This is a genomic window from Parabacteroides sp. merdae-related_45_40, from assembly GCF_001915675.1.
On the sequence record NZ_MNQY01000046.1, the window covers coordinates 1 to 57,671 of the forward strand.

Sequence of the window (57,671 nt, forward strand, 5' to 3'; positions counted from 1 at the left end):
TTTCAACCCCGTGAAGTTTTTCAGGAGAAGGTTCTCTAAGATGTGAAGTACCTTAGAAAATAACAGTAAAATCTGTGAAGTAAATTTAGGCATAGTCAGTATGTCGTTTGCGGATTTCAACCCGGATTTATGAAGTTAACTTACTTGGTCATTTAAGTTAGCTTACTTTGCCAATGAAGTTAACTTACTTTGCCGTTGAAGCTAACTTACATTTGAAATGTTAGTTAACTGGTAACTTTCTACCTAAAAAAGCCATTTGGCAATGTACCTAATCTTTTTTGCGCTATAAAAGTATTTTGTTTGTGTTTTTTAGTATCTTTGCCAGATGTTTAAGGATAAAACGATGTTTCCCATATAGTTAAATACTGTGCTTTTTGATGAGATTAGAAGATCTAAATGAATATTATGATAATCTCTGCGATACTTTTGACCGTGGAGAGATGGATTTTGTTATGAACCATGACCGTGCTCATAATGCTGTTATTGAATGCTTTATGCTTAATAAATCAAATGTGATTAATATGTATTGTGGCGAAATGTCTGTTTTCCGTGAGGGATTCTACAATCATATCAATCAAGATAGTAATTATGATCTCAAGGAAGGAGAGACTGCATTAGGAGATGAGATCAAGAAAAAGGTTATTAAGTCTTTGAGAGAGTTCATAAACCGTCCCAATGTATCCTTGAATATTTATTTTGAAAGGTTTGATCGTAAGTTCTTGAGAGATTTAATCGATCTTCGTGTTTTTAGTGATGGAGTAAGTTCCGAGAAGATACGTCTTTTTAAATTGGAAGATAATTTATTCTTGAAAAGCGATATGGCGCATGTCTCATATACGGATACCAACATTGTTAGAATGGAAAGAAATCCGCAGACGCACGAAGCTACATGTGCGATAAATCCACCTGAAGAGATTTTGAGCAAGGTAAAAGCTACTTTTAAGTCGATGTCGTTGGTAGGTGAGGAGATCAAGTTGAATTAGTAGAAGGTTGGTATGCTGTTTCTTGGAGGAAGCCAGACATTTATTGGTATATTGGCATCATTGATTGTATTATGTGTCATTTTGGACAAAAGTAATTTTATACATAGTATTCTTGATGAGATAGGAAAACGTATTGATGAAGAGATCAAATCTTTGGATAAAGCAGTGGGGTTCGATGTGATCAACGATGTGCCGGCAAACTCTGATTATAAACTATTGCAGCGCTATATAAATGAATTGCGTGTAGAGGCGAAAACAAGACCAGAATGCAAGCAGTTGCTAATTAGTGCTATGGCTATGGATATGAAACTTCAAGCTACGTTCGATCAACTTAAATCCGGATATTCCTCTAAATTCTTGAAGCCAGCTCATGACTTGATAGAGAAAATTCAAAGGTCAAAAGAACAGGTTATAGCTCCGTTATATGCGCTTTTGTTCTGCTTAACAGTTTTTATTTGTGATGAGATTGTTGTGGGAGTTGCGGGAACGAGCGATTTTGTTGTTTCCTTTTTGACTATCTTTGTGGCTTTCTCGGGTATTTTCTGGTTGATGATGTGGAAGATTTTCTTTAGAGATATACGGATAGAGACTGAAGAAGGTTCTTCTCAAAAAACGAAAGTGTTTGTTTCTAGGTGGATAAGGTGGAAATGGATGTGTTTCGCATTTCCTATGTTTTATGCGACTTGTTTGTTCTTGTCAACTTTTATCCCTATTATCTGGGCTAAATGTTTAATATCATTCACTATAGGAATACCTATATGTGTAATGGCATGGTTAAAAGCTAAGAGCCATTATGAGTTTGGCTTCTATACTTATGAATATGTTTTCAAACACTTTGGGGGATTGTTTCTTATATCATTTCTTTTTGCTGTGGTAACGACCGGTGGGTGTGCGCTATCAGATGATGTATCTTCTGTTTGTTTTACCTATGAGGATTTTGTTGCGCTTAAAATCACTGTGATTTTGTTTGTCTTGATCAGCGGTCTGTTGTTCCCGTTTCTTATGCCTTATTATGGTTTTAAGCGTGTCTTGAACATTGTAAAAGATGAGGTGAAAAGCAGCAAACAATCTATGGAAAGAGAGCTTAGTAGTATAAAGGAAGAGTTAAAAGAGTTTTGTAAGGTCATTCCGTAGACTTTAGGGTAGTAGTCTTCGTACTGTTTAATGGATTGCCATCTTGATTTTTTTCTTAATAATCAATTATAATTAAAGAATATATCATATATTTGCCTAGCTAGTAATTAAGACAGAAAAGCAAAAGGTAAAAGCGTAGGTTTTTATCTACTTATTCTTTCTTTGTTGGTAGTAAAACAATGATAAAATAGAAAACGTATGGATTATTATAGACTAAAATATTTTTAAATACGTATATTTGCGACAATAAAAGGCTTTTAAGTTAGAAGCCTTGTGTTGCGTGCGATATTTGTGCGAGTTGACAGAATCCGCTAAATTTTTCAACTTTAGAGAAGCGCAAAGAAGGCCCCGCAACCCTTTACCGAATATACGTGTTATCTATGCTGTTAAAGTATGGATAAGATTATTGTATATAGATAAAGGGGGCGTGCGGCTGACTTTACTCTAATGTGGGTTTTTAGCGGAACCTTTGTCAACGTAATGTTCAGCCAATCGCCCTTTCTTTATTTTATAATGAAAGGCCAGCTCTTCAATATAACGCCAAATAACGCCCTTTTTAAAGATAAATAGTATAAGTTTTACTTTAATCAAATAGTTATGCCTGAGTTTATTACTATTGGAGAAGCCGCTCGTATCACCGGCTTTCCATCTGAAGAAATCCAGCAATGGGCGATATCTAAAAAAATAGCATCTTACGTCGTGAAGCAAGGTGTTCGCCTAGTCGATCTGACCAATTTGCGTGAATTCATTTCCCATATCGAGCGTATGGGAATACAAAAGCTATACCTGCAACTTATCATCCAAGACAAGGAAGAAGAGATAAACGAGATCATCTCCCAATTCGATGATTACCTTTTCTGCCTGCGATCCCTTAAAAACATCTCTCCCCTACTTAAACTCATTATCGCCGAACTATCAACATTCATACACGACAAGAAAGACCGACTTATCTTTACGGAAATAACTTCCGGAGCCAAGATAGAAGACGTAGCCAAACGTTGTGGTATATCCTACGACGGAATCTGTCGCCGATATAAGGTCATATCGCTCCGCTTGCAAGAAAACATGGGCTTCCTGACCGAATACAAGAAAACAATCACGAACCAAGACCTTGAGATAGAACGTCTGTGGATAGAGAACAGGAACATGGAATACGAATTGAGAAGATTATATAAAAAGGCGCTCCAAAACGGTCTATGTATCGAATCTCCCCGATCACTTACCCCCGTTCCCTTAAATGCCGCGAAACGGATATGCCAACCCATTACCCGTCTCACCTTAGCGCCCTATATCCGTAAATGCCTTACAACCTTGAAAATAGAAACCATAGAAGATATTCTACGTTACGCCCTCAAAAACGGACTCGACTCTTTATTAGACCTTCCCGGCTTTGGCGCTCTTGGTTTGGCCCAACTGAAATTCCAACTCGAAAAGCATAAGATAATCGATAAAACCGGGCATTCCGACCTTTATCAATATATCATTTGCGAAGCGGATAATTAGTGAGGACATTCTTTGTCCTCAAGTAGAATTTAACTAGATTTCAAGGATACTCATACTGTATTTACATTTTTTTGTATATTTGCGATATGTAATGATGTTTGTTTATATTTGAATCTTCACTTGTAACCTTGTTCTAGGTTCTGATGAAACTACGTTGATTTGAATAGAGGATAAAGGTGATAAGAGATAGAAAATCAGTGAGTAACTAAATGGTAGAATAACCAATAGCAGTATAGATCTAAATAAAAATAGATATAGATGATTGTTATTTAGGGACTTACATTAGATAAAAGACGTAGTTTCATCAGAACTAAAGTATATGAACTGCGAATAAGCAGAATGGAGATAAGTTGGTATGGCGGGGGTATATAATATATATGTGATATGAAAATGGATGGAAATTTGCTTATAGATCTGAAGAATGGAGATGAAAAGGCTTTTGAAACTCTATTTTGGGAATATAATCAGCATGTATATCATTTTGTTTATTCGTTGCTATATGATAAATCTATGGCGGTGGATTTGACCCAAAACGTTTTTCTTAAAATCTGGGAGAAGCATGAGACTATAGATCCGGAACAAAACTTTGATGCCTATCTATTCACCATAGCCCGTAACTTGGTTTATAAAGAGACAGAAAACCGGTTACTCTCTGAAAAACTGACGGAAAGCCTACAACGACAGCTATCAGATGTCGATTCGCTTATGGAAGAACGAATCGACGCAGAGTCTTTACGGGAATATATTAATAGCTTGATAGAAGAATTACCGCCATCACGTCGGGAGATATTCCGTTTGAGCCGTCATGAACATTTATCATATAGAGAAATAGCGGAACGCCTCTCTATCTCAGAAAAGACTGTGGAGACACAGTTGAGTAGGGCTTTGCGTTTTTTGCGAGATCGACTTTCTTCTGATGGCTTTCTTTGCCTTATAACACTCTTTTTATAGTTAATAAGCATTAAATATCTTGTGGTTTGTAGGGGCAGATAGTTTTTATCGGATATACGTATTATATTATATGATGAACAAACGTATATACATTTACATAAAATGAAACCTTTAGATCTAATCATATTACTATTAACAATTTTCCTATCAGCTTGTCAAGATAAGCAAAAGGAAATAATAACATTGTTGGTTAAAGAATGGCAGGGTAAGCAGATTCTATTTCCGGAAAATATGGTCTTTACCAGATTTGCATCTGATACAACTAATTTCGTAATCCCGACTTCGGATTACAAAGTCTTGGTTTTTGTAGACTCAATTGGTTGTACGAGTTGTAAATTGCAATTATCCCGTTGGAAAGAATTTATCCGATATACAGATTCTATCAGTCAGAAGAATATCCCTTTCTTATTTTTTTTTCAGTTTGATGATCAGTGGGAGATACATTCTTTATTAATAAGAGAGAATTTTGACAAGCCGATTTGCTTGGATCGATCAGACAGTCTAAATCAGCTCAATCATTTTCCAAAAGATATTCGGTTTCAAGTATTTTTATTAGACAAGAATAATAAAGTGGTAGTGATAGGTAATCCTGTCCATAACCCGAACGTAAAAGAATTATATTTGGAAGAAATAAGTAGGAAACAACCTGTTGCACCAATTCAGACAACCGTAAAAGTGGAAAAGGAATCACTCTTACTAGAAACTATTCCTTTAGGGAAGAGTAAAGACACTTTGTCTACGCTTGTCAATACAGGAGACCAACCTTTAGTTATTATAGATGTAACTACCACTTGTGGATGTGCTCAAACTTTGTTTGATAAACATCCAGTTCAGCCCGGTGAATCTCTTCATATTAAAGTGGGAGTGACACCTGAAAATAAGGGACTCTTTGATGAGACAATCACGGTAAAATGTAATACAAATCAATTAATTAAACTCAATATACGGGGAAATACGATTTGATAAAGTCAAATTATAAAAGGGAAACTTGCCTGATATATTAGAAGCTATCACAGCAAGTTATTCGCTCCAAAATATTATCAGAAAGGAGGTGATGTGAAAGTCTAAAATTTATTTAAATGTAAAAAAAGATACAGAGGATATCTTATTCTAACTAAAGAGGATTAGGCAAAATATAAAGATCTTATAAATAATTATATTATGAGCGTTATGAAGAAATTAAGAATTATTCTTATTGTTATTGTTTTCTGTTTGGTGATGATTAATATTCTAAAAAATAATATTGATCCTTCTTTGTCTGGATTAGCGTTAAGCAATATAGAAGCTCTTGCGGGTGAAGAATGTACTACTCATTGGAGTTGCTGGTTGAACTTAGATACAAGAGCTTGTTGTAATAGTGGGTCTATCGGTTGTACTCCATGTGATTAATTTTATGGTTCTATAACGTTTTTGTAGTGAAATATGTAATAAAATAACTTTGTTTTTATCTATATAATTCGTTGTAGAACCTAATTATTACGATTGAAACTTATCTCAAATACTTATAAAATGAAAAGATATTATTTGCTAATAATATTATCAAGCTTAATTGCTCTTTTGTCTTGTGAAAAAATAAATTATATGTATTACTTGGAAAAGGATAGTAATATGACATTTGATTTGAATTATGATGTAGAACCATATATTAAAGCTCTATTTCCTTATACAGATAAAGATGGACATCAATATATTAGTTTTCAAAATGGTTTCAAAAATCAGATTGTTTTTTATGATATACAGACAAAAGAAATGGCCTTCAAAATAGATCTTGATATAGAGGGAGATAATGGAGTTGGTTTTTTCTTAGGGTATTATATTGACAGTCTAGATAGTATTTATCTGACGAGTTTACAGCTCCCGGAAATATATAGTGTAAATAAAGAGGGGAAAATAAATAAAAAAATTTATTATGGAAAATCAAAAGATGGAAATGTTTTAAACGCATGTAACTCTTTGTCGTTTAGTTATCACCCTATACTTAAATTTAATAATAATCTTTTTGTATTGTCGGAGTGTAATCGATGGAAATATCCCAACCCTGTATCTGCAATGATTGATCTAAATACAGGGAATGTACAAGAACTTCCATTTGAATATCCCCGATTTAGTGGTGCAGATAATAAAAAAAAGAATGCTGGTGTAGAATTGTATTTTAGTAGATGTTTTAATGGTGATAAATTTATCTATTCTTTTTTCTATGAAGAAGATATATTTATAACTTCTATAGATCACAATATTGTTGAAAGAGTGAATGTAAAAAGTAATTATATTGATAGGGTTGTGATGCCGAATGATTATAATGGAACATTAAAATCTATGTGTGAAAATCCAAATTATGGTAACTTATTATATGATAAATACCGTGATGTGTATTATAGAGTTTGCTATTTGAAAACAGAGATAGATAATAGAGAAAACTATATGGAATTGTGGGATTTTGGAAGAAAGATATTTTCTATTATAATTCTAGATAAAAACTTTAATATAATAGGTGAGACTGTTTTTCCTGAATATACATATAATCCAAATCTGATGTATATTGATGAAAAAGGATTGTATATTTCTGAAAATCATTATAAAAATCCAAATTATGATGATGATAAACTGATATTTAGACTATTTAGGCTATGTAAAAGCAAAGAGAAGTATAATGATTCAGCTGTTTGAAAAGAATAATATGAAGAAATATATATTAATTATAATTTTTATTTTTATACACTTTGCCTCTTGTCAACAGAACGAAATAGATCCCAAAGAGTACTTTCTACAAGTCGTTAATATAAAAGCAAATCAACTCAATGCGGATACTTATAAGTTAAGTTCGTTTGGGAGGATGATGCTATTTGAGAGTGAGAAATGTCTAATCAAAGAGAATTATTTAGGTGATTCTCTTTTGGATAAAATATATTATACAAAAGACAGTATTCTATCTTTTTCCCAAACAGGAGAAGGCCCAGATGAAAACATCATGCCTCGTTTGATGCAAAAGAAAGATAAATCAAATGTGATTATATTGGATATACAAAAGAAACAAATTATAACCAAAAGTTTATCTAAAAGTATTTCTTCTATTGTGAATTTGGAATATATGTTTCTCTCTGCTATTCAAACAAAGCATGGGTATGTCGTTTCTGGACTCCTTGATAAAGAGGAAACAAATACTAAGAGATATGCTTTGTTTGATTGTGCAGGTAAATATGTGAAGTCTTTTGGCGATTTTCCAAATGATGGGAACGATAGTGGAGGTAAAAGTAAAACATTTGCCTATCAAGGCTATATGGTTTATAATTCAGTATTAGATAGATTGGCTACGGTTGCGGCCTCTGGCGCTATCTTTGAACTATATCAGATAGATACGATTCCAATGCTCATAAAACGTTATCACGATATTTATCCTATATACATTGATGATAGTAGATCTGGCAGGAACGGCATAAAGCATGGCAAAGAGAATGTAATCGGTTATACGGATATATATGCGACTGATCGTTATATTTATACTTTATATTCAGGGAAAAAGTTGAATCAGCATACTAATACAAGAATGTTAGATACTATGTTAAGTAATGACATTTTAGTATATGATTGGAGTGGAAAATGTATTTGTCGATTAGTTACTGATATAAAACTATTCAATATTTGTGTGACAAACGATGATAAAGAACTAATAGCCTTGGGCTGGGATGATGATTATCATCTGTATTCTTTTGATCTATCAAAGGTTACATTTACATGGTAGTAAAAAAGCATTTTAGCTATGATAGTAAGATACTTTTTTTTCTTTATTATTTTAACTTTTTATGCTTGTTCTTCGAATGAAAATGTTCTATTGGAATTAGCGTTGGATAACTCCGGAGAAAATAGATCGGAGTTAGAAGCTGTTCTAGATCATTATAAGGATAATCAGAAGAAACAGGAAGCTGCCCGCTTTCTAATAAGTAATATGATAGGGAAGCAAGTATTAGATAGTAACTCGGTGAAAGGAAACCATGTGTATTTCGATGCTTTCGCTAATTATAGAGAGACATACGGTTCCTTTTTATATGATATCCAATACGCTATATATGATAGTATAAACAAATTGTATTCTTATACAAAAGTAAATCCTCGCTTTTTATCTGATTTGAAAGAATTGTCTTCTGATTATCTTATACATCATATAGATCAGTGTTTTCAAAATAAAGAGCGATATCCTTGGTGTAAGAATATGGACTGGGATATTTTCTTTGATTATGTACTCCCTTACACTACAGATAATTGTCATTGGGAACATGCTGGGAGTTATTTTGATCGAAAATATGCTTCACTACGAGATTCTATGTATATGTGTTCGTATGAAGAAATTGGTAAAGCTATATCGGATGAGGTAGAGCAGGGCTTTCTCAATGAATGGATAATCTTTACCGGTAAATATCAAGGATTGCGCCCTATGACTTTCCAAAATATAGTAGCCACTCAAATGGGAACTTGTTTAGAAAAGTCTACATATAAAATTGCTGCATTGAGGGCGAATGGTATACCTGCTGCATTAAATATGGTTCCCTGTTGGGGAAATTCACAATATCCTCATTCATGGGTCGAGATTATAGGGAGTAAGCAATTCGGCATGATATATGATAATACACAAAGACCTTTCCTTACTAAGGATGACATTAAGATAGACGGGATGTTTTGGAGAGATGTCTATCAATCTAAAATTGATATGTTTCCGTCGACTATTACTATTCAATATTGTAGGACTGCTCCTAAAGTCTATAGGTATAACTATCGGATACAACCCCACTCGCTCGCTATCTTGTCTAAAGAAGAAATACCTCCTTTATTCAAAAATCCGGGGATTCAAGATATCACGGACCAGTATGTCGTATGCGAAGATATAGAGGTACCACTTTGGAATGAGAAACATCCCAAAGAATATGTCTATTTATGTTGCTATGATATTATTGGTTGGAATCCAGTGTGTTGGGGGCGACCGGAAGGTTCCAAGGTACGTTTTCCTAAAATGGGGGTTAACATGCTCTATCTTCCCGCTTATTATAATGATGGAGAGATACGACCTGCTGGAGATGCGTTTATTCTGACTCGTGAAGGTAAATTACGTAAGTTATTACCAGATTTTGAAAAAGCGGAAAGTTCTGCTACATTCTATTCAAAAGTTCCATATAGAATGAATACGGCGCTTCAAGCCGCAGGAACGATAGGAACCCGCTTTTATGTTTGTAACAAGAAAGATCTTTCGGATCGTTCTTTGATATATTCTATTGAAAATCCTCCCTTTTATGTGGATAGTTTCCGTATATCTGTTTCCCAAAAATATCGTTATTTGATCTGTGATTTTCAAGAAACACAGCCATTGGGCTATTTTTACGCTATAGCGGAAATAAAAGTATTTGGAGGCGATGGCCAGCAGTTTTCCGGAGAGTGGGGTGGAAATGAAGGGATTAAAGGACATGGTCTCGATTTGGTGACAGATCAGGACCGAGTGTCTTATTATCAACCAGATCAATTTCAAAAAGATCAATTTGTTGTTCTAGATCTAGGCGAACCTAAACAGATAGCGAAGGTGGAATTTTATCCGAGGAATGATGATAATAAGATCGTAACGGGAGAATTATATGAACTCTTCTATTGGGACAAAAAGTGGATATCATTAGGTAAACAGTATGCCGAAGACAATAAATTAATTTATCAAAATATTCCACGGGAATCTATTTTTCGTATTCATAACCATACACGAGGAAAAGAACATCGCCCGTTTACTTATGAAGGCGGAAAACAAGTGTGGTATTAATTTGTGTTAAATCAAGGCTTTCTTGATTTTTCCGTGTAAGGGTAAAGTTCTTTTTCGGGATATACTTATTACACGATGAGAAAAATGCATACACATATCGAATTATTGGATCGCTTCATGAGTGGTAAGACTTCACCGGAAGAAGAGCGAACTCTTTTGGCGTGGTTTAGAGATCCCGATCATAAGGAAGAGATCATGGCTTTTTATAAGTCTAGATGGGAAGAATCTTCCGGGAAAAAGCTTCCTCCTAAGCTACAAGGACAGATGTTTTGTGAGATTAAAAAGCGGATGAGACAAGAGAAAAAAACTCTGGAGATAAAGAAGAAACCGCATACCTTATGGAAGTGGCTTTCTTATGCGGCGGTGGCTTTAATATGTATAGGCCTTGGAATTGGCTCCCATTGGTATAATATGAGACAGGTCCCACCACCTGATCCATTGGATTATGTGGTGTTGGCAGATAATGGGCAACGTGCTAGCGTGGTTCTTCCTGATGGGACGAAAGTATGGTTAAATTCGCATACTAAACTTAATTATAAGAGTGATTATGGCGTGAAAGAAAGATCAGTTTCTTTATCTGGTGAGGCTTATTTTGAAGTTTCGAAAGATACATTGCGCCGTTTCTTGGTAAATGCGGGGGATATGGAAGTCGAGGCGCTAGGCACAGCTTTTAATGTGAAGGCGTATGAGGAAGATGACGAGGTGGTTACGACCTTGTTTGAAGGCAGTGTACGAACAGCGGTTGGAAAAGAGTTTGTGATTCTGTCTCCGGATGAGAGTGCGGTTTTTAATAAGTCTAGTCATATATTATCTGTTAATCACCCGACAAATGCTTCTTATGCCCGTCTTTGGCGTACGAATGAACTGGCCTTCTCTGGCGAGTCGTTGGAGGAGATCGTGGTATTGTTGAATCGAATGTATAATGTTGAAGTTCGTTTTTTGTCCAATAAGATTAAAGGCTACAGTTTCTCGGGGGTGATCCGGAATAATAGTCTGGATAATGTATTTGAAATAATAAGCCTTACGGCTCCGATTACGTATGTGTCGGTAGGTGATACTATTTATTTAAATGAGAAATAGAAAGTTGAGTGTTAACCTAATAAAGAAGAAGCCTATGAGATGAGCTAGATGATTGTAGTAAAAAAAGAAGAAAGGCAAGGCCCTTCTTCCTCTTAAGCAAAATCACTTGTATATAATATCTTCAAGGAAATAACTAGCCGGTTATAAATAAGATAGAATATGTAAATGATTTGCTTGTAAAGTTACCTGTTTAAAATCTATGTATTATTAAAAAATTTTTAAAAATGAGTAATTTCAAGCACTCTTTTTTCCGGACACTTTTGTATGCCCAATTATTGTCGGGCTTTTCCGGAGTTGCGATTGCCGCCCAGATATCGTTGTCGGTAAAGGATAGACCGATGCGGGAGGTTATTAAAGAATTAGAGGAAACGACTGAATATCGTTTTTTCTATAATGATGGGATCAAAGGTCTGAATTCTCCGATCTCTGTTGACGTGGAAGATGCGGATATTAATGCTGTAATGGATGCGATAGCAAAGCAAGCGAATGTGGCTTATGTATTGAAATCGGGTCATCAGATCGTTTTATCATCGGTAAAAACTGTTCAGCAACAAGGTAATAAGAAAGTTACCGGTACGATTACAGACCCGAAAGGGGAACCAATCATCGGGGCGAATGTGGTCGTGAAAGGATCTACCAATGGTACCATCACGGATATAGATGGTCATTTCTCTATTGAGGTAACTCCGAATGCGATACTTCAGGTTTCTTATATTGGTTATGTGGCTCAAGATGTTCCGGTAGGCAATAAAGATAATTTGGTTATATCTATTCATGAGGACACGCAGAAGCTGGATGAGGTAGTCGTGGTGGGTTATGGTTCCCAGAAAAAAGTGAATTTGACTGGTGCGGTAGAGCAAGTGACTAGTGATGTATTCGAGGGGCGTCCTACGGCTAACGCTACTCAGATGTTAGAAGGAGTTGTCCCGAACTTGAATATTTCCTTGTCTGATGGTAAACCGGGGCGTACGGCGGATTTTAACGTACGTGGTGCCGGTTCTATCAATGGGGGTAGTGCTTTGGTGTTGATTGATGGTGTGGAAGGAGACCCTTCTATGTTAAATCCGAATGATATTGAGAGTATTTCCGTATTGAAGGATGCTGCCGCTTCCGCTATTTATGGCGCACGTGCTCCATTTGGCGTGGTTTTGATCACGACGAAGAACGCTACGGAAGGTAAGCCGAAGGTGACATGGTCTTCTAGCTATTCATTACAATCACCACAGAATGTGCCGGATGTAGTTTCCGATGGTTATATTTGGGCAAAGCATTTTTATGACGCTTATTTTAATTACAATCAAGCGAATCCTTCTGGTATCAACAAGACACAGCAATTTTCCGTGGCTTGGCTGGACGAGTATAAGCGCCGTCATGAGACGGGCGATTTCGGGACGGTGATCTCTGATGGCTCTATCGGTACAAAAGGCCGTTATGTATATTATCCGGAAGGAACCGACTATTATGATCTGATGTATAAGAAGAGTGTCTTTGCGCAGAATCAAAATCTTTCCATCTCGGGTTCCGACGGGAAGTTTGATTATTATTTGTCAGGACGTTTCTATAGTTACGATGGACTTTTCGATAGCGATGAGCAAACGGATAAGTTCAAGACCTATAATATGCGCTTCAAAGGAGGTTATCAGTTAACTCCTTGGTTGAAGATCAACAATAACTTTGAGTTTTCCCATAATAAATACTACAATCCGATTACCTATTCGGAAGGTTCTGGTGTGGTATGGAGAAATATCGCGGACGAGGGACACCCGTCATCGCCACTGTTCAACCCTGATGGTACGATGACTTATTCTGCCGTCTATACCGTAGGCGATTTGCTTTATGGACGTAGCGGTATTACGACAAAGAACTCCAACTTAAAGAATACTACGACATTCAATGCGAAGTTCTTGGGTGACCGTTTGCGTGTGAATGGTGATTTTACTTATCAACAGAAGACGCAAGAGAAGACTAAGAAACAGGTGCGTTCGCCATATGCGCGGTCGGCCGATGCGAATGGCGAAAGTAAGATCGAATATATCACGGGTACTTACTCCAACTTGGCGGAGACAACTGATCATACGAACTATCTAGCAACGAACCTTTTTGCGGAGTTTGAGGAAACCTTTGCCGAGAAACATTATTTTAAGGCTATGGCTGGATGGAATTACGAGAAATCTAGCTTCAAACGTATCTATGCTTATAATGATGACCTGTTGACGGATGACGTGGACAACATGAATCTGGTGATGGGTACTGATAACCGGAGCATTACCTCACAATGGAAGGCTTATCAGTTTGGTGGCGCTTTCTTCCGTTTGAATTATGCCTTTGACGATCGCTACCTATTGGAGGTAAACGGACGTTACGATGGTTCCTCCCGCTTCCCGAGTGATGAGCGTTGGGCTTTCTTCCCCTCGGCTTCCGTGGGTTGGCGAATCTCGCAAGAACCTTGGTGGAATGTTAAGTCCGAACATATCTCTAACGCTAAGGTCCGGTTTTCTTGGGGCTCTTTGGGCAATGCGGCCGGATTGAGTAATTATCAGTATATCCAGACATTGGGTATCAGCAAGTCTGATTATATTCTTGACGGTTTGCGGCAGAATTATATGTCATCTCCGGCGGCTCTTCCCGGCAACTTGACGTGGGAAACCGCCACGACGTATGATATCGGAGTGGATTTGGGATTCTTCGACAATCGTTTGACCGTGAGCGGAGATTATTATATCCGTAAAACAACCGACATGATCGTGAATGGCCCGACCGTACCGGATGTGTTCGGTGCTTCCTCGCCGAAAGGTAATTATGCGGATATGTCTACCTATGGTTATGAGTTGTCTTTGGAATGGAAAGATGGATTTGATTTAGCTGGTAAGCGGTTTAATTATAGTATCAAGGGAACATTGGCGGATTACTATTCAGTGATCGACAAGTTTAATAACGCGAATATGTCATTGAGCGAGTACGCAAATCAGTCGCTCGACAAGAATTATTACGAGGGAATGCGTATCGGTGAGATTTGGGGGTTTGTATCCAATGGCTTGTGGCAGGATCAAGCTGGCATCGATGCGGCTGAGGCCGCTGCGAAAGCTGCGGGGCAATCCTATTATAACCCACTTATGCAAACATCGAAAACCTATAAGTTGTATCCGGGCGATATTAAGTTCGAAGACTTGAATGGCAACGGCTATATTGACCGCGGACAGAATACGGTAGATGATCCGGGCGACCGTAAGATCATTGGTAACGAGGAGCCTCGTTATATTTATAGTTTTACGCTCTCTGCCGATTGGAACAATATCTGGGTAAGTGCTTTCTTCCAAGGGGTGGGTAAGCAAGATTGGTATCCGTCTAATGAAGCCTCTACGTTCTGGGGGCAGTACAATCGTCCGTATAACCAGATGCCCTCTTGGCATGTGGACAACTATTGGACTCCAGAGAATCCGGATGCTTTCTTGCCTCGTTACACGGGTTACTATGCGCCTTTCTATGGAGGTCATAAGAACGCCAACACGCGCTATTTGATGAATGCGGCCTATCTACGCTTGAAGAACATACAGGTTGGCTATAATTTGCCATCAGAATGGATTAAGAAGTTGCATTTGACAAATGTAGGAATTTATCTTTCCGGGGAAAATCTCTTTACATGGTCTCCGCTTTACAAGTATTCCAAGGATGTCAATGTATCGAATATCGGTGAATCGGATAAGGACTTGACTTCCAGCAACAGTGGTGATGGATATAATTACCCGATGATGAAATCGTTCAGCATCGGCCTGAATGTTACATTTTAAAGAATAGGAGATTATACGAAATGAAAAAGAATATATTATTAAGCGGTCTGGTGGCACTTTTGGCTATATTTTCGGGGTGCGAGATGAATGAGGAACCAAAGTCGGAGGCTTCTGTGGATATGGTGTTTAGCTCCGAGAATGGTTTGAAGACGTATACGTACTCATTTTACAATGTCTTGCCTTCCCGAGGAAGCGCTTTCCGGCGTGATGCTACGGCAGATTATGGGGTGAAAAATTCCTTGGGTGGTATGGAGGTTGGCGCTTATACTACGAATAGCGCGACGAGTTGGTCATGGTCGGCTCTTCGTAATATAAATTTCTTTTTGGAGAATAACGTGAATGAGTCGCTGAGCGTGACTGTCCGTGATAATTATAATGGCATCGCACGCCTGTTCCGCGCCCGTTTCTATTTTGATAAGTTGGTGCAATATGGCGAGGTACCTTGGATTGATAAGGTATTTAACGAGGCTGAAGACCCGGATCTTTATAACCCGCGTGATACGCGTGATGTGATTATCGGGCATATCTTGGAGGATTTGGATTATGCGTATACGAATATATTGGAAGAGGATGTCACGCATAATTCAACGATCGTAAATAAATGGACAGCTGCCGCTTTCAAATCTCGTGTTTGCTTGTTTGAGGCTGCTTGGCGTAAATACCATGCCGCTGACCAATTGGATATCGCTCGTACGGGATGTACGGAATATTCGGCCAAAGATTTATATAAACTAGCGGCTGAGGCGGCTAAGGAAGTTATGGATAACGGACCGTACAAACTTTATACTTCGGGTGCTTATAGCGATGGCCGTGGAGCGTATCGCGAACTTTTCATTGCCGATAAGGCCGTTACCACGGAGGTAATGATGGCTATCGAGACTGACAAGGTGTTAGGACTGGGTGAGCAGAATTGGTGGTATAATTCCTCTACTTACGGACCACACTTATGCATGAGCCGTAAATTTATGCTGTCATACTTGAATGCGGATGGCACGCCTTATGTCGAGAAAAAAGCGGATGGAAGCTATAAGAATTTCGTGGAGGAGACAACCGGACGTGATACTCGCTTGAACCAAACGATTCGGGGAGCGGATTATACCCGTAAGAATGCTTCTGGTGTTTATGAGCCGACCGCGGCTAATTTTACGGGACATACATTGACGGGATATCAGTTTACGAAGTTTGCCATGGATGACGTGGCTTACGATGATGCGGCTACGAATGATAATGACATTCCTATCATGCGCTATGCTGAGGTTTTGTTGAACTATGCTGAGGCTAAGGCTGAATTAGGCGAACTGACTGATGCGGATTGGGCGGCTACGATAGGTGCGCTTCGTTCTCGTGCGGGAATTACGGGAGGTACACCACAGACAGGTACATTGACAACCCGTCCGTCATCTGCGGAACCTTATATCGCTTCTTATTACCCGACGATCTCTGATCCTTCCTTGTTGGAGATCCGTCGCGAACGTGGTATTGAACTTTGTCTGGAAGGTTTGCGCCTAAATGATTTGAAACGTTGGAATTGTTGCGATCTTTGGGTGAACGATCCTTGGGAAGGTATCTTTATCCCGTCACTTAACCAACCGCTGGATGTGAATGGCGATGGTAATTATGACGCCTATTTCTATAATACGGACAAAATCGCTGATGAAAAATATGCTGCGATTGGTGTCTATGTAGGTACAAATAAGAGTAATGTGCTAAACGTGAAGCCGGTTCAAGGTGGTTATTTGATGGAGTATAATTATGCTGGACGGAGCTGGCCGACTCGTCAGTACTTGTATCCGATACCGGAGGTTGTAATCCAGTTCAATACGAATCTAAGCCAGAATCCGGGTTGGTAATCAAGGGGGTATCATGAGAAACTTAATTATAGTGTTTATCTCTTTATTTACTTTCTGCATAGGGATATCCGGACAACAGAAGTGTAAACTGAACGTGGGTAGTTTTAATCTGCGGTATGATAATGAGGGGGATAAGGATGATTCATGGGCACACCGCAAAGACATGGCGGTATCTTTGGTTCATTTCCATGACTTTGATGTCTTTGGAATCCAGGAAGGACTGATTCACCAAGTGAAGGATTTGGTGAAAGATGGTACGTATACGTTTGTTGGTGTAGGTCGGGATGACGGAAAAGAGGCAGGGGAACATGCCGCGGTCTTATTTAAGAAAGATCGGTTTAAATTATTGGACTCGGGAAATTACTGGTTGTCGGAGACACAGGATAAGCCTTCTTTTGGCTGGGATGCGCAATGCCGGAGGGTTTGTTCTTGGGCGAAGTTGAAGGATAAGGTTTCGGGAAAGGAATTTTATTTCTTTAGTGTGCATTTCGATCATATCGGTAAAGTGGCCCGTCATGAGTCTGCTTTGATTATGTTGGCTAATATTAAAAAGATAGCGGGGGATTCCCCTGCTATCTGTGTAGGTGATTTCAATGGTACGCCGGATTCTGAGCCTATACAAATATTGAAATCCGATGGTTTACTGTTGGATTCACGGGAAATCTCAAAAACACCACCCTATGGAACGGTAGGAACGACAAATCAATTTAATTTGAATGCTCCGATGAAGAATCGAATTGACTACATTTTCGTTACCAAGAATATTCACGTGAATAAATATGGTACGTTGAATGAGTTCCAATACGGTCATTACCCTTCAGACCATTTCCCGATTATGATTGAGGCTGAATTTTGAGTTTAAGGATTAGGATGTTAAAAATAATTATAAAGGTATGAAGAAGCTAATTTATTCTTTCTTATTTCTCCTTTGCTCCGTGTTTGCGTTGCAGGCGGAGTCTATGGTAGTTGCCACTTATAATTTGCGTAACGCGAATGCGGGTGACTCGACGAATGGTAATGGCTGGGGGCAACGGTATCCGTATATCGCCCAGTTGATTCAGTTTCACGGTTTTGATATTTTCGGAACTCAAGAAGGCAAGTACCAGCAATTGCAAGACCTTAAAAATGCGATGCCCGGTTATGATTATATCGGGGTAGGGCGTGATGATGGTAAACAAGCCGGGGAACACTCTGCCATATTTTATCGTAAGGAGAAGTTTGAGGTACTGGATCATGGGGACTTTTGGTTGTCTACGATAACCGATCGCCCCAATAAGGGATGGGATGCCGTTCTTCCCCGTATTTGCACATGGGGTAAATTTCGGGATAAACAAACCGGCTTTACTTTCTTGTTCTTTAACTTACATATGGATCATATTGGCGTACAGGCCCGTGCGGAAAGCGCGAAACTTATCCTTAAGAAGTTGAAAGAATTTCCGGAGAAGCTACCGGCGATTCTGACAGGTGATTTTAATGTGGATCAACATAATGAATCCTACTTATTACTGGACAATTCCGGTATTATGCGGGATTCTTATCAGATAGCGGATTTCCGGTATGTACCCAACGGCACGTTTAATGCCTTCCATGCGGATCGCAAAACAGACAGTCGTATCGATCATTTATTCCTTACGAAAGAGTTTGATGTGAAAAAGTACGGAGTCTTGACGGATACGTATCGTTCGGAAGCAAAAGAAAGCGCTCAAAAGGAACAGGATGCGAACTTCCCTAAAGAAGTTTCCATGCAGAAGTATGTCGCTCGTACGCCATCTGATCATTTTCCTGTAATGGTTGTGGTAGAAGTAGAATAGAAAAACTTTAAGAAAAATAGAGGCGATCGCTAGAGGTCGCCTCCTATTCTGTAGAAATATTATAGAGGTTCTATTTACTCATTCTTTTTATAATAATTACCCATAAAAGAATTAATTGTATCAGAATAACAATTACCTGTTTCTTTGGATGTATGGGGTCTTGTTGGATCGATTCCTCCCTTAAACTGATCGAAATAAGTATATCTTATTTTCGTATAATCCGTAAATGCTTGTTCGGGAGAGGTATTAAAATGTCCATGCATAAAAAATTCCCAAGTATCGTCTACACCCGCATAATTCTTTTTGGCAAACCCTTCTATCGTTATATAATCCGAATTGTCTTGGGAGATAATGGTAGCGTAATGATGAGCGGTACTATCTTTCACTGTAAAATTCAACATGCTAGATTTACTTTGACTTTCGTATCGGCCAAACAGAGAGGCAACCATATCGCACCCTCTGGGCATTTTAACCTCTTCAGAGTGGGTTTGTTCGTAAAGAAATGCCTCTCTGGTACATAGACCTAAGGTATCAATTGAGATACGACTCTTTATTTGTCGTAATTTCGATATAAGGGAATCTATATTATTTACAATCGGACCATACATCTCGTGGACATCATCCCTTTCACTATTATTATCAAAGACGGTAGGTATATAGGAAGAGGGCGACAAGGCTACTTCCAGATCAGACTTCAATGTGGTTAAATTTTCGATCAAGGTATCATAACTTCCAGTTACAGGCTTTTTACCTCTTTCTGGGTAGAGCCAAGAGGAAAGTTTAATGTGAATTTCTTTATACATTTCATAGACAGAAGTAAATTGACTCTGTTCGACCGGCCATTTAAATTGCAACTGAACAAAGAACTTCCTTAAATTCTCACTGCTTTTTCTTATCTCGTTCACCTCTTGATAGAGCGAATTAAATTCTTCATTATATCCACCTGTAACATCATTAAGATTTGAAAAACTTGAAATTAACTTTTTACTCGAAAAATCATGTTCCTTTTTCCATTTCGGTTCTACCCGGATATACTCTTTTGTACGGTATGTTGAATTGAGTCTTGTAAATTGTCTTTTTTCCTTTGGCACAAACTCAATCATAGCACCTTCCTTTTGCATAATAGTATTAAAATCTAATACATACAATTCGTGATTTGGATATTCCAAGCCGCAAATAGCTTGGCCAGAATTGGAAATATTATAAATTTTCCCACCTTCCGTGAAGGTAGCATATCGTTGAATGGGTACAAAATTATTGACTGATGGTATTTTTAGCTCGTCTTTTATTTTAGTTCCTGGACTGTTATTATTTATTTGACATTGAATAGCCTTCCTCTCAAGCAACTTATCATGAGAAGACTGTAATATTTCACACAAAGATGCTTGCTTGGAATTACCAACATGACCAACAAGGGTATGCGGTGTTCTCTGTTTTCTTTCAGCATATGTTTTCATGACAACTTAGATTTTAAACTATTCGTAGATAAAATCGGAGATTACGTTCTGTTTTTTCCAAAAATAATAATTTTGCAGGAAAATAAATATTAAAATAACCAATCGAATAATAATTTTTCTACATTTGCGTTACAGGAGATTTGAGGAAAGACACGATTGATCCCTTGTAAAATATATTTCTGAGATCTATTACAACTGAGTCTCGGCAAGACTATGGCTAACAAAAAGAAGAACGAAGATATAAAGCGAACAGAATCAGTTTGTAATCGAGGTTTAAAAAGATGCTTAGTTGATAGATCTGAGATTTCATAAAAAGGAGGAATAGATTATAAATATATATGGTTGAGTGATTTACGGTTTATCAACAAAACCATAGTCTTGCCGAAACTCATTTACCTGTAAAGACGATTGCGAATATTCATGATAATAAAGATTGTATGCAGGAAATTCATGCCGATAAGGTTTTAATGATAGCGATCGGAAATAATGATTATATCAGTTATAATAAACTGTTTGATCGTTATTACGGGCGTCTTTGTCAGTATGTGTATAGTCTATTGATGGATAGAAATGATGCGGAGGATGTTGTTCAAGAGCTTTTCTTGAATTTATGGAAAAATAGGGGGAGAATAGAGATAAAGGAAAATGTATCAGGATATTTATATCGGATGGCTAAACATCTGGCCTTGAACTTTATCCGATCAAAGGTGCAGACGGGAAGTTTATCAGAGAATCAAGACTTATTACTTCTATCCTATGAGGATAATCAACTGGAAACAGAAGAGTTTAGGATCGCTCTTTATGATTGTATAGACCATTTGCCGGATCGGAGCAGAGAAGTGTTACTTCTTCACAGGGTAAAAGGATTGAAGCAGAAAGAAATATCGGAGAAACTATCTATATCCGTGAAAACAATTAAAAATCTAATATGGATGTCTTTACAGAAGTTGAAGGAATGTCTGGAGATGAAGGAGGTATAGAATAATGAGAAAATTTTCAAGGTTCGTATAGGACCTTTTTTTATTTGTGGTGTCATTTAAATAAAGACTAGACTCATGGAGAAGAAAAAGCAAATAGGAGAACACATCGTTGACCATTTATCGGAGAGGATGAATGAAGAGATCGTGGATCCGGTTCTGGATGAATGGTTGGCTGAGGATGAGTCTAATCAAGAAGATTTTAAACGGTATAAAGAGATCTGGAAAGAAACAGGCTCTTATCTGGAGCAAGAAACTTTTAATGCTCAATACGCATGGGATAAGATCGATCGTATCAATAAAGAGAGAGATAATAAGCGGAAACGCTTGGTGAATATCGGATATATCATTTCAGGAGTGGCGGCTACTTTATTGCTTGTCCTCGGGTTTTCGAAAATGGGAGTATTTGATAAACAGCCGGAAATGCTGGTTCGAATGACCGCTGATTACGGAAGCCGATCGGAGGTGGTCTTGCCGGATGGTTCCGTTGTTAAGCTGAATTCTGGATCTGATATTACGTATTCTTATAACGCAAAGGAGAATATCAGGGAAGTGAATTTCCAAGGAGAGGGCTTCTTCGATGTCTCGAAGAACAAGATACCGTTCGTGATCAAGATGAACAATGGATTACGCTTAAAGGTACATGGAACTTCTTTTAATTTGCAAGCGTACACGGATGAAAAAACAGTTGAAGCCTCGTTGGTGGAAGGCTGTATCGAGTTGGATCATGGGAATGATAAATTGCTAATGAACGCCGGTGACATGGCGATTTTCGATAAGCAAACCAACAAGATGAGACCGACATCGGGCGTGTTATCTCATTCGTACAGTTGGCTGGAAGATAAACTCTATATGGATCATATGCCGCTAGCTTCCGTCTGTAAATATCTGGAGAGGAGGTACGATGTGACTATCCATCTTCAAAAGGATTTGGGGAATAGTATACATTACGATGGAGTCATACAGGAGGAAACCATAACGGATATATTGGGCGTACTATCCCGATTGAGTGATATAAGTTATAACGTGAAAGGAAAAAATATAAGTATAACCTCTAAATAAAGTCTGCCTATGAAGTAAAGAACAGGAATCGCATGAATACACATGAAAAACGGGAAATGCTGGAACATTCCCCGTCATCTTTTTGATCATTAAAATTAGTGCTCGTAACACTAGTGTTAACAAACAATCGAATTACAAATATATGAATTTTTGGAATATAGCAAGGCCGGAAGAGTCTCCGGTCCTTAAAAAAACTTTGTCTATTATGAGATTGACGACATTATTCTCTATCGCATGTTCACTTCAGATCTCGGCCTCTGTCTATTCGCAAGAGACAAAGTTGTCTTTGGACGTTAATAACCAGACAATAAAGGAGGTTCTTTTCAAGATAGAGAAACAGTCTGGCTTCCGTTTTATCTACGAGAGCGAGAAGGTTAACCTGAATAAGAAAGTATCTGTACATGTGAAAGAGCAGACGGTGGAAACCATTTTAAAGCGTCTTTTCGCAGGGGAAGGCGTAAAGTATGAGATTACGGAGAATAATTTCATCTTGATTAATCCCTCTACAAAAAACGAGAAAGCCGCCCCTTCCTCACAAGCCGTTTTGCAAAAGAAGAATTTAGTGCAAGGTGTAGTGACCGACGAGAATGGAGAACCTATTATCGGTGCGAACGTAGTTGAGAAAGGTACTACCAACGGAACGGTTACGGACCTTGATGGAAAATTTACGATGGAGGTATCGGAAAACGGTGTCCTTCAAATCTCTTACATCGGATATGCCATGACGGAATTGCGTCCCGGCAAGGAAGCGAATTTGAACGTGAAGTTACGGGAAGATGCTTTGCAAATGGATGAGGTTGTAGTTGTCGGTTACGGTACGGTAAAAAGAGCGAACTTGGGTGGTGCCGTATCTACGGCCGATGCGAAAGCGTTTGAGTCTCGTCCGGTTCAGAATGCGGCTCAGGCTTTGCAGGGAGAGGTACCCGGTTTGACGATTACACGTGCCGGAGGCGCTCCGGGTTCGGACATGACCATGAAGGTTCGTGATGTCTCTTCTATCAACGGTGGTACTCCCCTTGTTTTGATTGATGGAGCGGAGGGAAACATTAATATGATCAATCCTTCCGATATCGAGAATATTTCCGTATTGAAAGATGGTACGGCCGCTATTTACGGTGCTCGTGCCTCGGATGGTGTTATTCTGGTGACAACGAAAAGTGGTAAGCGCAATCAGAAGACATCTGTTGCTTTTGATGCATATTACTCTATTAAGACTCCTGCGTTGTTAAGGAAACCGGCGAATCTATTACAACATGCGGAGATGGCCTTGGAGATCACCGATGGATCATTCACTCCAGAATACACGAGAGATCAATTGGACCTGATCCGGCAGAATAGTGATCTGGTGTTGACTGATGCGGAATGGGGGCGTTGGACCGGCTATCCGCAATTCTTCAAGGATCAAGACTGGAATGATATGCTTATTGGCAATGGTAATATGCAGAATTACAATGTCAATATCTCCGGCGGTGGAGAGAGATACTCGTATATGTTGTCTTTAGGCCATCAGCGGGAGGAAGGTATCCCTAAATTTGGTGAGGATGTGAACAAGCGTTACTTCGTACGTGCTAAATCGAGCGTCGAGATCTTCAAGAACTTGACTTACGATCTTAATTTAGCTTATGAGGCAAGCAACAGGGACTATTCCTCGGGTTTGACGGAAGGACAAAATATATGGGAACTGATTTATAAGACTCGCTCTTGGACTCCGATGTACAATCCGTCGGGAACTTTCTATACATTCGAGGGTTTCGATAATCCGGCTCAAGTATTGGAAGACGGGGGTATGGTGAATAAGACTACAGGTAATATAACGGTCAACAACCAATTACGCTGGAAAGTGATCGACGGATTACAATTGGTGGGGCAAGCCGTGATCCGTAAGTATGATCAGGATGAGAACGTGACGAACAAGAAAATCATCAATTACGATTGGGATAATAACGAGGTCCGGGAGAAACGTACGCCGAATAGTGCGGAGCGTCGTTACCAGAAAACTTTATCCAAGAACTTCACGCTCTATGCTGATTATAAAAAGAACTTCAATGACCGGCATGATTTAAGCGTGATGGTCGGTACTTCCCATGAATCTGAGAACTATGATAGGTTCACGGCGAAGCGTATTAACTTCGACCAACAAGAAAATATGTCTTTGCAATTGGGTAGCGCTCAAGATCAAAACGCTTGGAGCGAGGGAAATCAGTGGACGATTAATTCTTTCTTCTCCAGAGTGAATTATACGTTTGCCAATAAATATGTCATCGAAGGAACGATCCGTGCGGATGGTAGTTCCCGCTTTGATCCGGATCACCGTTGGGGATGGTTCCCGGGTGTAAACGCGGCTTGGCGTGTCGGGGAAGAAGGCTTCATGAAAAGATTGGGTTGGTTCGAGGACTTGAAGGTAAGGGCTTCTTATGGAGAGATGGGTAATCAGTCTGGTATCGGATTGTATGATTATATTCAATTGATCTCTTTATCGAACGATTATTATCCTTTCGGGGCTGGCGTAAAAGGACAAATGGCTACGTCTGGAAATATTATTTCTACCTCTCGTACATGGGAGACGATCCAGACAACCAATGTGGGATTTGATTTCTCGACGCTCAATAACCGTTTATATGGATCGTTCGACTACTTCTGGAAAGAGAATAAAAACATGCTTATCCCGAAGACATATCCTTCTATGTTAGGTGCGGACGCTCCGAGCACGAACAGCGGCCATTTAAGTATTCATGGATGGGAAATCTCTCTAGGCTGGAGGGATCAGATCAAGGATTTCAGCTACTCGGTTCGCTTTAATATCAGTGACGCGAAAAACAAAGTCGTGGATCGGGTTGGAAGTAACCTGATCAAATTAGGTAATAACGAGACTCCGACCGGATATCCGTTGAATTCCTATTTTGGATATGAATTTGATGGAATCATCCAGAATGAGCAAGAATTGGAGGCGTATAAATCTCGTTTCTCGGAAGGGGGTATCCCGGGTGACTTGAGCGTAGGTGACGCTATGTACAAGGACTTGGATGGAGACGGGAAGCTATCCGTATTAGGTGATGGTAAAGAAGGCTCCGGTGACGTGAAATACTTGGGCGACAAGAACCCGCGTTATAATTTCGGCTTTAACCTGAGTATGGCTTGGAAGGGATTCGATTTGAGCGCTTTCATACAAGGAGTCGGCCGTAGGACGATGTTCTTGGAAGGGGAGAGCCGATGCCCGATGCCAGAGGCATGGTATCAATCCGCCGAGTATTGGTATGGAAAGACTTGGACCCCGGAAAGAACGGATGCCCAATATCCGGCGATCACGTTGAAGGATAAACGAAACTACAACTATTATGTATCTACGAACACGAAGTTTAACGTTGCGTATGCCCGTTTGAAAAACTTGCAGTTCGGTTATACGATCCCGCAGACTTTGACCTCGAAGGCCGGTTTGCAGAAGGTGCGGGTGTATTTCTCCGGCGAGGATTTATTTGAGGTACATAACACGCCAAATGGTTGGGACCCGGAGGAGAACAGCGGTAGCATTACCTCCTATCCGTTTACCCGTAATTATTCATTTGGTATAAATGTCGTATTTTAAAAATTAAAGCGAAAAGTCATGAAAAACTATCGGATAATATTGGGAAGCTTTATTGTTTCCGCTTTGTTCTTGTCAAGTTGCCAAGATATAGACCTGTTGCCAAAAGATAATATGCCGGACGAGCTATTCTGGAAAACCCCGGATGACTTCGAGAAGGAGGTCAATTGGCTCTACACACGTACCGAGACGTTCGGCACCAAGGATACGGATAGCGATATCGCCTATGAGCTGAACGAGAACACGACGAGCAACGGTACGTTGATCGCCCCGAATACGGATGCCCTATGGGACTCTACTTTCATAGACCTGCGTCAGAGCAATATGATTATCGAGAAGAGCCAGACGTACGAGGGCGATCCCACGGAGATCGAGCGGTATGTGGCTGAGGCCCGTTTCTTCCGTGCTTACTCGCATTTCCGGTTGATGGCGAAATACAACGATATCCCTATCTTGACGAAGGTGCTTACCGTAGATTCCCCGGAGTTGTATGGTTCTAGGAATAAGCAACAAGAGGTGGAAGACTTCATCTTGTCGGAACTCAACGAGGTGTATGCTAAACTACCCTTGCAAAGTGAGTTAAGCTCGGATGAGGCGGGACGTGTAACCCAAGGCGCTGCCTTGGCGTTGAAAGCGAGGGTTGCCTTGTTTGCCGGGACGTGGGCGAAGTATCACCAGCACCGCTCGGACTATCAGCAGTTGTTGCGACAAGCGATCGATGCCGCTACAAAAGTGATCGATAGTGGTGAGTATGCTTTATATGAAGGCTCCGGTGAGGAGAGCTACCGCTACTTGTTTATCAATGCGGGCGATCATTCAAAAGAGGGTATCTTCGACAGTCGGTACGAGACGGATATCCGCCACCATAGCGACGCGTGCCCTGTATATTGGGGATGGCGAGGGACGCCTACCCGTAAGCTGGCCGATATGTATTTGTGTAAGAGCACGGGATTGCCGATTGAGAACGCTAATTCCGGATTTGAGGGATATGCCACGATCAAGAGCGAATACGAGAATCGTGACCCTCGTATGAAACAGACCTTCTTGATGCCCGGAACCGACTATATCAGTCCGCAAGACGGCGCCTTGACCTGCCCGCCGCAATTTACCATACGTCCCGAGACACGTACGGGTTATAAGTTGTGGAAATATATGGCGGAGACTTCCGTTCCTTCTGACAAGGATGTATATGATTATCACATTATCCGTTATCCGGAGGTATTGCTGATATTGGCCGAGGCCACCTATGAGAAAGACGGGGCGATCAGCGATGACATCTTGAACAAGACGATCAATGTGATCCGTTCCCGGAAAAGCGTGGAGATGCCTCCTTTGACCAACGCTTTCGTGAAGGGCAATGGGTTGGATATGCGGACGGAGATCCGTCGGGAACGTACGATCGAGCTAGCGTTCGAAGGCTTCCGCAGGGATGATTTGAGACGTTGGAAGACGGCTGAGACGGAATTGATAGGTGCCATAAAAGGTATTAAGCTGAAAGGTTCGGAATACGAGAACTTGGATGTCTTGAACGAGGGAAATCCCGGTTTGACAGACGAAAATGGTTTCTTGGTTGTGGAACCGGCGGAGAATCGTAACTTTGTGACCCCGAAGCATTACTATTATTCCCTTCCGTTGGATGAGTTGTATCTGAACCCGAACTTGGCTCCGAACAACCCGGGGTGGTAGGGTAATGCCTTATATTTCGGTAAAAATGGCCTTGCACTGGTGTAAAATGTCTTTTTAGATCTTAGAAATGGCTTTTCACCCTCGCGAAGTACCTTTTAGATTTCTAAAAACGACTTTGCGCTTGTGAAATGCCATTTTTAGATTTAAGAAATGGCTTTGCACCCTTGCGAAATGCCTTTTAGATTTCTAAAAATGATTTTACACCTGTGAAATGCCATTTCTAGAATATTTTATGAGAGTAAATGAATTTAAAATTGAATCGAATGTCATTCATAAAGAAGATAGGTCTTGTATGCTTTATCGTCTTCTGCTGTGCGGGATGCCGTAGCGCGGGAGAGAAACTGGTTGAGAGTGCGGCTGCTCCCCGTATTATCAACATCATCAATTTCATCCGCCAGACAGACTACCGGGTGGAGAACGCCGATAGCTTATTGTACGAGACGGTTTGTGAGCAAGTGAAATTGGTGAATAAATATGATTTACCGGCAACCTTCTTATTGCAGTACGATGCGTTGATCAACCCATTGTACCAAGATCTGTTGAAAAGTAAACTCAATGCCCATTCCGAGATCGGTGCTTGGTGGGAACTTACGCAACCGCAGATCGAGGCCGCCGGGATCAAGTGGCGTGGCGAGCATTCTTGGGTCTCGCACGCGAATATCGCTTTCAGCACCGGATATACGAAAGAAGAACGGGAGCGACTGGTGGATGTCTATATGGCGAAGTTCAAGGAGATATTCGGCACGTACCCGAAATCGGTCGGCTCTTGGTTTATCGACGCGCATACCTTGGGCTATATGTACGATAAATATAAGATCGTGGCGTCGTGCAACTGCAAGGACCAAGTGGGGACGGATGGTTATACCCTATGGGGTGGTTACTGGAACCAAGCCTATTACCCGAGCCGGGTAAACGCCTATATGCCGGCGCAGACCGAGGAGGGGCAAATCCCCGTTCCTATTTTCCGTATGCTGGGCAGTGATCCTATTTATCAGTATGATGATGGTCTGGGACAAGAGCGTCAAGGAGTGATCTCCTTGGAACCCGTGTATGAGAAGGCGGGCATGGATCGCCGCTGGGTGGATTATTTCTTGGAATCGATCGTGGATCAGCCTTGTCTGGCCTTCAATTATGCGCAAGCGGGACAGGAGAACTCTTTCACGTGGAGTAATATGAGCAAGGGACTGGAGATGCAGATCCCTATCTTGGACTCCTTGAGGAAGGAAAATAAGATCCGGGTGGAGACGCTGGGCGAATCCGGTGCGTGGTTCAAGGAATGCTTCAAGGTTACGCCGGCGACGGCTGTCACTACGTTGACGGATGTCCGTGGAGAAGGCAATAAGACGGTCTGGTTTAACAGCCGTTATTATCGGGCGAACTTATTGTGGGAGAAGGGAACGTTCCGCTTTAGGGATATCCATCTTTTCGACGAGAGCTATAAGTCGGCTTATCTGGAAAAGCCCGGAGACGGGAACCAGTTCCTATTCTATACGTTGCCCGTCGTGGACGGATTCATGTGGAGCGAGGGACTCGATCGTGCCGGGCTTCGGATCGTCCGATTAGACAAGGATGGAGATAAGGAGGAACTTACCTTGGACCATCCGGTAGTGACGGAGATAGGCAAGGATACCTTGGTAGTTTCCGCCGAAGACTCAAAAGGCCATGCTTTCAAGATCACCTTCTATGAGACCCGCTTCGAGGTAGTCGCTCTATCAAAGGAGGAGGACTTCTTATGGGCTTTAGAGCTAAAGGCCGCGGCAGGGAAGGAGTTACCTTTCACCGTTATAGAGGATAAGGCGGTCAACGCTAGCTTCGATGGTTTTAACTACGTGATCACCTGCGAGAAAGGCCATATAAGGAAACCTGAATCTGGTTCGGATTATGTCTTTAGGATGTTTCCGTCGGATCAGGAAATAGTAATAGATTGTACAAATGCGAGAAAGTAATATGAATATATCAGTTTGGAGAAAATGGGCGATCGTATGGATGGTCTCTGTGCTCAGTGGTTTTCAATTAAGGGCGGCGGATCCTGTGGTCGTCCCGGCGAATACGGAACCGCTGACGATAGAAGGAAATCGTTTTGTCACCTTATGTATCATGATACGTACGACGCCTTGGGAAGTCTCCCGGGATGTCAAGTTACATCCCCGCGATGAGGTGGATTGGCATACGCTTGAGGGAGTGCGGGCCTTGCGGGAGGCTTTCGCCACGAATAACCCGAACGGTCGTCTTACATGGGGATTCACGATGAATGCCTTGGAGGACGGACGGAAGAATTACCGGGAGATCCGTGATTATGTAGTGGAGTGCCAAAAGAAATATGGGGATGAGGTTACTTATTTCCCCGGTTATTTTCCTGCGATGTATCTACCCCGTGAGCGGGTAAACCGTGAGATGTCGGAGGCGATAGAGATCATTTCTAAAATGGTAGGAAATGGTTATCGTCCGCAGTCAATTATGGGAGGTTTCTTATCGGCCGATAATTTGAGATATTTGGCGGAGAAAGAGAACATCCATGTGGCGCACGCCGTGATCTGGAGCCAGCATAATATAGACGGTGGTGGTGCTGACGGTTCTCCTTCTTATCCTTTCTATCCCTCGACGGAACACTTTTGCAAGCCGGCGCAGGGAAAAAGCGATTTCATCGATTGCGTGAATCTGGATGGCTGGACGATGGACTTTATCTGTGCCCGCCGTAGCGGACAGACCGGACATGGTATCGATGGATACAACAGCCGTAGAGGTGTCGGCCCGATCGAGACGTACAAAGGTTGGGGGCTCGACTTGGGGCATCGTGAGGTGATGCACACGGAAGCGATTCACTTTGATAAAGGTCTTGAGTTGAATGGCTTTGGCTGGGTCGCCAATATCTGGGAGGCGCAGATGGTACATGAGTTCGGGAAGGATCTCATCTGTGATGCCATGAAGATGTGGGTAACGGGTACCAAGGAACGCTGGCCGGATACTCATTTCGTTACGTTCGGAGAATTTGGCGAACTTTGGAGAAAACAATATAAATCGAACGACGACTGGAACTATCGCTTCGTAGAACGTGGCTCTGGTTTGGGAGACTCTTATAATAATTTGGAGATAAAATGGTTTATGAATAAGGAATTCCGCTTGGCCTTATTACGTGATTGGCATACGAAAAATTCCCCGGCTTACGTCATCGACTTTACCCGTTATGATTTGCAAGCCCATGAACCTGCCGATCCCAGCCCGGAGAAACCGGCTAAGGATTGGAGCTTGATCAACAAAATCAATCAAAAAGCCCTCCGTCCGCAAGATAAGCCGGTCTTGATCGATAAGTTGGAGAAAGAAGATCAAGATTTGATCCGGAAATATTATCCGGAATTACTTAAATAGTTGGTTTATGAAAAAGATTACCGTTGTTTGTTTAGCTCTTTGCTCCTTTCTTTTTGGGGGAGGTCTCTTCTCCGTAAAGGCGCAAATCCTAGAGAAGTTCACATTGCCTACCTCATGGACAGAGGAGGCATTGAAGGCTGAGATTCCTTTACCGGAATATCCGCGTCCACAGATGGCACGTTCGGAATGGTTGAATCTGAATGGTATATGGGATTATATGGGAGGAAAAGACCTGCTTGATCCTGTTACGGCAACCACCCCTCCAGTCTTTCCCGCGAAAGTAGAAAAGATACGTGTGCCGTATCCTCCTGAATCGGAATTATCCGGTATAGCCCGTGGGGGTGATACTTGCCTGTGGTATAAGCGTAGCTTCTCTGTTCCTCAAGCATGGAAGGGCAGGAATGTATTGTTGAATTTTGGGGCTGTAGATCGGATCTCGTCTGTGTTTGTCAACGGTAAGAAGGTGGGTACCCATACGGGAGGGTACGATGCTTTTAGTTTAAATATTACTGATTATTTGAAATCCGGTGAAAATGTCCTTGTGGTAGGTGCTTATGATCCTAACGACGGCCGGGCCGCTTCGGGCAAGAACGGCTCACGTGGAGATTATATTTTTACCTCCGGTATCTGGCAAACCGTTTGGCTTGAACCGGTAGAGAAACAATATATTTCTCAGATTAAGCTTGTTCCCGATTTAAAAAATAATCGGTTGGAAGTAATTGCTTATACGGAGGATAAGGAGTTAAAGGTAACGGCTATCGCGGATAATGGTACTTCAGAGGTGGCAAGAACCGAAGGAAATTCCAATATGAGTTTTTACTTGCCTATCCGGGAACCCCGTCTATGGAGTCCAGATGATCCTTTCTTGTATGGTTTGAAATTGCAGTTGAAAGATCGAAAGGGTGAGATAATAGATGAGGTATCTTCTTATTTTGGTATGCGTTCTGTTAGTATGGGAAAGGTAGATGGTGTGCTTCGGCCTTTATTGAACGGGGAGTTTGTTTTCCATATCGGTCTTTTAGATCAAGGTTATTGGCCCGATGGCGCATTTACTGCTCCTACCGACAAGGCTTTGTTGTATGATATAGAACTGGCGAAACGTGCGGGTTTTAATGTAATACGCAAGCATATCAAAGTAGAGCCTCAACGTTGGTATTATCATTGTGACAGGCTTGGCTTGATGGTTTGGCAAGATATGCCGAATCTTTGGGAGCCGGATGGTGAGGATTCCGTGGCGGTTCGTAAACAGTTCCGTGACGAATTGAAAGTGATGATCGACCAACACGTCAGCTCGCCTGCTATCGTGATGTGGGTCCCGTTTAATGAGAATTGGGGAGCCTTTGAAGCGACAGACATCACAGCTTGGGTGAAAAAGTACGATCCGAATCGTTGGGTAAACGGTATGTCGGGATATAATTACGCTCCGGGCTATCGTAATGCTTATGGAGATCCCGGAAATGGAGATTTCGTGGATATGCATCATTATGGCAAGATCGAGCCTAAGGCGATCCCCCGTCCCGATGATAAACGTGCCGCATCTCTTGGCGAATTCGGAGGAAAAGGTCTATTTGTGCGTGGGCATATGTGGCCTGTACGCAATGACGCTTATGAGATGATGTTGAATAGAGAAATCTTGACTGATACCTATGTATTAATGCTTACCGAGCTAGAGCAGATGATAAACTATTTCGGACTAAGCACGGCCATCTATACGCAGACTACAGATGTGGAACATGAGATAAACGGCTTGGTCACTTATGACCGAAAGGTGGAAAAGATGGATCTGGAGAAAGTTAAGTACATCAATCAGGAAGTTATAAGATGTACAAGAAAAAAGTAGCATATCCTCTAAAATGTTGATAATTAAAGAATACGGGATTCATTGGTGAGTTCCGTATTTTTTTATTTTGTAAGTAAAGAGCTAATATTTTTCCCTTTTGTCTTAAAATATTTGAGCTGGTGATAATTGCAAATGAATATGAAAAAACTTAGAGCATAGATTGTACGGAACCGCAGGTCATTACTGAGAAGGTGGTGGAGTTCGAGGAGAATCTGTTGATAAATAATGTTGTGCTATTCAAAATTAACCAAACGAAAGTAGATACTTATCAAGGTTATTTATTTTATTTATTAAATTTTTGAGATAAAGATAAATATGTAATCTGTAAAAATTAAGGGACGTATCCATGTGGATACGTCCCTGATAAAATTTGGTTGTTACATATTGACTGTCCCTCGTACTAAGATCATGATGTTATTCTACCTTCGGGGTTTGGCTGAAGATATCATGAATACGCTTCATGTCGAATTTTGGCGTACGGTCATAATAATAGATACCGTTTTGCTCTTGTTCCACATCAGTCAACTGTGTATAGCAATATCCCCAGATATCCTTCGAAAGAGATAGGACAGCGTTAACTTGCCCCTCCAAACGTTTGTAAAACTCTTCTAAAGAATGGGGGGGCTCTCCATATCCCCAAGATGTATTTTGGGCACTTTCCATCTGTTGTGACGGGTTCCATTTTATACCGCCAAACTCATCAACTAAATAAGGCATATCTTTTTTATATTCCGGGAATTGGTATTGGTCTGTATATTTCAGGCCGTTGAAACCGATATTTTTCGGCATCAATTGTATTTCCCATTTTGGGGTGACAAATAGTTTACCGTCATTATACAGTTGCTTTTTCAATTCTTCCGGATTTTGCTCGTAATTGTGGATTGTCCAGATATCGGTAGCGATGTGTACACCACCGCTGGTACCGTGGAAAGGACGCGTCGGGTCTATCATTTTCGTTAGGTTATACAGGTCGTGCATCAGGCGCGGATATTGTATGCGATCAGGCCAGAACTCCTCGTTTGTAGGTGTCCAGATAAGAAGGGAAGGATGGTTACGGTCACGTTCTACGATTTCGGTCCATTCAGTTATGAAATTCCGGGCGGTTTCCGTATCATTGCAATCCATTCCCCAACTGGAAGCTTCCCCCCATGTAAGATAGCCCATCTTATCCGCCCAATAATAGAAACGTTCCTCGAATACTTTCTGATGGAGGCGGGCACCATTAAAGCCGGCCGCCATGGAGAGTTCGATGTCATGCTTTAACGCCTCGTCGCTAGGAGCCGTCCAAATTCCATCGGGATAGAATCCTTGATCAAGTACCAAGCGTTGGTAATAAGGTTTGTTGTTCAGATAAATCTTATTGCCTTCGATATGTACCTTACGCATACCTGTATAGCTTCTTACCTCATCTACTACCTTCCCGTTCTTATCTATTACTTTGTATTCCAAGTCGTACAGAAAAGGGTTTTCCGGACTCCATGTTTTCATTTTCTTGATGGGTAGAATAGCAGAAGATAAGGAGCTTGCCGTAATGGTTTGGCTGGCTACTATTTTACCGTTGTCTTTTACGGTTACTTGCAATTTACCTCCTAGTTCCTTATAGAAACGAGGACGCACAACCAATTGTTGTTGGTCTATATCTGTCAGCAACTGCACGGATTGCAATCCTTCCGGATGGACAGCCTCCATCCAAACCGTTTGCCAAATACCTGTGGTCCGGGTATAATTACAGGCGTAGGATTCAAATTGTAGGTTTTGTTTTCCTGCCGGTTGTTTTGCGCTTCGTAGGTCACTTTCTACATATACGACTAGGCTATGTGTCTTTCCTGGTGTTACCAAGGAGGTGATATCTACTGCGAAAGAAGAGGTTCCGCCAAAATGGCGATTGGCTAAGACTCCATCAATGTATATTTCCGATTTATAATAAACAGCTCCAAAGTTAAGTCTTATATTCTTTCCATTCCATTCTTGTGGGATCGTGATAGGACGCTGATACCAGAAATGTTGAATGAAATCCGTGTATTTTACGCCGGATAACTTACTTTCCGGGCAGAAAGGCACTGTGATCTTTTGGTCAAAACCGTTCGATTTATAGAACTCCCGTTCCATTCCGGTACCTCCGAAATCGAATGAGCAAGTCCATTCTCCGTTCAAATTTACCCAATCCATGCGTTCAAATTGTGGACGGGGATATTCGGGACGTGGGATAGACCATAAAGCGGTGATGCACCAAAACAGTAAGAATGTAGTAATGTTCAATTTTTGTTTCATAATGTATAATTGTATTATAATAAATGCAAAAATAAAAATTTGAATACTATTAGACAAATTCTTGAAAGACTATGAAGGGTAACCGCATTAAAATGTCACTTTTAGTTTTTTTGTCGCAGGAGATATACTTATTTTGTCACAGGAGATAACTTACTTTGCCAATGAAGTATATCTTCTCTACCCAAGTAAGTAGTACTTCATTTGATTTAAAATCTATATATTGGGGCATCTTGAAGGAATTGATTTATTTTATTATATGTGTAAAAAGGAGATTAAATGAGAAAAATTGTTGTTGCTTCCGATTCATTTAAAGGCTCAGTATCTTCGATTGAAGTGGCTGAATGTGCCGAGTTGGCGATCCATAAGGTTTTTCCGGATTGCGAGGTCGTGAAAATCCCGGTTGGGGATGGGGGAGAAGGTACCGTGGAGACTTTGATTACGGCGATGGGTGGAGAAGCCGTATCTTGTGTCGTACATGATCCGTTGATGAGGCCGGTCGAGGCTACTTATGGGATACTGGGGGATAATCGTACGGCGGTTATCGAGATGGCGACAGCGAGTGGCCTTACGTTAGTGCCTGTGTCGGAGCGTAATCCATTGAGAACAACGACATATGGAACCGGAGAGTTGATAAAAGACGCTATGGAGCGTGGCTGCCGGAATTTCTTAATAGGAATAGGGGGAAGCGCGACGAATGACGGAGGAACCGGTATGTTGCAGGCCTTGGGTTTTCGTTTTCTTGATAGAGACGGGAATGAGCTGGAATTGGGTGGGCAGATCCTTAATCGGATTTATGAGATCGATTGTTCAAGGGCATTATCGCAATTGCGGGAAACTTCATTTACCATAGCCTGCGATGTGAATAACCCTTTTTATGGTGAGAAAGGGGCGGCGTATGTCTTTGCCCGCCAAAAGGGAGCGGATGACGCTATGGTCCGTTTGCTGGATGAGGGCTTGCGAAATTTTGCGGAAGTCATAAAAAGAACGGGACGAATAAAGATAGACGACATTCCGGGTGCGGGAGCCGCAGGTGGTTTAGGTGGAGGATTTGTCGCTTTCCTAAAGGCTGAACTTAAACCCGGTATCCGGATGGTTCTGGATGCCTTGCGTTTTGATGAATGTATACGGGGGGCGGATCTAATTATTACGGGAGAAGGTAAACTGGATAAACAGACTTGCATGGGAAAGACCCCATTCGGAGTGTTGCAGGCAGGTGTGAGACAGGATATCCCGGTTATCGTAATGGGTGGTTCCGTAGAGGAGGTAGAGGCGCTTAATAAATCTGGGTTTCTGGCAGTCTTGCCACTTCTTCCTTATCCGGTTTCCTTGGAGCAGGCGATGGACAAGGATTTCACCTGCCGGAATATTGGGCGTGCCTTGGAACAACAATTGCGTGTAATCCAATACTATATGAATCATTAACATAGGGATATTCGTGATAAGGTATATTGTTTTCGTTTTGGAGTTTGGAGGTATTGCGGTGTTTAGTGCCACCATTTACTTTCGTGTTATCAAACTTGAAAAAACGAATAAGAATAAAAATTATTACGGATATGGAAATGAATAAGACACTTGCTTCGTCCGGTGGACGTATTACGGTAATCGACGCTCTGCGTGGCTTCTCCTTGATTGGTATTTGCTTGATTCATGGGATGCAGCATTTTGGCGCTATGGGGACGATGGCTCCCCAAGCCATGTTCCCTTGGGAAGGGACGCTGGATGAGATTTTTCGGTGGTTTATTAATTACTTGGTGTTCGGCAAGTTCTTCATTATATTTTCTTGCCTGTTTGGTTTGAGCTTCTTTATCCAGATGGATCGGGCAGCTCAAAAAGGTGTTGATTTCCGTCCTCGTTTTTTATGGCGATTGGTACTATTGCTGGTGATTGGTTTTGTTCATGGTTTATTAGTCCGTGTAGATATTTTGTTGGTGTATGCGTTGCTTGGTTTTGTATTGGTATTGATGTATAAATGGCCTACTAAATTATTGGTGGGAATCACCCTTTTCCTTTTCTTGGGCGGTGCCTCGCTAATTCCCGTAGCGTATAAGGCTGTAACGGCTCCTGCCGTCGAGCAAGTGGTGGAGAGACCGGCTGCCGCACCTATCGCTCGTGCTGAGGCTCCCCGGCGAGTCCCGACATTAGCCGAGACCATTGAGAACAACGCTTGGGACGGATTGGTAGGAAAAATGAATTTCCAGTTTGCCAGCGGTCGTATCTATCTGACCTTGGGATTGTTTATCCTCGGATTTATCGTAGGCCGAATCCGCTTGTTCCAACGCATGGATGAGTTCCGTAGCCGTTTGAATTACGGGGCGTTGGTCGCGTTGGTTTTAATCGGCTTGTTGTATCTGCTAAAACCTTATATACCTGCCGCATCTTGGCGTGAGGTCTCTATCAATGCGTGGATGGGTGCTACGACAACTAACTTGATTAATCTGATGACGGCTTATCTGTGGGTGGTGTTGGTCTTAGAGGCTTACCGCTCGGTAAAAGTTCAAAATGCCATGAAACCATTGGTTAGCTATGGGCGTATGGGATTGACAAACTATATCGTACAATCCGTGACCGGTGTCTTTATTTTCTCCGGTTTTGGCTTGGATTGGAGCCATTTGGGTGTTTTCCAGAGTGTATTGGTCTGCCTTGGATTTACGGCTATACAGATAGCCTTTAGCCAATATTGGCTGTCGGGCTTGCGCTACGGCCCGATGGAGTGGTTATGGCGGACCGGCACGTATATGAGATGGCAACCCATCCGTTTGGGTTAAGCCGGAAAGCTTTGTTCTCAATACAAATTCCGTACAACAAGACCATTGATGAGTCTAGTGTATAAAATGCTAAAAATCAGAGTCAAAAAAGCACGATGATCTTTCATCCAAAACACGTACGACTTTTTGAAAAAACATGTACGTGTTTTGGATGAAAGTCGTACGTGTTTGTCCCGAATCCTTCCACAGAAAACCAGAGCGCATATAAAAATCTACAAGAAGCTTCATTTAAACGGAACGGTAAATGAAAAAGCTGTGGATGGAAGATCGTATAATTAGAAATAATATTTTTAATTTTCATTTTAAAATCTCATCTTTGCGATGAGATGGATGTTAAGGAGCGGTTAATAGTGCAAAAATTACGAAATGGCGAGCAAGATGCTTATCGATATTTATATGATCGTCATTATGTGGTACTATGTCAATTTGCGAATGAGTTGGTTGGCGACCCATTTCTAGCGGAGACTATAGTTGGTGATGTGATATTTCATCTGTGGGAAATCCGTGAGACATTGGATATAAATAGCTCTCTTCGTGCTTATCTAATGCGGGCTGTGCGGAACCGCTGTTATAACCATATCTCATCAGAAAAGGAAAAGAAGGAAGTCCGTTTCTCGAAGATTGAGTCTGAGACCTTGGGGTGGGACGCTATGATACAATCGGATGAACAGCCGCTAGGTATATTACTTGAACGGGAGTTAGAGAAGGAGATCATAAAATCAATCGATAGTTTAGGCGATGAATGTAAACGAGTTTTTAGGAAAAGCCGTTTTGAGCATAAGAAAAATGAGGAAATCGCTACAGAGCTAGGAATTTCTGTCAATACGGTTAAATACCACATAAAGATGGCTTTAACCCGCCTACATCAAGATCTGAGGAAGTATCTGATCTTGTTGATATCATTTTTCTCCTTGTGAGGATGAAAAAATTGATGTTTCTCACTACCCCTTGAGGAGAAATAACTGTCTTATATATAAAAGCTGGATATTTAATCTATATGGAAGAAAAGAAATCACATACGAAAAACGAGCGATCATTACCTGATCATGAAGAACAAGAACTTTGGTTCTCTGCTTTGGTTGCCGATGATTCCTGTGCCTATAATGTCGATAAGGCGTTCGATCGTTTTGTTTCTCGTACCCAGCAAAAACGCCGTACGGTTTTCAATATTCCTAAAATCGTTTATGGTGCGGCAGCGGTTATCCTATTATTGATCGCTTCTACGATTTCCTATTGGTGGGGTGAGCGGCAATTACAGAACCAGTTTGCGGATATCTTGGTGGAAGCTCCTTTAGGGGCCAAGACCAAGCTGATTTTACCGGATAGTACATTGGTCTGGTTAAACGCTGGCTCAAAGATCGTATATTCGCAAGGTTTTGGGGTGAAAGACCGCCATCTTCGGCTGAATGGAGAGGCTTATTTTGAGGTGAGGAAAAATGAGAAGTTACCTTTTGATGTAATGACGAAAGAGTTGAATGTAAAAGTATTGGGTACTAAATTCAACTTCCGGAATTATGACGAGGACGAAGAGGTAACCGTGAATCTGTTGGAAGGAAAAGTTCAGCTGGAGAATTATGTGAAGAAGATGGGGATAAACTACTTGTCTCCTTCAGAGAAGGTTACCTTGAATAAACTTACCGGGGAAATGATTATAAGCCGGGCGGAAGTGAAAAATGCTAAGGAATGGACGAATGGCGGACTTTTCTTCGATGAGATGCCTCTTTCTGACATCGTGAAAGAACTGAATCGTAGCTATAATGTGAAGATTCATATCGTGGATGAGCAATTGGCCCATAATCGCTTTTATGCGTTATTCAATAGAAAAGAACAGAGTATATATAATGTGTTAGATATTATAACTGCGACAAATCAAGTAAGATATAAAGTGGAAAGTGATAGTATTCTGCTTTATGCGAAGTGATAAATAATTGTTTAACCTTAAAATTGTTTTAATATGGAGTATATGGAAGGAGATTAAAAAGGAGTAACAGGATCATAAAAGGAATCGGAGAATGGGCTAGATCCTCCGACTCATAAATCCTCAAATTACATTATGCAAATGATCTGGATGAGGATTACAAATGTAATCAATCCTCTGAAAGGTCATCATCAATCACAAGTTAAATTACTAAAAATTAAGCTATTTATGAAAGTTGTAAAAAAGGCCATTTATGTGGCTGTAGCTTTGTTTTGCTTAAATCTAACTGTTAGTGCTCAGAGTATAACCTTGAAGGTGAGCAATATAACAGTAAAGCAAGCGATGGATGAGCTGAAGAGTAGGAGCGGCTACTCATTTGTATTCTCGTCTGCGGACGTGGATACAGGGAAGAAAGTATCTGTGTCTGCTGAGAATCAATCAGTCGATGCGGTAATCGAACAGATTCTGCGTGGTCAGGAGTTGACCTATGAGATAAGAGACAAGAATGTCATTATACGTAAGAAAACTTCAAGTATAAAGGAGACTTCTAAAAAAGCAATTGAAGTAATCGGTACTGTTTTGGATTCTAAGGGAGTACCTATTATAGGAGCTAATGTGGTTATAAAAGGTACAACAAATGGTACGATCTCTGATTTTGATGGAAATTTCTCTATACAAAATGTTCCAGCGAATGCCGTATTGATAGTTTCTTATATCGGATATGTAGATAAAGAAATAGCAGTAGGGGATGAATCTGTTATAAAAGTTATATTATCTGAGGATATGCAAGCTTTGGACGAGGTGGTCGTTGTTGGTTATGGCACTATGAAAAAAAGTGATTTAACTGGATCAATCTCAAATGTTAAATCGGATAAATTGCTAAATAGGCCAGTCACTAATATTACTCAATCTTTGCAAGGAAAAGTTGCGGGTGTTGAAGTATTCCAGAATTCAGGAGCACCAGGTGGACATGTAAGAATGAGAATAAGGGGTGATAATTCTATTAAATCATCAAATGAACCTTTGTATGTAGTTGATGGAATCATTGGGGTTACGAGTGAACTGCTGAATCCTAATGATGTAGAGTCAATAGAGGTTTTAAAGGATGCTTCAGCTACAGCTATTTACGGTGCTAGAGGTGCTAATGGAGTTGTGTTAGTTACTACTAAGCGAGGTCTGAAAGGTAAACCTATAGTTTCTTATGAAGGGTATATGGCTATTGGTACTCCTGCAAAGAAAATAGATGTCTTAAATTCTGAAGAATTCATGCAAGTTTATAATAGCTTATACGAAAATGCTAAGAAATATGATCCTAAAGGATATGAAGAAGGTAAATATGCAAATCGTAATCTCCCTTCAAATTATCCGAACTTGTTTGATGCAAATGGGAAACCTTTATATGATACAGATTGGCAAGATGAGGCATATCGAACCGCTATTTCCCATAATCACCAAATAAGTATGAGAGGAGGAACGGATAATACTACTTATGGCTTGTTTGTGTCTTATAAGGATGAAAATGGAATTATGTTAGAGTCTGGACTAAAGCGGTATAGTGGAAAGATAACATTGGATACAAAAGTCAAGGATTGGCTAACTGTTGGTGGTATGTTATCAGTTAATCAAGTTAATGAAAATAGAGTATTCACATTGACTGATACTGGAGCTGCGTCTCGTAGTGTCTTAGAGACTTTGCCTATAATCCCTGTTAAGTACCCGGATGGGACATGGGGAAGTAATAGGGATTGGCCGGGTACGGAGGACGACAATCCTGTTCGGCTTTTAAAAGAACGTTCAAGATTGTATTATACTACTCAATCAGTTGGTAATATTTATTTAGATTTCAAGATTATTAAAGATTTGTCATTACGTTCTAATATAGGTATAGAATTAATCAATATGAAGAATAATAGCTATACCGGAAAAGGTTTAAGAATTGCTACCAGCCAGCAGGGTATAGCATCTATTGAGGCTCAAAGACAGTATTATTGGCAGAATGAGAATTATTTTAATTATAATAAGACATTTGGAAAGTATCATCGGCTAAATGCAATGTTAGGACTGAGCTGGCAGCAAAAGTATAGTGAGAGAGTGCAGGCCCGTCATGAAAATTTCATGGATGATTTTTATCAGTGGCATAACTTAGGTGTCGGTACGGTAGTAAAGCCATCTTCTTCCAATGATTATAGATGGGGTCTAAATTCATATTTTGCGAGAGTAAATTATAACTATAAAGAAAAATATCTCTTAACTGTAACGGGCCGATATGATGGATCTTCTAAATTTGGAAAGAATAATAAGTATGCTTTTTTCCCATCTGCGGCTTTGGCTTGGAGAGTTTCAGAAGAATCATTTTTAAAGAGTAACGATGTTATTAGTAATTTAAAAATAAGAGCAAGTGTTGGTGTGACAGGAAATCAGGAAATTGGAGATTATGCTTTTGCGCAAAATATGGGTACATCTAATATTATTCTTGATAATAATTATGAAACAGGTTTATATCGTAACTCTTTTGGAAATCCTGATTTGAAGTGGGAAAAAACTATACAGGCAGATGCGGGATTTGATTTGTCCTTATTTAATAATCGCATAGAAGTTATTGCGGATTATTATCATAAAACTACGAAAGATCTATTACTGGATGCTCCTATTCCGTATAGCTCTGGACTAGAAACTGTCACGAAGAATATTGGGTCGATTAGAAATCAAGGTCTTGAGCTGACTTTAAATACGCATAATGTTAAAAATACAAATTTTAATTGGTATACAAATCTTAGCTGGTCTATGAATCGGAATAAAGTTTTGAAATTGGGAGTTAACGATGAAGACATTTTTCCGGGACCTTACCAAGGAGGTGAGATAACAGTATTAAGAGTTGGTAAGCCTATTGGAGCTTTTTGGGGCAAAGTTCGTATGGGAACATGGGGCGAGTCTGAAATAGAAGAGGCTAAGAAGTATGAGAGATTACCTGGTGATTTAAAGTATAAAGACTTGAATAATGATGGTAAGATCAATAATGAGGATGAGACAATAATTGGTTATAGTTCTCCTAAATGGGTTATGAATTTTTCGAATACGTTTGTTTATAAGAACCTTGATCTTACGGTAGATCTGAGAGTAGTCTTTGGGAATAAAGTATTTAATAGGACAAAAATGACTTTGGAGAACCGTTCTGGAATTGCTAATAGTTTAGCGTCGGTGTTAAACTGTTGGAGTCCACAAAATCAATCATCTATGATTGCGGAGCGACGTCCGACAACAGCCTATTTCGACTATATGCATGATGATTATCTAGTTGAAGATGGCTCATTTGTAAGAGGACAAAACATAATGCTTGGATATACATTCCCTAAGTCAGTAGTTTCTAAGTTGCGATTGCAAAATTTGAGAATATACGCTAGTGGGCAAAATGTATTCTGTATTACTAAATATAGTGGATATGATCCGGAAAGTACAACTTATGAAAATACTTTTGCGCAAGGGGTTGATTTCTTTACATATCCTAAACCTCGAACATTTACTTTTGGTGTTAATTTATCTTTTTAATTAGTAAATATATGAAAAGCACATATTTAATTATACTAAGTTCCTTATTCTTGTTGTCTTGTACAAATTTCTTAGATGAAGAATCAACAGGAACGATGTCTATTGATTCTAATTTATCAAGTGTAGAATCTTGTACGGCATTAGCGAATAGTACCTATGTTAATACGAATGTATTTGATGCTAATGAAGGCACATGGGGAGGAAATACGATTTGGCTTTTGGAATTCATGACAGGAAAAGTGAATTCTGAAGCTTCCCAAACTGAATTTCTGGATTTTAGAAATCTAACGTTAAACTCAAGAAGCCGATATATCGAAAAGTGGTGGGCTGATTGCTATGCGGGAATTGCTAAAGCAAATCTGGCGATAAAAAAGATACCAGAGTTTTCTGGCGTAGATAAGAATATACGTTCAAGACTTTTGGGGGAAGCCTATTTTATGAGAGCTTTGTATTATTTTTATTTAGTTAGAATATTTGGAGATTTGCCTAAAATAACAGAAGTACAATCAGAATTGGCAGAGTTATATATACCCCGTTCTCCAATAAAAGAGATCTATGATGAAATTATTATCCCAGATTTACTGAATGCGGAGCAGTCTTCCCTGCCAATTAAAGATGAAACAGGTAGAGTATCTATGGGGGCTGTGAAATCTTTATTAGCAGATGTTTATTTGACTTATGCTGGTTTTCCAGTTCAAGGTGGAAAAAAATATTATGCGGAGTCTGCAAAAAAGAGTTTAGAAGTGATGTCTTCTGGGGTATATAGTTTATATCCTGAATACTCTGATTTGAGACAACCTTCAAACAATAATAAGAAAGAATTTATTTTTCAAGTTCAATTTTCTATGGATAAGTCTCATAATGATATGATTCCAAAAGTCTTACCTCCTAAGTCTGATATATCAGCTTATTCAAGTGAATATGGATCACTTGTCCCAACTAAGGAATTTTATGAGAGTTTTAGAGAAAATGATAAGAGAGCACAGGAGCGGGAGTTCTTTTTTTCGTCGTATCCAGGCAATCCTAAAAAACTTCCGGCGGATTCTCCTAATCTAGAGAAAGTTGATTTTGGCGGATTTTATATTTATAAGTTTTTTGATGAGAATGCAATTGTTAATACTGCGAAATCAGATTTAAATTGGACACTTTATCGTTATGCTGATGTCTTGTTAATGTATGCGGAAGCTCAGGTTGAGGCTGATGGACACGCTAATAGTACTGCTTTAGAAGCTTTGAATTTGGTTCGTAGACGGGCAAAGTTGCCTGATTTTATGAATTCAAATAAAGAGGTATTTAAAGAAGCTGTATGGGATGAGCGCTATTTTGAACTTTGTTTTGAAGGAAAAATTTGGTTTGATATGGTTCGAACTCGTAAAATCCGTAATGACTTTAATGGAAAATATGAGAATTTTACAGAGTATACAACCGTATATGGTAAACGATATACTAACCAGTTCTTATTATTTCCTTTGCCTCAACGTGAGATGAATGCGAATACCGCATTAGTTCAGAATGAAGGTTATTAATTAAAATATTGTATTATGAGTAGATTATTTGTGTATTTAGTTGTTGCGATTTTTTGCATTACAAAAACTTTGGCTCAGTCTGAATCTTTTTATTTTATTCAATTATCAGACCCTCAGTTTGGAATGTTAGAAAAAAATAAGAGTTTCTCTCAAGAGACAATGATTATGGAAAAGGTTATTGCTGCGATCAATAATTTAAATCCTGCATTTGTGGTTATCACTGGCGATATGGTAAATGATGGTAAGGATCAAAAGCAAATTGATGAATTTAAGCGGGTTTGTAAATTGATAAAAAAAAGTATTCCTGTTTATGTGTTACCAGGAAATCATGATTTAAGTCAACAGTGTACAGACGAGTCTATTAGTAATTATATGGATGAATATGGTTATGATTGTTTTTCTTTTCAAGTGAATAATAGTTGTTTTATAGGATTGAATACACCTGTTATTTTTGCAAATCGAGAAGAAAAGGAAAAATCTCAACTGATTTGGTTGGAAAAGATTCTAGAGAATTCTCAGAAATGTAATCACCGTATTCTTTTCGGACATTATCCTTTCTTTGTGAAAGAATCCAATGAGGCAAACCGATATGAGAATATTCCCTTAGAAAAACGAAAAACATATTTAGATCTTATGAGTAAATATCGAGTAAGTAATATGTTTGCGGGACATTTACATTATAATGCAATGAGTTCTTATGAGGATTTCAATATAACAATAACGAATTCTATTTGTACTCCTTTGGGTAAAGATCGAATCGGCATTCGAATTATTAAGGTATATCCGGATAAGGTGGTTCATGACTATTATGATTTAGAGCAAATACCTTCTGATGTTGTTTTGTAATGGATAGTCTATAAAAAGAGGATGTATGAAGCATCCTCTTTTAGTATGAAGTCTGTCTTTGTGATCTCTATACATATTGATAGATAGTTCCTCTAAGTTAATTTGCACCTTATTGTCTTATAGCGCATTTTCCTCCTCACAAAATAAATTCTTAGGTAAAGTATCCAACAGTCATAGTTTTTGCTATTTTTGCCATATCTGATTACTTAAAAGGAGAAGGAAATAATATGATAGCAGATGAGAAAATTTTGTTGCGCCAACTAAAAGAAGGTTCACATCAAGCTTTCCAACGTCTGTATGAATCTTATTTCGATTTGTTTTATGGTTTTATTTTTCGTCTCACCCGGTCTCATGGACTTACAACGGAGGTTGTACAAATCGCATTTTCAAAAGTTTGGAATAGTCATACTCGAATTGTACCCGAAGAATCCTTTAAAGCATGGTTATTCAAGATTGGAAAAAATGAAGTGATCAATGCCATGAAAAAACAGTGGAATGATCCGCTATTTGTTGATTTCTTGTCTTATTGTGAGACTGAGTCTATGAGTGTAGAGCCAGATGACTCCTATGATTTCAATCAATTCAAGGCCGACTTGGCAATGGCAAAGCGAAAACTCACCTTTAGACAACGCCTCGTTTTTGAGCTTTATAACGAACAGGGGTTATCTGCTAAAGAAATAGCGGAACAATTACAGATTAATGAACAATCTGTTTACAACCATCTATCTAAAGCACTCGCTATCCTCCGGGATGAATTGCGGGTTTATGGATCTATGTTGCTGTATCTTCTTTTGTTAAGAATGTAATATTCGCACTTACCTCGATTTATTCCTATTTTACGATAGGCTACGGTTCTGTAAGCTTAGAACTAAGTTCTTATTAATTTGACGATGTGTTGTAGAACATGTCTTTTATTAGAGTAGTAATTTATAATCTCATTGTATTACCTTATAGAAAATAAGAAATCATGCTATGCTGAATGAATTACTACATAAATATTTATATAAACAGCCTTCTAAAGATGATGCCCGATCGATCAAGCGATGGATTGACACTGCTTCTGAGCCGGAAATAGAACAGGTCCTTCTTCAAGAATGGGAAAAACATACGGTATCTGAACCCCGTAATTGGCAAGCCTATTATGCCGTAACCGGGCAATTGAGATCAATTTTCAATAGCCATCGAATAAAGAAAACATATCAGCATTCTTTAATCAATCATGTTATCAAAATTGCGGCAATCTTGCTTATTCCATTATTATTAGCGACAGGGATTTATTATGTGACAAAGCAATATCAGTATAAAATCTATGCTTCTACACAATATCGGATGGAGACAGGAAAGGGTGAACGGGCCACTTTAGTTTTACCCGATGGCACAAAAGTCTCTTTAAATAGTGAGAGTTCTTTTACCTATCCGGCCTCTTTCGGAAAGACTGATAGAAATGTGCATTTGGAAGGTGAAGCCTACTTTGAGGTCGCACACGATGAAGAGTTACCATTTATTGTCCAAGCCAAGCAAACATATGTGAAAGTATTAGGTACAACTTTTAATATACATACTTTTCCTGATGATGATTGGATAGAGACTGCTCTTGTAAATGGTAAAGTTGAATTTTATGAGATAGACAATCCGGATAACCGGATAACATTATTCCCGGATCAAACAGCTCGATTTAATACGATTACCCATCAATTTGAGCGAAATACGATAGAGCAACGGTTGGCAACAGCTTGGAAGCGGGGTGAAATTATATTCCGGTCGGCATCATGGCCTGAGATTATTGAGCGAATATCACATTATTATGGAATTGAAATCGACCAAGAGACCACAAAGGTTCCCGAAGAACGATTCACTGGAAGTTTCTTGCATGAGGATGTAAATAACGTATTACGGAACTTACAGGTACATTACCATTTCACCTATACAAAAACAGGAAATCATATTAAAATAAAATTCAAAAAGTGAATAGAGAGTAGTTAACCTTTGTATAATCAAAAAATCACGCCTATGGACAACACTAGTTAAAAGAGAAAAAACAGCTGAAGAATGTGCGAGATTCTCCAGCTGAATATAGGGTATTACCCTATTGAGTAAATTATCCGCTGCCTAGGCAGCAAAAAATTAACCTTTTTATTTCTTTCAAATGAATCCAGTAAATCAAAGATTGCGTAAAGATAAGCAATTGTGCAGAAAGTTCTTCTGTTTAATTGCGATTTTAATAATTTTTCCATATGTGTCTTTTGCACAAGGTGAAATTAGTTTATCTGTGGAGAATGTCGACCTAAAAACATTATTGGTCGAGATTGAGAAAAAATCCGATATACGCTTTACTTATTTAAATCAACTATCGGATACAAACAAAGATATATCTCTAGCTGTCACGAATAAGACTGTAGAAGAGATTTTGAACCTAGTCTTGTCCAAGAAAGGTATGGAATTCACCCGAACCGGCAATACGATCGCTATTCAAATGAGGAGCCCACAAAACCGGCAAACAGCTCCAACTAAAAAAGTAACAGGAATTGTTACGGATTCTAATGGGGAGCCAATTATTGGAGCGAATGTCTCTGTAAAAGGAACAACTACGGGCACTATCACGGATATAGATGGTCATTTCTCTTTAGAGGCAATCGAAGGACAGACGATTTTAGTATCTTTCATTGGCTATTCTTCTAAAGAAATAGATATAACTGATAAATCTTCCTATCAAATATCTATGTCTGATGATACTCAGAATCTAGACGAGGTTGTCGTAATCGGTTATGGAACCGTACGAAAAAAGGATTTGACGGGGGCGGTAGGTAGTGTGAAAAGTGAGGATATGATGCAACGTCCTTCAACATCTATTTCACAAAGTATTTCCGGGCGTATAGCTGGTGTTAATATATCTTCTAACTCAGGACGTCCCGGGGGTAATCAAACGATTCGTATCCGTGGATATTCTTCTATTAATGCGACTAATGAACCTTTGTATATTATAGACGGTGTTCCCGGTGATATTAATATATTGAATCCAAATGATATTGAAAGTGTAGAAGTGTTGAAAGATGCCTCTTCTACCGCAATATACGGAACCAGAGGATCTAATGGAGTTATCGTCGTGACAACAAAAAGAGGTAAGAATGAGATTACTGTCAACTATAATACTTATCTCAGTCTTAATACGGTAGCGAAAAAGCTGGATGTGCTGAATGCCGAACAGTTTTTAGCTGTTGAAGATATGATATATGCGAATGCTAAAAAGTTTGATCCGAATGGTTTCGCTTCAGGAAAATATATTGATCCATCTGTAAAAAGACAAGATTATTTAGTTGGTAATACGAAAGGAAAGCGTGAGTTATTTAAAATGGAAGGAGGAAAACTTGTCCCTTTGTATGATATAGACTGGCAAGACATGTTGGAACGGAACTCTTTTAGTCAGATTCATAATTTATCTTTTACGGGTTCAACAGGTAAAACTAATTATGGAGTGTTTCTAGGTTACACAAATGATCAAGGTATCGTCAAGGAGAGTAAATTAGAGCGTTTCTCAGGACGTGTTACCGTAGACCAAACCGTATCGAATTGGTTAAAGCTCGGTACAACCCTTAGTTATTCAGAGGTGAAAGAAAGACGCATTGACACAAGAGTAGGCTACAACAATGTTCCTCGCATGATGATTGAAATGATCCCTATCGTTCCTTATAAATATGATGATGGAACTTATGGTCGTAGAGAGGATTATGGGGGCATGGAATCTGCTGATAATCCATTAGCACAGATTAATGAGAATATTACTCCCTATAACTCAAATATATTTATGGGAAATGCCTATGCTAAAATTACTTTTATGAAGGGGTTAGATTTTACGTCAACTATTGGCGTAAATCGGACGATTAATATGAATCCATATTATAATAGTACCCAGTCTGATATTGTAAATGGTGTAGGGGGAAATCAAGCATCCATAACAAACAATCGTTCTTTACAAATTTTATGGTCGAATATTTTGAACTATAATACGATATTCAATAAAATGCATTCTTTGAATGTTATGTTGGGACAAGAAGCCCAAAGTTATGAATATTTTCAGAATGTAGCTACAATTGATGGAATATCAGATGATTACTATCAATGGTATAATATGGGAGCGGGCTCAACATTAAAGGCGCCATCTTCTAATTATACCGGAGATAAGATGTTATCTTATTTCGCTCGTATTAATTATTCATTTAAGGATCGTTATTTGGTTACTGTGACAGGACGTTTTGATGGCTCCTCTAAATTTGGAGAGGATGATAGATTTGCTTTCTTTCCTTCTGCCGCATTAGGGTGGAGGGCCTCTGAAGAAGATTTCTTGAAAGGCAATAAAGTTATCTCAAATTTAAAACCAAGAGTTAGCTATGGCTTCACTGGAAATTCGGGAATTCCTACTTATGGTTCTATGGCAAATCTATCGACTAGTGGTATGGCTTATCCTTTTGGAGGAACTAGGGAAAATGGTATTGGAGTGGGCTCTTTGGCTAATCCGTTGCTTCGTTGGGAAAAAACTGGGCAATTTAATGTCGGTCTTGACCTCGGATTTTTAAATGAGCGTATATCGTTATCTGCTGATTATTATATTAAGCATACTACCGATATGTTACTAAATGCTCCTGTTCCAACGACAAGTGGTTTTCGCTCTATTTCTACAAATATTGGTAATATGCGAAACTCGGGCTTTGAATTCACTCTTAATACACAAAATATACAGACTAAGAATTTCTCATGGTCCAGTATGCTAAATTTTTCTTCTTTGAAAAATAAGATTACGGCTTTGAGCCAAGGGGATGCTGATATTATAATGGCTCCTAATAATTTAACGATTTTGAGAGTCGGAGAGTCTGTTGGATCATTTTTTGGATATATACGCGATGGAGTTTGGGGTGAGAATGAAGCTGAGCAAGCTGCGATATATGGAAAATTACCGGGTGATGCGAAGTTAAGAGATGTAAATAACGATAAACAAATCAATGAATCAGATCGTGTTATACTAGGTAAAGGAATTCCCGATTTCTATGGAACTTTCACTAATACATTTAAATATAAAGATTTTGATCTTGTGATAGAATTACAATATAGCTGTGGAAGTAAGATTTATTGGGATGGATTAGGTACTTGTGCTATGCGCCAAGGTATTGCTAATAGTTTATCTATGGTTCTAGATACTTGGACTCCCGAGAATCAAGGTGCTACATTGGAGCAAATCAGGCCAAGTAATGCTTATTACAATAGCTTGAAAGATGACGCACGCCTATATAATGGTTCATTTATTAGAGGTAAAAATATCTCATTAGGATATAATTTACCTTCTGATATTTGTAAAAAATTACATTTAAAAGCGTTACGTGTCACCTTGTCTGCTCAAAATATATTTGTAATCAGCCAATATCCTGGATTTGATCCGGAGACAACGGTTTATAATACAACTACTCAGAACGAGGCCTTTGCTCAAAATATAGAGACTTTCGGTTACCCGAAACCTCGGACATTCTCATTTGGTGCTAATATCACTTTCTAACTTTCTCAAAAAAATACAGATTATGAACAAGATAAAATCAATATTATCAAAATGCTTTTTATTGGGTATATTCTTTTTGGGAACAATAGCTTGTAGCGATTATTTGAATGAAGATAATCGATCTGCGATTACCCAAGAAAACTATTTCCAAAATGCGAATCAAGCGCAAACAGCGGTAAATGGTGTTTATTCAGGATTAAACGTACTCCTTACTCGGGTAAATTACGGGGAATCTCCATTTATTTCTATAGAGTTACCTGTTGGTCATGCGAAAACACTTGGGCAAAATGCGAATAATAATAACATGATTCAACAGAGAAGCGCTTCCATTGAGGGCGTGTTTTTCACGGTTTGGTCAGGATTTTACAAAGCAATTGCCAATGCGAATATGTGTATCACGAATTTACCAACAGTGGATATGGATTCGGCGGAAAAAAGTAAATTGCTAGGTGAGGTTTTGTTTCTACGTGCGTTTTACTATTATTACTTAGTGAGGCTATATGGGGATATCCCTTGTATTACCGAAGTGATAAGTACGAATAGCCCGGATTTCTATCCAAAACGTTCATCTGTAGCTGATATCTATGACAAAATAATTATTCCGGATCTGTTGGAAGCTGAAAAAACCTCTCTTCCGGATTATGATGCTTCTGGTCGTGTCTGTAAAGGCATGGTGAAATCATTATTAGCCAGCGTATATTTAACTACTGCGGGGCATCCTTTAAATAGGTCGGCTAATTATGAGTTGGCTAGAGATAAAGCTTTTGAGGTCATTAGTGGGGTACCCAACCAATATCCTTATACTTTGTTTGATAATTATGCTTATTTGCATGATAGGGAGCATAAGATACAGCAAGAGCTGATTTTACAGGTTCAGGTGGAAATCGGAACGAATGATCAAGGCACTAGTGGTATCGCTCAACTTATTATTCCTGAGAAATGCGGTATTTCTAAGTTCCCGGATGAGTATGGGGCGTTAACTGTACGCGACGAATTTGTACAGTCTTATGAAAAAGGAGATCGGCGTGCGAATTTGACATTAGGTGAAACAAATACATTCTTTTTTAATACATATGAAAAAGATGGAACTCCTATTTCTTTCAGCCCGATAGGTTTATATAAATATTGGTTGGAAGAGGCTGCCGGTAATAATGGTGATCAAAAAAGTGATGAGAATTATACCTTATTACGCTATCCGGAAGTTTTATTAATCTATGCGGAAGCTTCTAATGAAGTTTCCGGTCCCTCTCAAGCTGCGGTAGAGCAGATTAAGAAAATTAGGGATCGAGCTGGTTTATCTACTCCAGATGCAGGCACATTTACTAAAGATTCTTTTAGAGAATTTATCTGGAAAGAGCGATATCATGAGCTTGCTTTTGAAAATAAAGCTTATTTTGATATTTTACGGACATGGAAGGCCTATGATCTAAAAAATAATCGTTTTGTAGATGCGTTTACGTTCCAAAATGAAAGTGGGGTGACATTCAAAAAACAATATTTGAATTGGCCTATACCTTCTATTGAGATTAATACAAATCCAAATTTAAATCCTCAGAATGAGGGATGGAGTTAAATAATTTATAATAGGCAAGCTTTCGCTGCTTTGAGATGAAAGCTTGCCTTTCCATTAATATAATATCATTAACACATGAGAACTACTTTCGCAATTTTTATAGTATCATTTATCGCTTTGGCATCATCTTGTGTATATAGTCCCCCGAAAGAGCCTGTAGACTATGTGAATCCTAATATTGGTACTATTGGGCATTTACTTGTCGCTACGGCTTCTATGGTACAACTTCCTCATGGAATGGTACAAATCGGACAAAATCCTTATCCCCCGCTAGCTGATAGGTATCTCGCAGACCGTATATCCGGATTTTCAGTCCGGGCATTACCTAAATATACGACTAAGCCATTTTCTTGGATTATGGCCACAACTGGAGCTCCACGAATTAATCCGAATGATTATGCATCAGGTTTTGATCATGATTTTGAGAAAGTGACTCCTTATTACTCATGGATATTACTTGAAGATTATGATATTGAAGCGGCAATGACTGTTACACAACATTCTTCTTTCTATAAATTCAAATATCCAAAGTCTTCAGAATCTAACATTTTGATGAATAATAATCAATGTGTCCGAGTTGTGGGAAATAATTGCATTGAATCGGTAGAGGCTGTTGATAGTACTCAAACTGCTTATTATTATGCGATTTTTAGTAAGCCCTTTAGGTCTTATGTCACATGGAAAGACTCCTTGATAAGCCAAGATGTAAAACAAGAAGGATTGGATATTGGAGCTTTGGTTACTTTTGACACCTCACAAGATGAGGAAATCATGGTAAAAATAGGGGTCTCTTTTATTGATATGGAACAAGCTAAGCGGAATCTTGAAATGGAGATTCCTGCATGGGATTTTGATAAGGTAAAAAATGATGGTCGAGAAATTTGGAATAATGCATTGGGAAAAATAAAAATCGAAGGAGGGACAGATAAACAAAAGACTATTTTTTATAGTGCGCTTTATCGTGTAATGCTGGGCAGCCAAACTCTTGATCGAAGTGAATATGGACGATATTACAGCCGATTGGATAAACAAGTTCACGATACCGAAGGACATGCATTCTATCAAGTTGGTTCTAATTGGGGATCTCATCATTCTTTATTTCCATTGGTATTATTGCTTGAGCCTGAGATCCAGAATGATATCATGCGCTCCTATATTCGTATGCAAGATGAGGGAGATTGGCTGGTCAATAGTGGTGGATATCGAAATATGATCGGACGTCATGAGGTAGCTACAATTACAGATACTTATATGAAAGGCTTTAGGGATTTTGATATCGAAAAAGCTTATGAGGCGATGAAACGTAATTCGAAGGAGGCCACGATGCTTTCACGGCATATTGGTAAAGATTGGAGATTGAACGAATTGGATAAGGTCTATTTAGAAAAGGGATTTTATCCGGCTAAACCTAGTGATCAGCCGGAGTGGGTCAAAGAGGTTGGTTTTGGACGCCAATCTGTAGCCTTGACATTAGAGAATTGTTATGATGATTGGTGCATGTCTATTCTGGCAAAAGAGCTTGGAAAAGAAGATGATTATCAATATTACTTGAATAGAGCCTATAATTATCGGAATGTTTTTGATTCGAAATCTGGATTTATGCGACCGAAGACGGCAGATGGGAAATGGATTGAGCCATTTGACCCTATTTGGTCTGGAGGACAGGGTGGACGAGATTTTTATACGGAAAATAATGGATGGAATTATACATGGTATGTTTTACATGATCCTCAAGGCTTAATAAACTTAATGGGAGGACAGGAGCCTTTTGTAGCCAAACTCCAGCAGATGTTTGAGACGAATGTTCCACTATATAAGAAATACGATTTTCTTAAACAATATCCAGATATGACAGGATGGATTGGAATGTATTCTCATGGTAACGAAATAACTTGGCATATTCCCTATCTATATAATTATGCGGGAAAACCTTGGATGACCCAACGCCGGATTAGGCAGATTTTGGACCTTTGGTATGGGGATGGCCCATTGGGTTTTTGTGGAGATGAGGATTATGGGGAAATGTCTTCTTGGTATATCCTTAGTGCTATGGGATTTTACACTGTTGCCCCCGGAAGACCTGTTTACGATATTGGAAGTCCTCTTTTTGAGAAATCTACGATTGATATAGGGGATGGGAAAAAATTCACAATCGAATGTAGGAATATTTCAACGCAGAATAAATATATTCAGTCTGCTTCTATGAATGGCAAGGAGCTCAATAGAGCTTGGTTTACTCATGAGGAACTAATGCAAGGAGGTACTTTATTATTGAATATGGGGCCACGTCCCAATAAAAAATGGGCAACGGATATAGAAAATTTACCTGTATCTTTAACACCGATTTCATCAAAGTAAAATAATCAATTTTATGAATAAGAAAAGATTTATCTCGTACTTATTTTTGTTATGTTTTCCCATTACTTTATTAGGGCAAAAAGGCTTAAATGACACTACGTATATTCTTACCTATGATCATGGAGGATTAATATTGTGGGGTGGGGAACATTTTATTGAGCGTTTGAAAAACGCTACGGAGTGGTTGGATAAATATCCTTCTTTCAAGATCGGGCTGGATAATGAGGCTCAGATTTATGATCATTTTGCCGAGGATGAGCCGCATTTGCTAAAAGAGATGAAAGATATCCTTTCTGCGTATGATGGAAGAATCGGTATCGGTTCCTGTACGTACGGGCAGCCTTTGTCCCAATTTATTAGTGACGAGTCAAACATACGGCAAATCGCTTATGCGCTTGATACCGAACGAAAAATATTCAATTATCGTCCTCCGGTGTATTTGATGAGCGAACATGCCATGCATAGTCAGATTCCTCAGATCATAAACGGATTTGGTTTTGACGGAGCGATTATGAGAACTCATTTCATGATGTATGGCTATAATCCTACATTCAACTATCCCATTGGATTATGGGAGGGGATTGATGGTAGCAGGATCTCAACCATTCCGACTTATGAAGGGGAAGGTGCCGCTTTTGGGAAAACAACGGTAGATACGTGGATACTTACCCGATATCCGAGTAAGGATGCTCCTCAGTCTCTTGATGATTATAGGAAACAATTCAAACATATAAATCCTTTGTTGGCCTCTAGAGCGGACGATTCCGGGTTACGTAGAGAGGAGCTTGTTGCTGAGTATGACAAAAAACCGAAATTCCAATTCATATTGTTGGATGAGTTATTAAGAAAATATCCTCAAGCGACAGATATTATGAGGACTCGTCCCAATGACTTTACGGTTCGTATGCCATGGGGGTATTGCGGAAATGAGATATGGAATGAGTCTAGGAAAGCGGAAGTGGAGGTCTTGATCGCTGAACGGTTGGCTGCCTTTAGTAAGATGTATGGTGGAGAAGCGTTTGAGAATGATTTGGACAAAGCTTGGAAAGATTTGTTATTAGCTCAACATCATGACATACAGATTGTGGGGCTAATACCTGAAGCGAGAAAACTTCTGCCTCGATCTTATGAGACATCTAATCAGGTTATCGAAAAATCTATGAATTTCTTTGCCAATCAGATGAAAGGAGAAGGACTTAAACAAGTTACAGTCTTTAATCCTCTTTCATGGGAGCATTCTCCTTGGGTTATGGCTTACATTTCTCTTCATAAAGGTGAGGCTAAGAATTTTATCGTGAGAAGTGGAAATAAAAGTTATCCTGCTTATGTTGTAAATTCAAATGAATATTCTGATGGTAGTTTGTTGGATGCTTTTGTTATATTTAAGCCTGATTTGAAACCTCTTAGTTTAACCTCTTTTTCAATTATGGCGGCTGAACCGGAGATGAATAATCCAGTCGATAACATACAGTATGATGAGGAGAATTTAATAATCAGAACCCCATTTTATAATCTTAAATTAAATGAGAAAGGTGGGTTTGACTATCTTAAATCCTCAAAGGGACAAGTGATTTTCAATAATAACCAAGCAAAATGCGCTTTTTTTGAAGGGACTATCGATGGAAGTGTCCAAGTTTCGGAGGGAAGATGGAGTATTTACAAATCGAAAGGATATATGCCATGGATAAAGTTAGTGGAGCATGGGTATATAGATGATATTCCATATACTTATGAAGTTATGCTTTATGAAGATAAACCTGTCATTGATTGTAAGGTCTCGTTTGATTTCAATGGCCAGATGATCGGTCATCCGACAGAAGATAAGCGGGATTGGCATTCTGGATTTATTCATGAAGAAAAACTTCGGTTTAAACTTTTTCATCAACTAGAGAAGACTTCGGTAGGCGTAAGAGATCTTCCTTTTGCGATATCAGAAACTTCTGATAAGTATATCGAAGGAAACTATTGGACGGCTTTGACGGACGGAGATAATGGGATAGCGATTTTTAATAAAGGTAATATGGGGAGTATAAAAGAGGATGAGCAATGCTTGTCTATTCCACTGGCTTTTTCTCATTATTATGTGTGGGGAATACGGCCTCTTTATGGTAAATACAGTTATGAGTTCGCTTTATATCCTTTTCAAGGAGACTGGAAACAAGCTGATCTTACAAAACGATCATTGGAATATGCGTTTCAAACACCAAGTGTACAGACTATAAAAACGTCTAACACGATGGATTGTGAGCTGCAACCTTTAAATGCTTCTTTAGAGAATGATGTTATTTTAACAGCATTATATCCCAATAAAGGTGGAATTTGGGCCCGTTATTTTAAATATGGAGAATTGACAAAGTCTTCATCTGTTAAATTTAATACTCAAAATACGGTTTTGAATGAAATTGATCTTGATGGAAATATATTGCAATTAGGAGTGAAAGACTTACATTTATCTCCTTGGCAGATT

Annotated in this window: 36 protein-coding genes (1 of these 36 running past the window's edge); 34 read left to right on the plus strand and 2 right to left on the minus strand. The window is 39.5% G+C overall.

What is annotated here, in order from left to right:
• The first annotated feature begins 374 nt into the window (after positions 1-374).
• The 14 genes from BHV83_RS05805 (at position 375) to BHV83_RS05870 (ending at position 18,891) form a co-directional block, all read left to right on the plus strand.
• Positions 375-983, plus strand: coding sequence for a hypothetical protein (locus BHV83_RS05805; protein ID WP_122135331.1), 609 nt, complete (start codon positions 375-377; stop codon positions 981-983).
• A gap of 12 nt (positions 984-995) precedes the next feature.
• A complete protein-coding gene (locus BHV83_RS05810; protein ID WP_008778998.1) occupies positions 996-2,117 on the plus strand; it encodes a hypothetical protein in 1,122 nt (373 codons plus the stop codon).
• A gap of 597 nt (positions 2,118-2,714) precedes the next feature.
• Positions 2,715-3,620 (plus strand): transcriptional regulator, encoded by a 906-nt coding sequence (locus tag BHV83_RS05815; protein ID WP_286756799.1) that lies wholly within the window; start codon positions 2,715-2,717, stop codon positions 3,618-3,620.
• A gap of 384 nt (positions 3,621-4,004) precedes the next feature.
• Complete coding sequence (locus BHV83_RS05820; RefSeq protein WP_057319840.1) at positions 4,005-4,571, plus strand: RNA polymerase sigma factor; 567 nt, start codon at positions 4,005-4,007, stop codon at positions 4,569-4,571.
• Positions 4,572-4,673: 102 nt separating this feature from the next.
• Complete coding sequence (locus tag BHV83_RS05825; protein ID WP_286756802.1) at positions 4,674-5,534, plus strand: DUF1573 domain-containing protein; 861 nt, start codon at positions 4,674-4,676, stop codon at positions 5,532-5,534.
• A gap of 207 nt (positions 5,535-5,741) precedes the next feature.
• Positions 5,742-5,960, plus strand: coding sequence for an NVEALA domain-containing protein (locus BHV83_RS05830; protein WP_286756804.1), 219 nt, complete (start codon positions 5,742-5,744; stop codon positions 5,958-5,960).
• Between the two features lie 120 nt (positions 5,961-6,080).
• Complete coding sequence (locus BHV83_RS05835) at positions 6,081-7,238, plus strand: DUF4221 family protein (protein ID WP_083434090.1); 1,158 nt, start codon at positions 6,081-6,083, stop codon at positions 7,236-7,238.
• Positions 7,222-8,310 carry a BF3164 family lipoprotein gene (locus BHV83_RS05840; protein WP_005863554.1) on the plus strand — a complete coding sequence of 363 codons (1,089 nt, stop codon included), beginning with the start codon at positions 7,222-7,224 and terminating at the stop codon, positions 8,308-8,310. The genes BHV83_RS05835 and BHV83_RS05840 overlap by 17 nt, the downstream gene beginning before the upstream one ends.
• A gap of 18 nt (positions 8,311-8,328) precedes the next feature.
• Positions 8,329-10,362 (plus strand): hypothetical protein, encoded by a 2,034-nt coding sequence (locus BHV83_RS05845; RefSeq protein ID WP_286756812.1) that lies wholly within the window; start codon positions 8,329-8,331, stop codon positions 10,360-10,362.
• Between the two features lie 75 nt (positions 10,363-10,437).
• Entirely contained in the window at positions 10,438-11,442 is a 1,005-nt protein-coding gene (locus tag BHV83_RS05850; RefSeq protein ID WP_008777720.1) for a FecR family protein, read from the plus strand.
• 224 nt (positions 11,443-11,666) lie between these two features.
• On the plus strand, positions 11,667-15,230 hold the full coding sequence (locus BHV83_RS05855) for a SusC/RagA family TonB-linked outer membrane protein (protein WP_005863548.1): 3,564 nt from the start codon (positions 11,667-11,669) through the stop codon (positions 15,228-15,230).
• A 20-nt stretch (positions 15,231-15,250) separates the two neighbouring features.
• The gene (locus BHV83_RS05860; RefSeq protein WP_259009945.1) at positions 15,251-17,080 is read left to right on the plus strand and encodes a RagB/SusD family nutrient uptake outer membrane protein; all 1,830 of its coding nucleotides are present in this window, start codon (positions 15,251-15,253) and stop codon (positions 17,078-17,080) included.
• A 13-nt stretch (positions 17,081-17,093) separates the two neighbouring features.
• Positions 17,094-17,936: an endonuclease/exonuclease/phosphatase family protein gene (locus tag BHV83_RS05865; protein ID WP_005863544.1), complete on the plus strand. Its 843-nt coding sequence runs from the start codon at positions 17,094-17,096 to the stop codon at positions 17,934-17,936.
• A gap of 37 nt (positions 17,937-17,973) precedes the next feature.
• On the plus strand, positions 17,974-18,891 hold the full coding sequence (locus BHV83_RS05870; RefSeq protein WP_005863542.1) for an endonuclease/exonuclease/phosphatase family protein: 918 nt from the start codon (positions 17,974-17,976) through the stop codon (positions 18,889-18,891).
• 74 nt (positions 18,892-18,965) lie between these two features.
• Here the strand turns inward: BHV83_RS05870 and BHV83_RS05875 are convergent, their stop codons facing one another.
• Positions 18,966-20,348, minus strand: coding sequence for a hypothetical protein (locus BHV83_RS05875; protein WP_048926993.1), 1,383 nt, complete (start codon positions 20,346-20,348; stop codon positions 18,966-18,968).
• A gap of 437 nt (positions 20,349-20,785) precedes the next feature.
• Between BHV83_RS05875 and BHV83_RS05880 the strand changes: the two genes are divergently transcribed.
• The 7 genes from BHV83_RS05880 (at position 20,786) to BHV83_RS05910 (ending at position 32,859) form a co-directional block, all read left to right on the plus strand.
• The gene (locus BHV83_RS05880; protein WP_005863538.1) at positions 20,786-21,328 is read left to right on the plus strand and encodes an RNA polymerase sigma factor; all 543 of its coding nucleotides are present in this window, start codon (positions 20,786-20,788) and stop codon (positions 21,326-21,328) included.
• Positions 21,329-21,403: 75 nt separating this feature from the next.
• Positions 21,404-22,387 carry a FecR family protein gene (locus tag BHV83_RS05885; RefSeq protein WP_036651652.1) on the plus strand — a complete coding sequence of 328 codons (984 nt, stop codon included), beginning with the start codon at positions 21,404-21,406 and terminating at the stop codon, positions 22,385-22,387.
• Between the two features lie 142 nt (positions 22,388-22,529).
• Positions 22,530-25,970, plus strand: coding sequence for a TonB-dependent receptor (locus tag BHV83_RS05890; RefSeq protein WP_353743773.1), 3,441 nt, complete (start codon positions 22,530-22,532; stop codon positions 25,968-25,970).
• A gap of 18 nt (positions 25,971-25,988) precedes the next feature.
• The gene (locus BHV83_RS05895; protein WP_286756825.1) at positions 25,989-27,653 is read left to right on the plus strand and encodes a RagB/SusD family nutrient uptake outer membrane protein; all 1,665 of its coding nucleotides are present in this window, start codon (positions 25,989-25,991) and stop codon (positions 27,651-27,653) included.
• Between the two features lie 263 nt (positions 27,654-27,916).
• A complete protein-coding gene (locus BHV83_RS05900; protein ID WP_286756827.1) occupies positions 27,917-29,599 on the plus strand; it encodes a hypothetical protein in 1,683 nt (560 codons plus the stop codon).
• Positions 29,586-31,019, plus strand: a complete 1,434-nt coding sequence (locus BHV83_RS05905; protein ID WP_353743774.1) for a DUF3863 domain-containing protein — start codon at positions 29,586-29,588, stop codon at positions 31,017-31,019. Before BHV83_RS05900 ends, BHV83_RS05905 begins: the two co-directional genes overlap by 14 nt.
• 7 nt (positions 31,020-31,026) lie before the next feature.
• Entirely contained in the window at positions 31,027-32,859 is a 1,833-nt protein-coding gene (locus BHV83_RS05910) for a glycoside hydrolase family 2 protein (RefSeq protein ID WP_286756830.1), read from the plus strand.
• 414 nt (positions 32,860-33,273) lie between these two features.
• On the opposite strand, the gene BHV83_RS05915 is transcribed toward BHV83_RS05910, so the two are convergent.
• Positions 33,274-35,130 (minus strand): glycoside hydrolase family 2 TIM barrel-domain containing protein, encoded by a 1,857-nt coding sequence (locus BHV83_RS05915; protein WP_008773088.1) that lies wholly within the window; start codon positions 35,128-35,130, stop codon positions 33,274-33,276.
• Between the two features lie 276 nt (positions 35,131-35,406).
• Between BHV83_RS05915 and BHV83_RS05920 the strand changes: the two genes are divergently transcribed.
• The 13 genes from BHV83_RS05920 to BHV83_RS05980 form a co-directional block, all read left to right on the plus strand.
• The gene (locus tag BHV83_RS05920; protein WP_022193065.1) at positions 35,407-36,552 is read left to right on the plus strand and encodes a glycerate kinase; all 1,146 of its coding nucleotides are present in this window, start codon (positions 35,407-35,409) and stop codon (positions 36,550-36,552) included.
• 131 nt (positions 36,553-36,683) lie between these two features.
• Entirely contained in the window at positions 36,684-37,895 is a 1,212-nt protein-coding gene (locus BHV83_RS05925; protein WP_121962574.1) for a DUF418 domain-containing protein, read from the plus strand.
• A gap of 326 nt (positions 37,896-38,221) precedes the next feature.
• Positions 38,222-38,812: an RNA polymerase sigma-70 factor gene (locus BHV83_RS05930; RefSeq protein WP_008773085.1), complete on the plus strand. Its 591-nt coding sequence runs from the start codon at positions 38,222-38,224 to the stop codon at positions 38,810-38,812.
• Positions 38,813-38,892: 80 nt separating this feature from the next.
• Positions 38,893-39,816 carry a FecR family protein gene (locus BHV83_RS05935; protein ID WP_196007061.1) on the plus strand — a complete coding sequence of 308 codons (924 nt, stop codon included), beginning with the start codon at positions 38,893-38,895 and terminating at the stop codon, positions 39,814-39,816.
• Between the two features lie 132 nt (positions 39,817-39,948).
• Positions 39,949-43,359 (plus strand): TonB-dependent receptor, encoded by a 3,411-nt coding sequence (locus BHV83_RS05940; protein WP_230319828.1) that lies wholly within the window; start codon positions 39,949-39,951, stop codon positions 43,357-43,359.
• Between the two features lie 11 nt (positions 43,360-43,370).
• Positions 43,371-44,885, plus strand: a complete 1,515-nt coding sequence (locus BHV83_RS05945; RefSeq protein WP_008773082.1) for a RagB/SusD family nutrient uptake outer membrane protein — start codon at positions 43,371-43,373, stop codon at positions 44,883-44,885.
• A 15-nt stretch (positions 44,886-44,900) separates the two neighbouring features.
• Positions 44,901-45,731 carry a metallophosphoesterase gene (locus BHV83_RS05950; protein ID WP_005860151.1) on the plus strand — a complete coding sequence of 277 codons (831 nt, stop codon included), beginning with the start codon at positions 44,901-44,903 and terminating at the stop codon, positions 45,729-45,731.
• A 227-nt stretch (positions 45,732-45,958) separates the two neighbouring features.
• On the plus strand, positions 45,959-46,537 hold the full coding sequence (locus BHV83_RS05955; RefSeq protein WP_008773081.1) for an RNA polymerase sigma factor: 579 nt from the start codon (positions 45,959-45,961) through the stop codon (positions 46,535-46,537).
• Between the two features lie 166 nt (positions 46,538-46,703).
• Positions 46,704-47,699 (plus strand): FecR family protein, encoded by a 996-nt coding sequence (locus tag BHV83_RS05960; RefSeq protein ID WP_034531708.1) that lies wholly within the window; start codon positions 46,704-46,706, stop codon positions 47,697-47,699.
• 178 nt (positions 47,700-47,877) lie between these two features.
• A complete protein-coding gene (locus tag BHV83_RS05965) occupies positions 47,878-51,273 on the plus strand; it encodes a TonB-dependent receptor (protein WP_286756841.1) in 3,396 nt (1,131 codons plus the stop codon).
• A gap of 22 nt (positions 51,274-51,295) precedes the next feature.
• A complete protein-coding gene (locus BHV83_RS05970; protein ID WP_005860143.1) occupies positions 51,296-52,846 on the plus strand; it encodes a RagB/SusD family nutrient uptake outer membrane protein in 1,551 nt (516 codons plus the stop codon).
• Positions 52,847-52,921: 75 nt separating this feature from the next.
• On the plus strand, positions 52,922-55,204 hold the full coding sequence (locus tag BHV83_RS05975) for a GH92 family glycosyl hydrolase (RefSeq protein ID WP_050758719.1): 2,283 nt from the start codon (positions 52,922-52,924) through the stop codon (positions 55,202-55,204).
• Positions 55,205-55,217: 13 nt separating this feature from the next.
• A protein-coding gene (locus tag BHV83_RS05980; protein ID WP_008773076.1) for an alpha-mannosidase crosses the window boundary here: on the plus strand, positions 55,218-57,671 show its 5' portion. 27 nt of this gene lie beyond the right edge of the window; the window shows 2,454 of its 2,481 coding nt (coding positions 1-2,454); the start codon lies at positions 55,218-55,220; its stop codon lies off the right edge, out of view.

Excerpts from the sequence above, each read along its gene's own strand:
- BHV83_RS05810 (WP_008778998.1), top strand. The coding sequence starts at position 996 with ATGCTGTTTCTTGGAGGAAGCCAGACATTTATTGGTATATTGGCATCA.
- BHV83_RS05815 (WP_286756799.1), top strand. The coding sequence starts at position 2,715 with ATGCCTGAGTTTATTACTATTGGAGAAGCCGCTCGTATCACCGGCTTT.
- BHV83_RS05820 (WP_057319840.1), top strand. The coding sequence starts at position 4,005 with ATGAAAATGGATGGAAATTTGCTTATAGATCTGAAGAATGGAGATGAA.
- BHV83_RS05825 (WP_286756802.1), top strand. The coding sequence starts at position 4,674 with ATGAAACCTTTAGATCTAATCATATTACTATTAACAATTTTCCTATCA.
- BHV83_RS05830 (WP_286756804.1), top strand. The coding sequence starts at position 5,742 with ATGAAGAAATTAAGAATTATTCTTATTGTTATTGTTTTCTGTTTGGTG.
- BHV83_RS05835 (WP_083434090.1), top strand. The coding sequence starts at position 6,081 with ATGAAAAGATATTATTTGCTAATAATATTATCAAGCTTAATTGCTCTT.
- BHV83_RS05840 (WP_005863554.1), top strand. The coding sequence starts at position 7,222 with ATGATTCAGCTGTTTGAAAAGAATAATATGAAGAAATATATATTAATT.
- BHV83_RS05845 (WP_286756812.1), top strand. The coding sequence starts at position 8,329 with ATGATAGTAAGATACTTTTTTTTCTTTATTATTTTAACTTTTTATGCT.
- BHV83_RS05850 (WP_008777720.1), top strand. The coding sequence starts at position 10,438 with ATGAGAAAAATGCATACACATATCGAATTATTGGATCGCTTCATGAGT.
- BHV83_RS05855 (WP_005863548.1), top strand. The coding sequence starts at position 11,667 with ATGAGTAATTTCAAGCACTCTTTTTTCCGGACACTTTTGTATGCCCAA.
- BHV83_RS05860 (WP_259009945.1), top strand. The coding sequence starts at position 15,251 with ATGAAAAAGAATATATTATTAAGCGGTCTGGTGGCACTTTTGGCTATA.
- BHV83_RS05865 (WP_005863544.1), top strand. The coding sequence starts at position 17,094 with ATGAGAAACTTAATTATAGTGTTTATCTCTTTATTTACTTTCTGCATA.
- BHV83_RS05870 (WP_005863542.1), top strand. The coding sequence starts at position 17,974 with ATGAAGAAGCTAATTTATTCTTTCTTATTTCTCCTTTGCTCCGTGTTT.
- BHV83_RS05875 (WP_048926993.1), bottom strand. The coding sequence starts at position 20,348 with ATGAAAACATATGCTGAAAGAAAACAGAGAACACCGCATACCCTTGTT.
- BHV83_RS05880 (WP_005863538.1), top strand. The coding sequence starts at position 20,786 with ATGCAGGAAATTCATGCCGATAAGGTTTTAATGATAGCGATCGGAAAT.
- BHV83_RS05885 (WP_036651652.1), top strand. The coding sequence starts at position 21,404 with ATGGAGAAGAAAAAGCAAATAGGAGAACACATCGTTGACCATTTATCG.
- BHV83_RS05890 (WP_353743773.1), top strand. The coding sequence starts at position 22,530 with ATGAATTTTTGGAATATAGCAAGGCCGGAAGAGTCTCCGGTCCTTAAA.
- BHV83_RS05895 (WP_286756825.1), top strand. The coding sequence starts at position 25,989 with ATGAAAAACTATCGGATAATATTGGGAAGCTTTATTGTTTCCGCTTTG.
- BHV83_RS05900 (WP_286756827.1), top strand. The coding sequence starts at position 27,917 with ATGTCATTCATAAAGAAGATAGGTCTTGTATGCTTTATCGTCTTCTGC.
- BHV83_RS05905 (WP_353743774.1), top strand. The coding sequence starts at position 29,586 with ATGCGAGAAAGTAATATGAATATATCAGTTTGGAGAAAATGGGCGATC.
- BHV83_RS05910 (WP_286756830.1), top strand. The coding sequence starts at position 31,027 with ATGAAAAAGATTACCGTTGTTTGTTTAGCTCTTTGCTCCTTTCTTTTT.
- BHV83_RS05915 (WP_008773088.1), bottom strand. The coding sequence starts at position 35,130 with ATGAAACAAAAATTGAACATTACTACATTCTTACTGTTTTGGTGCATC.
- BHV83_RS05920 (WP_022193065.1), top strand. The coding sequence starts at position 35,407 with ATGAGAAAAATTGTTGTTGCTTCCGATTCATTTAAAGGCTCAGTATCT.
- BHV83_RS05925 (WP_121962574.1), top strand. The coding sequence starts at position 36,684 with ATGGAAATGAATAAGACACTTGCTTCGTCCGGTGGACGTATTACGGTA.
- BHV83_RS05930 (WP_008773085.1), top strand. The coding sequence starts at position 38,222 with ATGGATGTTAAGGAGCGGTTAATAGTGCAAAAATTACGAAATGGCGAG.
- BHV83_RS05935 (WP_196007061.1), top strand. The coding sequence starts at position 38,893 with ATGGAAGAAAAGAAATCACATACGAAAAACGAGCGATCATTACCTGAT.
- BHV83_RS05940 (WP_230319828.1), top strand. The coding sequence starts at position 39,949 with ATGCAAATGATCTGGATGAGGATTACAAATGTAATCAATCCTCTGAAA.
- BHV83_RS05945 (WP_008773082.1), top strand. The coding sequence starts at position 43,371 with ATGAAAAGCACATATTTAATTATACTAAGTTCCTTATTCTTGTTGTCT.
- BHV83_RS05950 (WP_005860151.1), top strand. The coding sequence starts at position 44,901 with ATGAGTAGATTATTTGTGTATTTAGTTGTTGCGATTTTTTGCATTACA.
- BHV83_RS05955 (WP_008773081.1), top strand. The coding sequence starts at position 45,959 with ATGATAGCAGATGAGAAAATTTTGTTGCGCCAACTAAAAGAAGGTTCA.
- BHV83_RS05960 (WP_034531708.1), top strand. The coding sequence starts at position 46,704 with ATGCTGAATGAATTACTACATAAATATTTATATAAACAGCCTTCTAAA.
- BHV83_RS05965 (WP_286756841.1), top strand. The coding sequence starts at position 47,878 with ATGAATCCAGTAAATCAAAGATTGCGTAAAGATAAGCAATTGTGCAGA.
- BHV83_RS05970 (WP_005860143.1), top strand. The coding sequence starts at position 51,296 with ATGAACAAGATAAAATCAATATTATCAAAATGCTTTTTATTGGGTATA.
- BHV83_RS05975 (WP_050758719.1), top strand. The coding sequence starts at position 52,922 with ATGAGAACTACTTTCGCAATTTTTATAGTATCATTTATCGCTTTGGCA.